General features: G+C 68.2%; 59 protein-coding genes, 2 tRNA genes and 1 pseudogene (2 of these 62 cut by a window edge). 29 read left to right on the forward strand and 33 right to left on the reverse strand.

All coding sequences use genetic code 11. From position 1 onward, the window contains the following. On the reverse strand, window positions 1-405 hold the 5' end (the start) of the coding sequence (locus KBY65_RS04875; protein ID WP_255000713.1) for a glycoside hydrolase family 15 protein. It extends 2,838 nt beyond the left edge of the window; 405 of the gene's 3,243 nt are visible here — the first part of the coding sequence; the start codon lies at window positions 403-405; its stop codon lies beyond the left edge, outside the window. A 62-nt stretch (window positions 406-467) separates the two neighbouring features. Between KBY65_RS04875 and KBY65_RS04880 the strand changes: the two genes are divergently transcribed. After that, window positions 468-1,193: a WecB/TagA/CpsF family glycosyltransferase gene (locus tag KBY65_RS04880; RefSeq protein WP_094559126.1), complete on the forward strand. Its 726-nt coding sequence runs from the start codon at window positions 468-470 to the stop codon at window positions 1,191-1,193. Window positions 1,194-1,222: 29 nt separating this feature from the next. Here KBY65_RS04880 and KBY65_RS04885 read toward each other — a convergent pair whose 3' ends face one another. Together KBY65_RS04885 and tgt are read right to left on the reverse strand one after the other, a co-directional pair. After that, window positions 1,223-1,366, reverse strand: a complete 144-nt coding sequence (locus tag KBY65_RS04885; protein ID WP_094559231.1) for a photosystem II reaction center protein K — start codon at window positions 1,364-1,366, stop codon at window positions 1,223-1,225. A 29-nt stretch (window positions 1,367-1,395) separates the two neighbouring features. Beyond that, window positions 1,396-2,529: a tRNA guanosine(34) transglycosylase Tgt gene (gene tgt, locus KBY65_RS04890; RefSeq protein ID WP_094559127.1), complete on the reverse strand. Its 1,134-nt coding sequence runs from the start codon at window positions 2,527-2,529 to the stop codon at window positions 1,396-1,398. A 37-nt stretch (window positions 2,530-2,566) separates the two neighbouring features. On the opposite strand from tgt, the gene KBY65_RS04895 reads away from it, so the two are divergent. Further along, window positions 2,567-3,337 (forward strand): adenosylcobinamide-GDP ribazoletransferase, encoded by a 771-nt coding sequence (locus tag KBY65_RS04895; RefSeq protein WP_255000714.1) that lies wholly within the window; start codon window positions 2,567-2,569, stop codon window positions 3,335-3,337. On the opposite strand, the gene KBY65_RS04900 is transcribed toward KBY65_RS04895, so the two are convergent. Then, entirely contained in the window at window positions 3,303-4,409 is a 1,107-nt protein-coding gene (locus KBY65_RS04900) for a HAMP domain-containing sensor histidine kinase (RefSeq protein WP_315860038.1), read from the reverse strand. The two genes, KBY65_RS04895 and KBY65_RS04900, sit on opposite strands and share 35 nt — an antisense overlap. 15 nt (window positions 4,410-4,424) lie before the next feature. Between KBY65_RS04900 and KBY65_RS04905 the strand changes: the two genes are divergently transcribed. Further along, window positions 4,425-4,700: a hypothetical protein gene (locus KBY65_RS04905; protein WP_255000715.1), complete on the forward strand. Its 276-nt coding sequence runs from the start codon at window positions 4,425-4,427 to the stop codon at window positions 4,698-4,700. Window positions 4,701-4,862: 162 nt separating this feature from the next. After that, window positions 4,863-5,234, forward strand: coding sequence for a DUF3155 domain-containing protein (locus KBY65_RS04910; RefSeq protein WP_094559128.1), 372 nt, complete (start codon window positions 4,863-4,865; stop codon window positions 5,232-5,234). Window positions 5,235-5,246: 12 nt separating this feature from the next. Here KBY65_RS04910 and KBY65_RS04915 read toward each other — a convergent pair whose 3' ends face one another. Then, window positions 5,247-5,876: an alpha/beta hydrolase gene (locus KBY65_RS04915; protein ID WP_094559129.1), complete on the reverse strand. Its 630-nt coding sequence runs from the start codon at window positions 5,874-5,876 to the stop codon at window positions 5,247-5,249. A 54-nt stretch (window positions 5,877-5,930) separates the two neighbouring features. Between KBY65_RS04915 and purH the strand changes: the two genes are divergently transcribed. Then, on the forward strand, window positions 5,931-7,499 hold the full coding sequence (purH, locus tag KBY65_RS04920) for a bifunctional phosphoribosylaminoimidazolecarboxamide formyltransferase/IMP cyclohydrolase (protein WP_094559130.1): 1,569 nt from the start codon (window positions 5,931-5,933) through the stop codon (window positions 7,497-7,499). A gap of 102 nt (window positions 7,500-7,601) precedes the next feature. Next, complete coding sequence (locus tag KBY65_RS04925; protein ID WP_094559131.1) at window positions 7,602-8,066, forward strand: DUF4079 domain-containing protein; 465 nt, start codon at window positions 7,602-7,604, stop codon at window positions 8,064-8,066. Window positions 8,067-8,087: 21 nt separating this feature from the next. Here the strand turns inward: KBY65_RS04925 and KBY65_RS04930 are convergent, their stop codons facing one another. From KBY65_RS04930 to sfsA, 3 genes are all read right to left on the reverse strand, one after another. Next, the gene (locus KBY65_RS04930; RefSeq protein WP_255000759.1) at window positions 8,088-8,732 is read right to left on the reverse strand and encodes a DUF1997 domain-containing protein; all 645 of its coding nucleotides are present in this window, start codon (window positions 8,730-8,732) and stop codon (window positions 8,088-8,090) included. A gap of 154 nt (window positions 8,733-8,886) precedes the next feature. Next, window positions 8,887-10,083 carry a 4-hydroxy-3-methylbut-2-enyl diphosphate reductase gene (locus tag KBY65_RS04935; protein ID WP_255000716.1) on the reverse strand — a complete coding sequence of 399 codons (1,197 nt, stop codon included), beginning with the start codon at window positions 10,081-10,083 and terminating at the stop codon, window positions 8,887-8,889. A 26-nt stretch (window positions 10,084-10,109) separates the two neighbouring features. Further along, window positions 10,110-10,874 carry a DNA/RNA nuclease SfsA gene (gene sfsA, locus KBY65_RS04940; protein ID WP_255000717.1) on the reverse strand — a complete coding sequence of 255 codons (765 nt, stop codon included), beginning with the start codon at window positions 10,872-10,874 and terminating at the stop codon, window positions 10,110-10,112. Between the two features lie 75 nt (window positions 10,875-10,949). Between sfsA and murJ the strand changes: the two genes are divergently transcribed. Then, window positions 10,950-12,572: a murein biosynthesis integral membrane protein MurJ gene (gene murJ, locus KBY65_RS04945; RefSeq protein ID WP_255000718.1), complete on the forward strand. Its 1,623-nt coding sequence runs from the start codon at window positions 10,950-10,952 to the stop codon at window positions 12,570-12,572. Here murJ and KBY65_RS04950 read toward each other — a convergent pair. The 3 genes from KBY65_RS04950 to KBY65_RS04960 are packed head-to-tail and all read right to left on the reverse strand — an operon-like array spanning window position 12,569 to window position 13,414. Beyond that, on the reverse strand, window positions 12,569-12,829 hold the full coding sequence (locus KBY65_RS04950) for a cytochrome-c oxidase (RefSeq protein ID WP_094559135.1): 261 nt from the start codon (window positions 12,827-12,829) through the stop codon (window positions 12,569-12,571). The genes murJ and KBY65_RS04950 overlap by 4 nt on opposite strands. 24 nt (window positions 12,830-12,853) lie before the next feature. Continuing rightward, entirely contained in the window at window positions 12,854-13,144 is a 291-nt protein-coding gene (locus tag KBY65_RS04955; RefSeq protein WP_254988000.1) for a DUF3181 family protein, read from the reverse strand. A 3-nt stretch (window positions 13,145-13,147) separates the two neighbouring features. Then, window positions 13,148-13,414 (reverse strand): hypothetical protein, encoded by a 267-nt coding sequence (locus tag KBY65_RS04960; protein WP_094559137.1) that lies wholly within the window; start codon window positions 13,412-13,414, stop codon window positions 13,148-13,150. Between the two features lie 78 nt (window positions 13,415-13,492). Here KBY65_RS04960 and KBY65_RS04965 point away from each other — a divergent pair. From KBY65_RS04965 to KBY65_RS04980, 4 genes are all read left to right on the forward strand, one after another. Further along, a tRNA-Arg gene (locus KBY65_RS04965) sits at window positions 13,493-13,566 on the forward strand. A 96-nt stretch (window positions 13,567-13,662) separates the two neighbouring features. Beyond that, window positions 13,663-14,964, forward strand: a complete 1,302-nt coding sequence (glyA, locus tag KBY65_RS04970) for a serine hydroxymethyltransferase (RefSeq protein WP_255000719.1) — start codon at window positions 13,663-13,665, stop codon at window positions 14,962-14,964. Between the two features lie 64 nt (window positions 14,965-15,028). Then, entirely contained in the window at window positions 15,029-16,126 is a 1,098-nt protein-coding gene (locus KBY65_RS04975; RefSeq protein ID WP_094559139.1) for a glycosyltransferase family 4 protein, read from the forward strand. Between the two features lie 4 nt (window positions 16,127-16,130). Next, the gene (locus KBY65_RS04980) at window positions 16,131-17,411 is read left to right on the forward strand and encodes a competence/damage-inducible protein A (RefSeq protein ID WP_094559140.1); all 1,281 of its coding nucleotides are present in this window, start codon (window positions 16,131-16,133) and stop codon (window positions 17,409-17,411) included. A 10-nt stretch (window positions 17,412-17,421) separates the two neighbouring features. Here the strand turns inward: KBY65_RS04980 and KBY65_RS04985 are convergent, their stop codons facing one another. The 3 genes and pseudogenes from KBY65_RS04985 to KBY65_RS04995 form a co-directional block, all read right to left on the reverse strand. Beyond that, complete coding sequence (locus tag KBY65_RS04985) at window positions 17,422-18,495, reverse strand: amylo-alpha-1,6-glucosidase (RefSeq protein WP_255000761.1); 1,074 nt, start codon at window positions 18,493-18,495, stop codon at window positions 17,422-17,424. 514 nt (window positions 18,496-19,009) lie between these two features. Next, window positions 19,010-19,525 (reverse strand): annotated as a pseudogene (locus tag KBY65_RS04990) (glycogen debranching N-terminal domain-containing protein); the annotation flags it as partial. Further along, window positions 19,515-20,624, reverse strand: a complete 1,110-nt coding sequence (locus tag KBY65_RS04995; protein ID WP_255000720.1) for a glycosyltransferase family 4 protein — start codon at window positions 20,622-20,624, stop codon at window positions 19,515-19,517. The gene KBY65_RS04995 and the pseudogene KBY65_RS04990, both read right to left, overlap by 11 nt. Window positions 20,625-20,773: 149 nt before the next feature. On the opposite strand from KBY65_RS04995, the gene leuC reads away from it, so the two are divergent. Both leuC and KBY65_RS05005 read left to right on the forward strand, forming a co-directional pair. Continuing rightward, entirely contained in the window at window positions 20,774-22,183 is a 1,410-nt protein-coding gene (gene leuC, locus KBY65_RS05000; protein WP_255000721.1) for a 3-isopropylmalate dehydratase large subunit, read from the forward strand. A 70-nt stretch (window positions 22,184-22,253) separates the two neighbouring features. Next, window positions 22,254-22,880: a 3-isopropylmalate dehydratase small subunit gene (locus tag KBY65_RS05005; protein WP_255000723.1), complete on the forward strand. Its 627-nt coding sequence runs from the start codon at window positions 22,254-22,256 to the stop codon at window positions 22,878-22,880. Here KBY65_RS05005 and KBY65_RS05010 read toward each other — a convergent pair. Both KBY65_RS05010 and KBY65_RS05015 read right to left on the reverse strand, forming a co-directional pair. Continuing rightward, a complete protein-coding gene (locus KBY65_RS05010; RefSeq protein WP_254987992.1) occupies window positions 22,867-25,281 on the reverse strand; it encodes a DUF3769 domain-containing protein in 2,415 nt (804 codons plus the stop codon). The genes KBY65_RS05005 and KBY65_RS05010 overlap by 14 nt on opposite strands. Window positions 25,282-25,412: 131 nt before the next feature. Then, entirely contained in the window at window positions 25,413-25,532 is a 120-nt protein-coding gene (locus tag KBY65_RS05015; RefSeq protein ID WP_006172424.1) for a photosystem II reaction center protein I, read from the reverse strand. A gap of 114 nt (window positions 25,533-25,646) precedes the next feature. Here KBY65_RS05015 and KBY65_RS05020 point away from each other — a divergent pair, with 114 nt between their 5' ends. Next, window positions 25,647-28,574, forward strand: coding sequence for an alpha-mannosidase (locus KBY65_RS05020; RefSeq protein WP_255000724.1), 2,928 nt, complete (start codon window positions 25,647-25,649; stop codon window positions 28,572-28,574). Between the two features lie 3 nt (window positions 28,575-28,577). Here KBY65_RS05020 and psbN read toward each other — a convergent pair whose 3' ends face one another. Next, window positions 28,578-28,730, reverse strand: coding sequence for a photosystem II reaction center protein PsbN (gene psbN / locus KBY65_RS05025; RefSeq protein ID WP_094559147.1), 153 nt, complete (start codon window positions 28,728-28,730; stop codon window positions 28,578-28,580). A 131-nt stretch (window positions 28,731-28,861) separates the two neighbouring features. Here psbN and psbH point away from each other — a divergent pair, with 131 nt between their 5' ends. Genes psbH through KBY65_RS05045 form a run of 4 tightly spaced genes read left to right on the forward strand, consistent with a single transcriptional unit; the run spans window position 28,862 to window position 30,292 of the window. Then, window positions 28,862-29,062, forward strand: a complete 201-nt coding sequence (psbH, locus tag KBY65_RS05030) for a photosystem II reaction center phosphoprotein PsbH (protein WP_094559148.1) — start codon at window positions 28,862-28,864, stop codon at window positions 29,060-29,062. Between the two features lie 35 nt (window positions 29,063-29,097). Further along, window positions 29,098-29,388 (forward strand): TatA/E family twin arginine-targeting protein translocase, encoded by a 291-nt coding sequence (locus tag KBY65_RS05035; protein WP_255000726.1) that lies wholly within the window; start codon window positions 29,098-29,100, stop codon window positions 29,386-29,388. 6 nt (window positions 29,389-29,394) lie between these two features. Next, a complete protein-coding gene (gene pth, locus KBY65_RS05040) occupies window positions 29,395-30,030 on the forward strand; it encodes an aminoacyl-tRNA hydrolase (protein ID WP_255000727.1) in 636 nt (211 codons plus the stop codon). 4 nt (window positions 30,031-30,034) lie between these two features. Continuing rightward, window positions 30,035-30,292, forward strand: a complete 258-nt coding sequence (locus KBY65_RS05045; protein WP_094559151.1) for a DUF3146 family protein — start codon at window positions 30,035-30,037, stop codon at window positions 30,290-30,292. Here KBY65_RS05045 and KBY65_RS05050 read toward each other — a convergent pair. Genes KBY65_RS05050 through ntcA form a run of 3 tightly spaced genes read right to left on the reverse strand, consistent with a single transcriptional unit; the run spans window position 30,270 to window position 32,734 of the window. Beyond that, complete coding sequence (locus KBY65_RS05050) at window positions 30,270-30,731, reverse strand: resolvase (protein ID WP_255000728.1); 462 nt, start codon at window positions 30,729-30,731, stop codon at window positions 30,270-30,272. The two genes, KBY65_RS05045 and KBY65_RS05050, sit on opposite strands and share 23 nt — an antisense overlap. Further along, window positions 30,728-31,945, reverse strand: coding sequence for a DUF3084 domain-containing protein (locus tag KBY65_RS05055; RefSeq protein WP_255000729.1), 1,218 nt, complete (start codon window positions 31,943-31,945; stop codon window positions 30,728-30,730). Before KBY65_RS05055 ends, KBY65_RS05050 begins: the two co-directional genes overlap by 4 nt. A gap of 48 nt (window positions 31,946-31,993) precedes the next feature. Beyond that, entirely contained in the window at window positions 31,994-32,734 is a 741-nt protein-coding gene (gene ntcA / locus KBY65_RS05060) for a global nitrogen regulator NtcA (RefSeq protein ID WP_094559154.1), read from the reverse strand. A gap of 260 nt (window positions 32,735-32,994) precedes the next feature. Here ntcA and KBY65_RS05065 point away from each other — a divergent pair, with 260 nt between their 5' ends. Continuing rightward, the gene (locus KBY65_RS05065; RefSeq protein WP_255000730.1) at window positions 32,995-33,615 is read left to right on the forward strand and encodes a cob(I)yrinic acid a,c-diamide adenosyltransferase; all 621 of its coding nucleotides are present in this window, start codon (window positions 32,995-32,997) and stop codon (window positions 33,613-33,615) included. Continuing rightward, on the forward strand, window positions 33,615-34,208 hold the full coding sequence (gene dcd / locus KBY65_RS05070; RefSeq protein WP_094559156.1) for a dCTP deaminase: 594 nt from the start codon (window positions 33,615-33,617) through the stop codon (window positions 34,206-34,208). The genes KBY65_RS05065 and dcd overlap by 1 nt, the downstream gene beginning before the upstream one ends. Here dcd and thyX read toward each other — a convergent pair. Both thyX and KBY65_RS05080 read right to left on the reverse strand, forming a co-directional pair. Next, window positions 34,205-34,930 carry an FAD-dependent thymidylate synthase gene (gene thyX / locus KBY65_RS05075; protein ID WP_255000732.1) on the reverse strand — a complete coding sequence of 242 codons (726 nt, stop codon included), beginning with the start codon at window positions 34,928-34,930 and terminating at the stop codon, window positions 34,205-34,207. The two genes, dcd and thyX, sit on opposite strands and share 4 nt — an antisense overlap. A gap of 20 nt (window positions 34,931-34,950) precedes the next feature. After that, on the reverse strand, window positions 34,951-35,559 hold the full coding sequence (locus KBY65_RS05080) for a thioredoxin domain-containing protein (protein ID WP_094559158.1): 609 nt from the start codon (window positions 35,557-35,559) through the stop codon (window positions 34,951-34,953). Between the two features lie 108 nt (window positions 35,560-35,667). Here KBY65_RS05080 and KBY65_RS05085 point away from each other — a divergent pair, with 108 nt between their 5' ends. Continuing rightward, window positions 35,668-36,081, forward strand: coding sequence for an NIL domain-containing protein (locus tag KBY65_RS05085; protein ID WP_094559159.1), 414 nt, complete (start codon window positions 35,668-35,670; stop codon window positions 36,079-36,081). After that, entirely contained in the window at window positions 36,081-36,554 is a 474-nt protein-coding gene (locus KBY65_RS05090; RefSeq protein ID WP_255000734.1) for a hypothetical protein, read from the forward strand. Before KBY65_RS05085 ends, KBY65_RS05090 begins: the two co-directional genes overlap by 1 nt. Here KBY65_RS05090 and KBY65_RS05095 read toward each other — a convergent pair. Beyond that, window positions 36,551-38,536, reverse strand: coding sequence for a lytic transglycosylase domain-containing protein (locus KBY65_RS05095; RefSeq protein WP_255000735.1), 1,986 nt, complete (start codon window positions 38,534-38,536; stop codon window positions 36,551-36,553). The two genes, KBY65_RS05090 and KBY65_RS05095, sit on opposite strands and share 4 nt — an antisense overlap. A gap of 65 nt (window positions 38,537-38,601) precedes the next feature. On the opposite strand from KBY65_RS05095, the gene KBY65_RS05100 reads away from it, so the two are divergent. Both KBY65_RS05100 and glmM read left to right on the forward strand, forming a co-directional pair. Further along, entirely contained in the window at window positions 38,602-38,817 is a 216-nt protein-coding gene (locus tag KBY65_RS05100) for a hypothetical protein (RefSeq protein ID WP_254987981.1), read from the forward strand. A gap of 48 nt (window positions 38,818-38,865) precedes the next feature. Further along, window positions 38,866-40,266 carry a phosphoglucosamine mutase gene (gene glmM, locus KBY65_RS05105; protein WP_255000736.1) on the forward strand — a complete coding sequence of 467 codons (1,401 nt, stop codon included), beginning with the start codon at window positions 38,866-38,868 and terminating at the stop codon, window positions 40,264-40,266. On the opposite strand, the gene KBY65_RS05110 is transcribed toward glmM, so the two are convergent. Genes KBY65_RS05110 through KBY65_RS05125 form a run of 4 tightly spaced genes read right to left on the reverse strand, consistent with a single transcriptional unit; the run spans window position 40,263 to window position 44,568 of the window. After that, entirely contained in the window at window positions 40,263-41,264 is a 1,002-nt protein-coding gene (locus KBY65_RS05110) for an N-acetylglucosamine kinase (protein WP_255000737.1), read from the reverse strand. The genes glmM and KBY65_RS05110 overlap by 4 nt on opposite strands. Continuing rightward, window positions 41,257-42,579 (reverse strand): IctB family putative bicarbonate transporter, encoded by a 1,323-nt coding sequence (locus KBY65_RS05115; protein ID WP_255000738.1) that lies wholly within the window; start codon window positions 42,577-42,579, stop codon window positions 41,257-41,259. The genes KBY65_RS05110 and KBY65_RS05115 overlap by 8 nt, the downstream gene beginning before the upstream one ends. Window positions 42,580-42,595: 16 nt before the next feature. Further along, complete coding sequence (gene trmB / locus KBY65_RS05120) at window positions 42,596-43,285, reverse strand: tRNA (guanosine(46)-N7)-methyltransferase TrmB (RefSeq protein WP_094559236.1); 690 nt, start codon at window positions 43,283-43,285, stop codon at window positions 42,596-42,598. Window positions 43,286-43,287: 2 nt separating this feature from the next. After that, window positions 43,288-44,568, reverse strand: coding sequence for an FIST N-terminal domain-containing protein (locus KBY65_RS05125; protein ID WP_255000739.1), 1,281 nt, complete (start codon window positions 44,566-44,568; stop codon window positions 43,288-43,290). Between the two features lie 72 nt (window positions 44,569-44,640). Here KBY65_RS05125 and KBY65_RS05130 point away from each other — a divergent pair, with 72 nt between their 5' ends. Together KBY65_RS05130 and KBY65_RS05135 are read left to right on the forward strand one after the other, a co-directional pair. Further along, entirely contained in the window at window positions 44,641-45,258 is a 618-nt protein-coding gene (locus KBY65_RS05130) for a DUF3177 family protein (RefSeq protein ID WP_255000760.1), read from the forward strand. Between the two features lie 12 nt (window positions 45,259-45,270). Further along, on the forward strand, window positions 45,271-45,579 hold the full coding sequence (locus KBY65_RS05135; RefSeq protein WP_094559238.1) for a hypothetical protein: 309 nt from the start codon (window positions 45,271-45,273) through the stop codon (window positions 45,577-45,579). 4 nt (window positions 45,580-45,583) lie between these two features. On the opposite strand, the gene KBY65_RS05140 is transcribed toward KBY65_RS05135, so the two are convergent. The 3 genes from KBY65_RS05140 to KBY65_RS05150 are packed head-to-tail and all read right to left on the reverse strand — an operon-like array spanning window position 45,584 to window position 49,618. Next, a complete protein-coding gene (locus KBY65_RS05140; RefSeq protein ID WP_255000740.1) occupies window positions 45,584-46,111 on the reverse strand; it encodes a cupin domain-containing protein in 528 nt (175 codons plus the stop codon). Further along, window positions 46,108-49,056 carry an isoleucine--tRNA ligase gene (gene ileS, locus KBY65_RS05145; protein ID WP_094559239.1) on the reverse strand — a complete coding sequence of 983 codons (2,949 nt, stop codon included), beginning with the start codon at window positions 49,054-49,056 and terminating at the stop codon, window positions 46,108-46,110. Before ileS ends, KBY65_RS05140 begins: the two co-directional genes overlap by 4 nt. Before the next feature lie 25 nt (window positions 49,057-49,081). Further along, entirely contained in the window at window positions 49,082-49,618 is a 537-nt protein-coding gene (locus KBY65_RS05150; RefSeq protein WP_255000741.1) for a Ycf66 family protein, read from the reverse strand. Between the two features lie 80 nt (window positions 49,619-49,698). On the opposite strand from KBY65_RS05150, the gene KBY65_RS05155 reads away from it, so the two are divergent. Both KBY65_RS05155 and crtR read left to right on the forward strand, forming a co-directional pair. Beyond that, window positions 49,699-49,780, forward strand: a tRNA-Leu gene (locus KBY65_RS05155). 55 nt (window positions 49,781-49,835) lie between these two features. Then, a complete protein-coding gene (gene crtR / locus KBY65_RS05160; RefSeq protein ID WP_255000742.1) occupies window positions 49,836-50,861 on the forward strand; it encodes a beta-carotene hydroxylase in 1,026 nt (341 codons plus the stop codon). 27 nt (window positions 50,862-50,888) lie between these two features. On the opposite strand, the gene gatC is transcribed toward crtR, so the two are convergent. Both gatC and KBY65_RS05170 read right to left on the reverse strand, forming a co-directional pair. After that, window positions 50,889-51,182, reverse strand: a complete 294-nt coding sequence (gatC, locus tag KBY65_RS05165; RefSeq protein WP_094559169.1) for an Asp-tRNA(Asn)/Glu-tRNA(Gln) amidotransferase subunit GatC — start codon at window positions 51,180-51,182, stop codon at window positions 50,889-50,891. Window positions 51,183-51,215: 33 nt separating this feature from the next. Further along, on the reverse strand, window positions 51,216-51,998 hold the full coding sequence (locus tag KBY65_RS05170) for a creatininase family protein (RefSeq protein WP_094559240.1): 783 nt from the start codon (window positions 51,996-51,998) through the stop codon (window positions 51,216-51,218). Between the two features lie 63 nt (window positions 51,999-52,061). Here KBY65_RS05170 and KBY65_RS05175 point away from each other — a divergent pair, with 63 nt between their 5' ends. Beyond that, on the forward strand, window positions 52,062-52,358 hold the full coding sequence (locus KBY65_RS05175; protein WP_094559170.1) for a DUF6679 family protein: 297 nt from the start codon (window positions 52,062-52,064) through the stop codon (window positions 52,356-52,358). A 10-nt stretch (window positions 52,359-52,368) separates the two neighbouring features. Here KBY65_RS05175 and KBY65_RS05180 read toward each other — a convergent pair whose 3' ends face one another. After that, window positions 52,369-52,384, reverse strand: partial view of a hypothetical protein gene (locus tag KBY65_RS05180; RefSeq protein WP_198953805.1) — the 3' portion only. The gene runs 122 nt beyond the window's last position; only the last 16 of its 138 coding nucleotides appear in the window; the start codon falls outside the window, past its right edge — the gene reads right to left on this strand; its stop codon occupies window positions 52,369-52,371.

A 52,384-nucleotide genomic window follows, 5' to 3' on the forward strand; every position in this document is an offset into this window, starting at 1 on the left:
GGCGTGCAGCCGGTGCAGGCTGTGCTTAAACCGCTCCACCTTCGGGGCCTGGCGCAGCATGGCATTGAGCAGGCCGCGCATCAGCTGCAGCACCCGCCCTTCGAGCTCATAGACCCGACGGCTCGGTCCCCGCAGCCGGCGATGGGCGAGGGCCAGTCCCCAGACGCATTGAATCGAGTAGATGCAGTCGCGAACCCAGGCGTCGGCGTAATTGCCGTGCACGGTGTGGGCTGTGCTGGCGGGCAGGAGGCCCGTGATCGGGTGCTGCCGGCTCAGCACCACCCGATCGATCTGCTGATCGAGCTCCTGCAGCACGGCCCAGGCTTCGGCAGGATGGGCACCGATCGCTTCTGTTGAGGCGCTCGTTCCTGTGATTGGCCCCGAGGTTGGCAGGGATTGCGCCATGGGTGCACCAGTGCCAGTGGCATGCCAGACATCGATTCTCCACCCCCACCCCCCCCGCCCCTATGGCAGCAACGGCAACCGAACCACAGCGCACCAGCGTTCTGGGGGTTCCGGTGGATGTCTGCGCCGACGTGGGCGAAGCGGCCCTGGCCCTGTGGCAGCGGGGCGGCGGCCAGATCGTCACCCTCAATGCCGAAATGACGATGGCGGCCAAGGCCGACCCTGCCCTGGGCGCGGCAGTTGCTTCGGCGGCCTTGGTGATTCCCGACGGTGCGGGGGTGGTGTGGGCCCTGGGCCGCCAGGGTTTCCGGGTGCGCCGCAGTCCCGGCATTGAGCTGGCCCGCAACCTGCTGGCCCATGCCGCTGCCCACGGCTGGAGGGTGGCCCTGGTGGGCGGCTCGCCGGCGGTGATGGAGCAGCTCACCGCCCGCCTGCGCCAGGAGCTCCCCGGGCTGCAGCTGGTGCTCAGCGCCCACGGCTACCAAAGCACCGAGGCTTGGCCGGGCCTGGAGCAGCAGCTGGTCGGCGCCCGGCCTGATCTGGTGTTGGTGGCCCTCGGCGTGCCGCGGCAGGAAACCTGGATTCAGCAGCTGCCGGGGCGCCGGGGTGGTCTCTGGATGGGCGTGGGCGGCAGCTTTGACGTTTGGGCAGGGGTCAAAAAAAGAGCCCCCACCTGGATGGGAGCTCTACAGATCGAGTGGTTGTACCGCTTGGTGCAGGAGCCGAGCCGCTGGCGGCGCATGCTGGCTCTGCCGGCCTTTGCCTGGGCGGTGCTGCGGCAGGGTTAAGGCCCGTTGGCTCGGCGGAAACCCACCGCTCAGCGGAAACCCACAGAGGCCTGCCACACGAAGGCCAGCAGCAGGAAAAACAGGGGGATGATCGGCAGGATGTCCACCAGGGGGCCGAAGGCCTGGTAGGCCTCGGGGAGCTGGGCCAGGGTCTGCAGGGTGTAGGCGGCCATCCCGGAAATCACTGCGCGTGAGGCGGACGCTACCACGTGTGGGCGGCTGGGGAATCGGCGTCCCACGGAGCGAAATCCTCTGCAAAACAGCCGTCCTGGATCGCCCGGCCCATGGCGCTGCTGAAGCGCCCCAGCTGGGTGATGTTGTGCAGGCTCAACAGGATCTTGCCCAGCAGCTCCTCGCTCTTGATCAGATGGTGCAGGTAGGCCCGGGTGTGGTTCCGGCAGGCCGGGCAGGGGCAGCTGGCATCCATGGGGGTGTGGTCGTGGCGGAAGCGGGCGTTCTTGAGGTTCCAGCGCTCGCCGCCCACCAGGGCAGCGCCGTGGCGCCCCAGCCGGGTGGGGATCACACAATCAAACAAGTCGAAACCATTGGCCACCGCGATCGCCATCTCCCGCAGGGTGCCCACGCCCATCAGGTAGTGGGGCTTTTCCTCCGGTAGCAGCGGCCCCAGCTGGCGCACGATCCGGTGCATCTCTTCGGTGGGCTCGCCCACGCTCACGCCGCCCACGGCGATGCCAGGCAGGTCCAGGGAGGCCACCATCCGCGCCGATTCCTGGCGCAAATGGGGGAAGCAGCCGCCCTGCACGATGCCGAACAGGGCCTGATCGGGCTTGGTGTGGCTGGCGATGCAGCGCTCCAGCCAGCTGTGGGTGCGGCGGCAGGCGGCGGCCACATCCGCTTCGCTGGCGGGGTAGGGCGGGCATTGGTCGAAGGCCATGGCCACGTCGGCCCCCAGAGCCATCTGGATCGCCATCGAGCGCTCGGGGGTGAGCTCGATCCGGGCCCCGTCGCGGGGGGAGCGGAACACCACGCCGTGGTCGTTGATCGTGTTGATGTCGCCCAGGCTGAACACCTGGAAGCCGCCGGAATCGGTGAGCATCGGGCCGTCCCAGCCCATGAAGCGGTGCAGGCCGCCGGCGTCGGCCACGATCGCCTCGCCCGGCTGCAGATGCAGGTGATAAGTGTTGGAGAGCACCATCTGGGCGCCGGTGGCGCGCAGTTGATCCGCCGTGACCCCCTTCACCGTGGCCAGGGTGCCCACCGGCATGAACCGGGGCGTGGTCACCACGCCATGGGGCGTGTGGAAGCAGCCGCAGCGGGCCCGGGTGCGTTGGCAGCGGGCCGTGATGGCGAAGGAAAAGGCGGGTGGGAAGCTGATTGCGCCGAACCGGTGCTGTTCTGACGCTAGGTGTCGCTTGCCGAAGCCTTTCTCTGGGTGGATTCCTGGCTGGCTCGCCGATCTGGCGGGGGCCTGGGTGTTTTATTCCGTGCTGCCGGCCTGGCCCGGGGTGCCGCTGCGCTTTGAGCGCATCGCCCGCTTTGGTCCCCTGATCGGTCTGGTGCTGGGCGGGCTGCAGGCCCTGTTCTGGGGGCTGTCGGCGGGCTGGTTGCCGCTCGGGGCCCAGGTGGCCGTGGTGCTGGCCCTCGGGTTGATCCTCACCGGTGGCCTGCACGTGGATGGGGCGATGGACACCGCTGATGGGCTGGGCGCCGGCCCCCGGGCCCTGGAGGCGATGGCGGACAGCCGCGTGGGCGCTTCAGGGGTGCAGGCCCTAGTCGTGCTGCTGCTGCTGCGGGCGGCGGGTCTGCTGTGCCTGGCAGCCGCCGCGCCACCGGCCCTGCTCTGGGCTGCCTTCTGGGGCCGGGTGGCCCCCCTTGTGGCGATGCAGTGGTTCCCCTATCTGCGGGAGCAGGGCAGCGCCGGTTTTCACCGGCAGCACTGGCGGGGGCTGGCAGCGGAGCTGGCGCCGGCGCTGCTGGTGCTGCTGCTGGCGCTGGTGCTGTGGGGTTGGCTTGGCGGCTCCCCTCCGCAGGTGATCGGCCTGGTGCCGGCGCTGCTGGTCCCTCTCTGGCTGGGGCGCCGTCTCGGGGGCCACAGCGGCGACAGTTACGGCGCCTGCGTGGAGTGGGCCGAAAGCCTGGCGCTGCTGCTCAGTGGTCTGGGGCTGCGGCTCCTGGCAGCCTGAGGCAAAAGGCATTGCCCTGCGGTGGCAGCTCCGGCGCCACGGCGGCGGGTGGTACCACCAGGTTGAGTTCGCCGCCAAGGCTGCGGGCCAGGTCTCGGCCCAGGGCCAGTCCCAGCCCCGTGCCCGGCAGATTCTGACCATCACGCCCCCGAACGCCCCGCTCGAAGATCGTCTCCCGTTCTTCGGGCACAATCGGCGCACCGCCGTCCCAGACTGCCAGTTGCCAGGCACCTCCCGCGAGGGGCTGGCAGTGCAGGCCAATGGCGCTGCCGGCGGGGCTGTATCGGAAGGCGTTTTCCAGCAGGTTGGCCAGGATTTCGGCCACAGCGCCGCTGTCGCCGTGCCAGTCGGGCATGCGGGCAGGCGGCTGCCAGGGGCGACCCTGCAGGGCGGCGGTGGCGGAGGCCCGCTGCAGCAGTGGCTCCAGCCAATCTGGCAGGGGTTGGCCCTCCGGTCCCACCAGCCCTGGCGGAAGCAGCAGGGGCTGGGCCGCCTCGCCGGAGACCACCGGTGTCGTGCTGCGGCCCAGCTGGCTGAGGGCATCGACGTAGCGGTTGAGCTGGCGCTCCTCGGCCAGCAATCCCTCCACCAGGGGGCGGTTCTGGCCGTCCTGGTCCAGGCGCCGCAGCAACAGCTGGCCAAAGGTGCGCAGGGCGGCCAGGGGGTTGCGCAGTTGGTGAAGCAACAGGCCCAGCTCCGCCTCCTGTTGCTTCAGGGTCTGCTGCAGCCGCTGTTGTTCCAGGTCGAGGCAGAGAGCTTCGGTGAGACACAGGGCTACGGCCTGCAGTCGCTGGCCAAGGGTGTCGGGCCACGGCAGCGTGCTGGTTTCCACCTGGATGGCCCCCAGCAGCACGTTGTGGTGACGCAGCGGCAGCCAGCGCCGTTGTTCGGCCGGCAAGCGCAGCGGGCTGCTTGCCTCCACGGCCGGGAGGGCTCGGCCATCGCTGGGCCACTGGCCAATGGGAACCAGGCTTGGGGCGCTGCCGTTGCCGGGCTGGGTGACATACACCACCAGCGACTGCAGATCACCCCGGTCGGCGAACTGGGCCAACTGAAAGCGAAGCAGGCTCAAAAACCTTTCGGAGACTTGCATCTGAGCCAATCAACCGCCGCCCTGCCGAAAAAATTTCAAAAGGGCGTGGGAAAACCGAGAAAAAGTCTTAAGATCTTTGGTATCGACCAATACGACGCGGTCCGCAAGCGGGCAGCGGCTCAACGTCGTGACGCCCACACACCTTTGTTGCCCTTTCCGGTAATTGAGGCTACAGCAGAGACAGATCCGACTTTTTGCCGATCCTTGCTCTCTGTTGTTCGCAACCCGAATGGGCGGGTTGCGGTGTCACTGACCTTTTGGGCCGGCTGACGCTTCCGGGCATCAGAACGTTTGGACGTCGTCCGTGCTGCCGGTTTTCCGGCTGCCTGGGCGGGCTGAGTCACGGACCCTGCGCATGTTTTGCGCTCCCATGGTTCGTTCCCCTCCGGTTTCTCCTCGTCCCCTCACTTCTCCCCCCGCGGGAGCCGCTCAATGTCCAAGAAGCGCAAGCGGATCAGCCGTCGCCGGCTCGCCGGCCAGCGGGTACTGGCCCATGTCCCCACCTTCAACCTGGAAACGGGTTCCCACAAGCCGGTCACAGCGGCCCGCCGCTACATCGCCGAGGAGCTGCTGGTGCCCCCCGCGATCCTCAACGTGCGCCGCAACGAGCACACCACCGATCGCTTCTTCTGGGGCGAGAAGGGCCTGTTCAGTGCCCAGTACGCCGAAGAAAATCATTTCCTGTTCCCTTCGCTGCGTTCGATCGTCGATCGCATCGGTGAAGACGTTCTGTTCGAAGGCATCGAAGCCCTCGCCGCCGATGACTGGGAGGAAATGGAAGAGTACGAATACGCCTTCGTCTGACAGGCGATCTCCTCAGGCCGGCCACTGGCCGGCCAGGTAATGGCGCAGGGCGGGAAACAGGCTGGTGTCGATGGTGTGACCACCGGCAAAGCCGATCAGGTCAGTCTCAATTCCACCTTGGCGCAGTTGCTCCTGCAGCGCTTCGCTCGCCCCATAGGGCACCACCGGATCCTGTTCGCCATGGGTGAGCAGAATCTTTTTAATGGTCTGTGCGCCGGGCTGCCAATCCGGATGGGGATAGCCGCTGCAGCTGATCAGTCCGGCCAGGGGCAGACCTGCTCCGGATGTGCTCACATCCAGGGCCATGGCAGCCCCCTGGGAGAAGCCCAGCAGCACCGTCTGCTCCAGGGGCACCTCGGAGGCAAGCTGCTCCAGCCGTTGGCGCAGATGGGTCCGGGCCGCGGGCAGCTGGGGCCAGTTCGGCTGCTGCAGGTCGTACCACTGGCGGCCGCTGCCGCCCGGGTGGGGCAGGGGTGCCCGCAGCGCCACCACGCTTACCGCGGGCTCCACCAGTAGCTCAGCCAGGTCGAGCAGGTCATCGGCGTCGGCGCCCCAGCCGTGCAGCAGCACCAGCCGCCGCTCGCTCTGGTGAGGGCCCAGCCGGATCAGGTTGTCGCTGGCGGGGCTGCTGGGGGCGGTCATGGCGCGGGTGCTGCTGCTGCGTAGGTTGGCTCCAGACCAACATCCTTGGCAGCCATGGCCCCCACGGCCCTACTCAGCGTCTCCAACAAGGAGGGATTGGAGCCCCTGGCCCAGGGGCTGCTGGAGGCCGGCTACGCCTTGATTTCCAGTGGCGGCACCGCGGCTGCGCTCCAGGCCGCCGGGTTGCCCGTCACCAAGGTGGCGGAGCACACCGGGGCCCCTGAGATTCTGGGGGGACGGGTGAAGACCCTGCACCCCCGCATCCACGGCGGCATCCTGGCCAAGCGGGCTGAGCCCGGCCATCAGGCGGATCTGGCGGCCCAGGGCATCGCCCCGATTGATGTGGTGGTGGTCAACCTCTACCCCTTCCGCGAGACCGTGGCCGATCCGGCGGTGGCGTTCGACACCGCGATCGAAAACATCGACATCGGCGGGCCAGCCATGGTGCGGGCGGCCGCCAAGAACCATGCCGATGTGGCGGTGCTCACCAGCCCCAGCCAGTACGGCTCCTTTCTCGAGGCCCTGCGGGCTGGCGCCCTGACCCCAGCCCTGCGCCGCCGCCTGGCGCTGGAAGCCTTTCAGCACACCGCCAGTTACGACGCGGCGATCAGCACTTGGCTGGCCGCCCGTCTGGAGGCAGACGCTGCGGAGGAGGCGGCTGCTGCTGAGGGGGCGGCGCCCCTGCGACTCGAGCTGCCCGCTCGCCAGAGCCTGCGCTACGGCGAAAACCCCCATCAACAGGCCACCTGGCACAGCGAGCCCGCTGCCGGCTGGGGCGCCGCTGACCAATTGCAGGGCAAGGAGCTCAGTTACAACAACCTGATCGATCTCGACGCGGCCCTCGCCACGGTGCGGGAGTTTGGCTACGGCCCTGGAGCCGAGCCGGCCGCCGTGGTGGTCAAGCACACCAATCCCTGCGGGGTGGCCACAGGCCGCGATGGCGCCGATGCCCTCACCCGGGCCCTGGATGCCGATCGGCTCTCGGCCTTTGGCGGCATTGTGGCGCTCAACCGCCCGGTGGATCTGGGGGCCGCGGAGCAGCTCGGCAGCCTGTTTCTTGAGTGCGTAGTGGCGCCGGGCTTTGATGCTGCGGCCCGGGAGCGGCTGGCTTCCCGCACCAATCTGCGGCTGCTGGAGCTGGCCCCCGAAGCGATCGCGCGGGCCTCGCGGCGGCAGCTGCGCAGCCTGCTCGGCGGTGTGTTGGTGCAGGCACTCGACGACCAACTGGTGGAGGAGAGCGCTTGGCAGGTGGTGAGCGAGCGCCAGCCCACCAGCACGGAATTGAACGACCTGCGCTTTGCCTGGAAGCTGGTGCGCCACGTGCGCTCCAATGCCATCACCGTGGCCCGGGATGGCCAGAGCCTGGGCATCGGCGCCGGCCAGATGAACCGGGTGGGCTCAGCCCGGCTGGCCCTGGAGGCAGCCGGCGACAAAGCCCGCGGTGCGGTGCTGGCCAGTGATGGCTTCTTCCCCTTCGACGACACCGTGCGCCTGGCCGCAGGCCATGGCATCAAAGCCGTGATCCAGCCTGGCGGCAGCGTGCGCGATGCCGACTCGATTGCGGCCTGCAATGCTCTGGGCCTGGCGATGGTGGTCACCGGCCAGCGCCATTTCCTCCACTGAAGTCCCCCGGTGGGCGGGGTGAGCTGTAGCTTCGCTCCGACACCGCTCTGCCCAGCTCCCGGTTTTCATCGCCGGTGCCCATCGCCAGCCCCCTCCGACGCCATGCCTGAAGCGCTCGCTTACAACCTCAACTTTCTCCATCCCCTGCTGATGGGTGGTCTGCTGGCCCTGTCGGGCTACGGGATGTTCCTAGGTATCAAGGCCAAGAAAACCCGCACCGCCGACGCTGAAACCCGCAAGACCCTGATCAAGGGCCAGTTCGCCAAGCGCCATTTCCAGATCGGCAGCCTGATCCTGGTGCTGATGGTGCTGGGCACCTTCGGCGGCATGGCCGTCACCTACCTGAACAACGGCAAGTTGTTTGTGGGGCCCCACCTGCTGGTGGGCATCGGCATGACCTGCCTGATCGCCCTGGCCGTGGCGCTCACCCCGTTGATGCAGCAGGGCAACCTGATTGCCCGCAAGGCCCATGTGGGCCTGAATATGGCGATGATGACCCTGTTTCTCTGGCAGGCCGTGAGCGGACTGCAGATCCTCAACAAGATCTGGGAGAACAGACCCGCCTGAGCCTTCAGTCCGCCTGAGCCCTCAGAACTGGGCGTACCGCCGGGGCGGGCAGTCGAGGTTGTGGCTGGCGTGAAAGTCTTCCTGCACCTTCCAGGTGAGTATCCGGGAGATCTGTCGCACGATCTGCTTCAGCAGGTGGTCGCCGCTCGACTGCACCAGCCCGTCGGGCAGCAGGGTGATCACCCCTGGCAGGCGGATCCAGACGCTGAGGACGAGTTCCCAGCGTACCAGGGTCAGCGGCCGAGAATCATCGGCCTCGTCGAGGCGCAGTGAGGCGTTGAACTCGACGTCGTAGAGACCGTCCAGGGCGGGATCGCCGCCGTGGTTCGGCACCGTGAGGATTCGGTAGAGCCCCTGGTCCTGGGGCAGCAGTTCCAGGCCGATGGTGGGCTCCACTTCAAAGCCGAAGTTGCCAAAGGTGCCAAGCGTCAGGGCGTAGCCCTGGCAGCCCAGGGGCTGCACGGTCATCGGCGCAGCGCAGCGACGGAACCAGCCCTCGTGGTGATCCAGGTAGTGGGCGACCACGGGCGCGCTGGCCCGCATTTCCATCACGTCGGCGAAGGCACTGGCGTAGCGCCGCACCCGGGAATCATCGCTGTGGCGCAGCAACGGGGACGCGCTCACGGCTCTCGTCGCCGGGCTGTCGTCGGCCGGAGTCAGGTCCATGTCCAGCGGTGCGGTCGACAACAGCAAAGACAACAGCGGCAACTCCTGGCGATGGACCCGCCGAAGACGGATCCGCTCGATCTTTAATCAAAGTAAAGCCACTGCAGCGACCTTTCGGGGCCTGCTGTGACACCCGGACACCCACGGGCCGGACTCACGCGGCGCAGAGTTCGATCAGCCGCTCAATGACGTCTTCCACCACCCGATCTGGGGTGGAGGCTCCGGAGGTGATGCCCACCCGGATCGGGCCCTCGGGCAGGAAGGGCAGCTCAGTTTCCAATTCGCCGCCTAGGGGCATGTGCTCGATCCGGTTGCCGGGCCCGATGCGCTCAGGGGTGTCGATGTGGAAGGAGCGGATGCCCCGGCTGACGGCGATCTCCTGCAGGTGGGTGGTGTTGGAGGAGTTGTAGCCCCCGATCACGACCATCAGATCCAGCGGTTCATCCACAAGGGCGAAGATGGCGTCCTGGCGCTCCTGGGTGGCGTCGCAGATGGTGTTGAAGGCCAGGAAGTGCTCGTTGAGCTCTGTGGGGCCGAAGCGCTGCAGCATGGTGCGCTCGAACAGTCGGCCAATCTCCTCGGTTTCACTCTTGAGCATGGTGGTCTGGTTGGCTACGCCCACCTGGATCAGATCGCGCTCGGGATCGAATCCGGGGGAGCAGGCTTTGGCGAAGCGCTCCATGAAGGCCTCACGATCCCCCTTGCCGAGGATGTAGTCGCTCACCATCTGGGCCTCGGCCAGGTCGAGCACCACCAGGTAGGTGCCGGCGAAGCTGCTGGTGGCCAGGGTTTCCTCGTGCTTCACCTTGCCGTGAATGATCGAGGTGAAGGCGTGCTTCTTGTGCTTCTCCACCGTGTTCCACACCTTGGAGACCCAGGGGCAGGTGGTGTCGACGATGTGACAGCCGCGCTCATTGAGCAGTTGCATCTCCTGAACGGTGGCGCCGAAGGCCGGCAGGATCACCACATCGCCGCTGGCCACCTCGGAGAAGTCCTTCACGCCGTCTTCCACGGAGATGAACAGCACGTTCATCTCGCGCAGGTGATCGTTCACCGAGGGGTTGTGGATGATTTCATTGGTGATCCAGATCCGCTCGGTGGGGTAGTGGCGGCGGGTTTCGTAGGCCATGGCCACGGCTCGCTCCACCCCCCAGCAGAAGCCAAAGGCTTCGGCCAGCCGCACGGTGAGCCGACCGCGCTGCAGGGTGTAGCCGTTGTCGCGCAGTTTGGCGATCAGATCGCTTTGATACGCCTTCTCCAGGCTGCCGGCCACCTCGTCGCCCAGGCCGAAGCCGCGGCGGTTGTAGCGCTCCGAGTGGTGCAGGGAGCGTTTGAAGGCACGGGTATTCACAACAGCCGGAGCTTGGTGCTCCGACTCTATGGGCGGCCGGCGGGGCCTTGTCGTTCCACGTTGGCCAGCCCCTGCCAGCTCACCGTGCTGGCCGTGAAGCAGTAACGGCAGGGCAGCACCTCCACGCCGGCGTCCAGGGCCTGGCGAAACAGGACGCCGTAGCGCGGATCGGCCGCGTCGCCAGGGGCAAAGCGCGTCACGTCGCTGCGGCTCAGGCAGGGCACCAGCACGGCCCGGCTCGCGGGCAGCAGGGCCATCAACTCCAAGAGATGTTTCTGGCCCCGCTCGGTCACGGTGTCGGGGAACAGGCCCAGCTCGCCATGGGTCCAGGTGGTGTTCTTGACCTCCAGGTAGATCGGTCGGGGATCGGCGGCGCCATCGGCCGGGGTGAGCAGCAGGTCGATGCGGCTGCGGCGCCCTTCGCCGTAGGGCACCTCCGCCCGAATGCTTGCGATCGGGCCCAGCCAGGGCTCCAGGCAGCCGGCTTCGATCGTGGCCCGCACCAGCCGGTTGGGCAGGGCTGTATTGATGCCCACCCAGATCGGCTCTCCCGCGGCGCCCTGCACCTCGGCCTGCTCCCAGGTCCAGGCCAGCTTGCGGCTCGGCGAGGGGGCATGGCGCAGCCGCACCCGGCCGCCGGGATGGAGCACGCCGGTCATGGGACCGGTGTTGGGGCAGTGGGCCGTCACCACCTCGCCGTTCTCCAGCTCCACATCGGCCAGGAAGCGTTTGTACCGCTTCACCAGGGTGCCCTCCACCAGCGGGTCGAGGCTGAGCACGGGGGTGGCCATGGCGGGTGGGCTGGGTTGCAGCGGTGCAAGCCAGCCATACTGCCGCTCAACTCCCAGGGCCCAGGGCCCCTCTGGATGGCGAAGTCCCTGCGGCGCATTGCCCTGATCGTGGCGGTGGCCACCGCCCTCAGCAAGGTGGCGGGCTTGGTGCGCCAGCAGGTGATCGCCGCCGCCTTTGGCGTGGGCATTGCTTACGACGCCTACAACTACGCCTATGTGCTGCCCGGCTTTCTGCTGATCCTGCTGGGTGGGATCAATGGTCCTTTCCACAGCGCCATGGTGAGCGTGCTGGCGCGCCGGCCCCGTGCCGAGGGTGCCCACGTGCTGGCCGCGATCAACACCCTGGTGGGTGCGGCGCTGATTGGCGTCACCGTGCTGCTGTTCGTTTTTGCCGATCCGCTGATCACCCTGGTGGGCCCGGGTCTCGATGCTGTGCGCCACGAGGTGGCGGTGCTGGAGCTGCGCTGGATGGCGCCGATGGCCTTGTTTGCCGGTTTGATCGGTTTGGGTTTCGGGGCGCTGAATGCCGCAGATGAGTTTTGGTTGCCTTCGGTGAGCCCGCTACTCTCCAGCGTGGCGGTGATCGCCGGCCTGGGGATCCTCTGGTGGCAGCTGGGCCCGGCGATCGCCTTGCCCGAATACGCCATGGTGGGCGGCGCCGTGCTGGCCGGCACCACGCTGCTGGGGGCGGCGTTCCAGTGGCTGATTCAGCTGCCGGCCCTGGCCAAGCAGGGGTTGCACAGGTTTCAGCTGGTGTGGGACTGGAAGCACCCCGGCGTGCAGGAGGTGTTGCAGGTGATGGGCCCAGCCACTCTTTCTTCGGGCATGTTGCAGATCAATGTGTTCACTGATCTGTTCTTCGCTTCGGGAATCGTGGGGGCGGCTGCGGGCCTGGGCTACGCCAACCTACTGGTGCAGACGCCCCTGGGTCTGCTCTCCAACGCCCTGCTGGTGCCCCTGCTGCCCGTGTTCGCCCGGCTCACGGCTCCGGCCGATCGCCCTGATCTGATCGGCCGCATCCGCCAGGGCTTGATGCTCTCCAGTGCCTCGATGCTGCCCCTGGGGGCCCTGATGGTGGCCCTGGCCGGTCCGATCGTGGCGCTGATCTACGAGCGGGGGGCTTTCAACGCCAGCGCGGCCGCCCTGGTGAGCGGGCTGCTGATAGCATACGGCTTGGGCATGCCGGCCTATCTGGGGCGGGATGTGCTGGTGCGGGTGTTTTACGCCCTGGGCGATGGCACCACGCCTTTCCGCTTCTCGGTGGCTGGCATCGGCCTGAATGTGATCTTCGACTGGCTGCTGGTGGGTGGGCCCACCCCCTGGGGGCTGCAGCTGCCCGCCCTCAACTTCGGCGCGCCGGGCCTGGTGCTGGCCACGGTGGCGGTGAACCTGATCACTTGCGGCGGGCTGCTGCTGGCTCTGCAGCGGCGGCTGGGCGGGCTGCCATTGCGGCTGTGGGGCCGCGACAGCCTGCTGCTGCTGGGATCAGCTCTGCTGGCGGGACTGGCGGCCTGGGCTCTGGCGATCGGGGTGGCCTGGCCGCAGCACCTCTGGGGCCTGCTGCTGGAGTGCGGCTTTGCCGGAGGCCTGGGGCTGCTGGTCTATGGCCTGCTGGCCAGCTGGGCTGGGGTGCCTGAGGTCAGCGATTTGATGGCCCAGCTGCGCGGCAGGCTTCCGCGGCTTGGCGCGCCGCGCTAAGGATCCAGGCGGACCTCCCGCTCGGCCCGCACCTGCACGGGGATTTCCAGGTGCGAACGGCCCAGCATCTGGGGCCCATCCACCGAAAAGATGCGGGCTTCGATCCCGAACTCCTTGAAGGCGGTTTCGAGTTCCTGGATCAGGGCCTTCTCCACCTGGGCCTCGGCATCCACCACCTTGCCGATCAGGCGCCCGCCCAGGCGTCCCATGCGTTGGCGCACCACGTCGCGGGCGTTGGTGACCTCAATGACCAGCACAGCCCGTCGCCAGGTGGCGCAACCTTATCGGCAAAACGGCTCCAGCACCTCTTCGAGATCGCGCAGCTGGCCGGCCGGCACCAACCGCGCCAGGGGCAGGCGCGTCGGCCCGCCACCGATGGGCACCTGCACCGCTTCAAGCGCCTGACGGGCGCACACGCCAGCCCCCTGGTCGAGGCGGGCGGCACATTCGATGGCCAGGGTCTGGGCCAGGCCGGCATCGCCGAGGTAGAGATGCCAACCCGCCACCTGCAGGTACAGGCGATCGGCCAGGGCCAGTTCGAGCTCCTTGAGATCAGCGGCGTTGAGGGTCATGGCTCAGGGTTTGTCGGATGGCTCGGGGCTTCTGGCTTCGGGGCTCGGGCGCAGGGCGATCACCGTTCCAATGTGCACCAGCAGCACCGCCAGCCAGCTGAGGGTGAGCCAGTTGAGGTGGTCCCAGGGGTGGCGCAGTTCCTGCACGACCCACAGGCCGCTGTTGAGGGCAGCAAATAAGGCGGCGTGGAGCGTGAGATTCACGATCCGCTCGAAGTGCCTGTAGGTGGGGTCTTCGGGGTTGGCGGGGCCGTACCAGCGGATGGGCATGGGCGGAGTGGCGGGGGAGGGCGGCGGATGGCAGGTTGATTGACGGATGGGCCCTCCGTGCGGTGAAAATGGACCCATGCGCTTGTAGCTCAGCGGATTAGAGCATCTGACTACGGATCAGAGGGTCGGGAGTTCGAATCTCTCCAGGCGCGCTTCTTTTCACAACCGCTTCCGGGCGGTTTTTTTGTGCCCTTCGCTCGGCTTTGGGAGTGCTTCTTTACGATCGTCGTACGAACGAACCCTTCACCATGGCCCATTCCGGCGGTGCTGCCCTGAACCAGTCCCTCGCCGCCGGTGATCCTGCCATCGCCGCGCTGATTGCCAAGGAGCTGGAGCGCCAGCAAACCCATCTCGAGCTGATCGCTTCGGAAAACTTTGCCTCCCGCGCCGTGATGGAGGCCCAGGGCTCGGTGCTCACCAACAAGTACGCCGAGGGCCTTCCCGCTAAGCGCTACTACGGCGGCTGCGAGCACGTGGATGCCATCGAGGAGCTGGCGATCGCGCGGGCCAAGGAGCTGTTTGGTGCCGCCTGGGCCAACGTGCAGCCCCACAGCGGCGCCCAGGCCAACTTTGCGGTGTTTCTGGCGCTGCTGCAGCCCGGCGACACGATCCTCGGCATGGACCTCAGCCACGGCGGCCACCTCACCCACGGCTCGCCGGTGAACGTGAGCGGCAAGTGGTTCAAGGCCGTGCACTACGGCGTGGATCCCGACACCCAGCAGCTCAACTTCGACACGATCCGGCAGCTGGCCCTGGAGCACAAGCCCAAATTGATCGTGTGCGGCTACTCCGCCTACCCGCGCACCATTGATTTCCAGGCCTTCCGCGCCATCGCCGATGAGGTGGGCGCGGTTTTGCTGGCCGACATGGCCCACATCGCCGGCCTGGTGGCTGCCGGCGTGCATCCCAACCCTGTGCCTGTCTGTGATGTGGTCACCACCACCACCCACAAGACCCTGCGCGGACCCCGCGGCGGCCTGATCCTCTGCCGCGATGCCGAGTTCGGCAAGCAGTTCGACAAGGCCGTGTTCCCCGGCAGCCAGGGCGGCCCGCTCGAGCACGTGATCGCCGCCAAAGCGGTGGCCTTTGGCGAGGCGTTGCAGCCCTCCTTCAAGGCCTACAGCCAGCAGGTGGTGGCCAACGCCCAGGCCCTGGCGGCCCGCATCCAGGAGCGCGGCATCGCCGTGGTCAGCGGTGGCACCGACAACCACATCGTGTTGCTCGATCTGCGCAGCATCGCCATGACCGGCAAGGTGGCCGACCTGCTGGTGAGCGATGTGCACATCACCGCCAACAAGAACACGGTGCCCTTTGATCCCCAGTCGCCGTTTGTGACCAGTGGCCTGCGCCTCGGCACGGCCGCTTGCACCACCCGCGGTTTCGACGAGGCTGCTTTCCGCGAGGTGGCCGATGTGATCGCCGATCGCCTGCTCAACCCCGAAGACAGCTCCATCGAGCTGCGCTGCCGCGAGCGGGTGGCAGCGTTGTGTGAGCGCTTTCCGCTCTACGGCGAACTCGCCGATGCGCAGCGTCAGCTGCAGCACGCCTGATCCCGGCATACACCCGTAAGGTGGGCCCCAAAGGCCGCCCCCCGGCTTCCTTCGGTCTGGCCCTGTGACCCTCGCCTACAGCCCTAACGCGGCCGCCCTGCTGACTTTCGCGGTGGCGGCCTTGTGCACGGCTCTGGTGGTCCCGCTGGTGCGGTACCTGGGGCTGCGTTGGGGGCTGGTGGATGCACCCGACCCCCGCAAGCAGCACACCACGCCGATGGTGCGGCTCGGTGGGGTGGGCATCGTGGTGGCCTTCAGCCTGGCCCTGGGCCTCACCTGGGTGTTTGGGGGCTTTGCCGATCTGGCCGCCGAAAAAGACCAGTTGATCTGGACCACCCTGGCCGGGGCCCTCTGTTTTTTCCTGATCGGTCTGGCCGACGACCTGTTCGCCCTACCGCCCCTGCCCCGGCTCGGCGGCCAGTTGGCGATTTCGATGCTGGTGTGGAACGAGGGGGTGCGGATCGGCAGCATCGAGTTGCCGATGGGCTGGCTCGGGGGGGCGGATCTGCAGCTACCCCTGCCCGACTGGTTGAGCCTGTTGGCCACCTTGATCTGGCTGGTGGGCATCACCAATGCGATCAACTGGCTGGATGGGCTCGATGGCCTGGCGGCTGGCGTGAGCGGCATCGCCGCGATTGGCCTGCTCTCGGTGAGCTTCAGCCTGCACCAGCCGGCCGCTGGCCTACTGGCCGCGGCACTCGCCGGCAGCTGCCTGGGCTTCCTGCGCCACAACTTCAACCCCGCCCGCATCTTCATGGGCGATGGCGGGTCCTATTTCCTCGGTTTTGCCCTGGCCGCGATCAGCATCGTTGGCCCGGCCAAGGGGCTCACCAGCGTCAGCCTCCTGCTGCCCCTGCTGATCCTGTCGCTGCCGCTGGCCGACATGTCGGCGGTGATCATGGGGCGCCTCAGCGAGGGCCACTCCCCTTTCTATCCCGACCGGCGTCACCTGCACCACCGCCTGCTGCGCACGGGCCTGAGCCACCGGCGCACGGTGCTGGTGATCTATGCCTTCACCCAATGGCTGGCGTCGCTGGCGCTGGTGCTGGTGAATGCCGAGATGCGCTTTCTCTGGCTGGCCTTGGCTACCGCGGTGTTGATCTGGGTGCTGGTGACCACGCGCCGGACCCTGCAACGGCCAGCAGCCAGCTCGGAGCGCTGAGGTCGTGAGCGCCGAGATCCTCTGCATCGGCACCGAGCTGTTGCTGGGCAACATCACCAATGGCAATGCCCGCTGGCTGGCGGAGCAGCTGGCGGCCCTGGGCATTCCCCATCACCGCCAGAGCGTGGTGGGCGACAACCGCGAGCGCCTGATCTTGGCGGTGCGAGAGGCGGCCGGCCGCTGCCGGGTGTTGATCACCACCGGTGGGCTCGGCCCCACGCCCGACGACCTCACCACCGCGACCCTGGCGGCCGCCTTCGACACGCCCCTAGTGGAGCACCCCGACATCTGGGCGGAGATCCAGGCCCGCATCGCTGCCCGCGGGCGGGTGTGCTCCCCCAGCAACCGCCAGCAGGCCTTTCTCCCCCAGGGGGCTCAAGTGTTGCCCAATCCCACCGGCACGGCGCCGGGGATGATCTGGACCCCGCCCGCTGGAGCGGGGATCCAGCCCGGTTTCACGGTGCTCACCTTCCCTGGGGTGCCCAGCGAGATGGAGGCGATGTGGCAGGCCACTGCCGCACCCTGGTTGCGTGCCGCTGGTCTGGCCGAGGGGGTGTTTGCCAGCCGCATGCTGCGCTTCTGGGGCGTGGCTGAATCGACCCTGGCCGATCAGGTGGCCGATCTGCTGGAGCAGGCCAACCCCACCGTGGCTCCCTATGCCGGCGCCGGCGAGGTGAAGCTGCGGCTCACCGCCCGGGCCACCAGCACGGCTGAGGCCGAGGCGCTGCTGGTGCCGCTGGAGGCCGAGATCCGCGCCCGCACCGGCGCGGCCTGCTTTGGTGCCGACGACGATTCCCTGGCTTCGGTGGTGCTGGAGCAGCTGCGGCGGCGGGGCGAGACCCTGGCAGTGGCGGAGAGCTGCACCGGCGGAGGGCTCGGCGCGTCCCTGGCGGCGGTGCCGGGGGCGTCCGATGTGTTTCTGGGCGGGGTGATCGCCTATGCCAACGGGGTCAAGCAGGGGCTGCTGGGGGTGCCGGCGGCGCTGCTCGAGAGCCACGGTGCCGTGAGCGATCCGGTGGCGATGGCCATGGCCGAGGGCGCCCGCCGGGCCACCGGGGCCACCTGGGCGATTGCCGTGACCGGCATCGCCGGCCCCGCTGGTGGCAGCGCCGAGAAGCCGGTGGGGCTGGTTCATCTGGCCATCGCTGGCCCCGATGGCTGCAGCAGCGAGGGGGTGCGCTTCGGATCGAGCCGCGGACGCGCCTGGATCCAGCGGCTCACGGCCGGTGAAGCGCTCCATCGCCTGCGTTCACGCCTGCTGGTGACCCACGACGCTTACTTGTGAACCATGACATTCACTTGTGAACCACAACATCCACGCCGCTCGTGCGGCGCTTCACCAGCACGCCCGTGTCCAGCTCGCCCCGGTGCAGCTGCAGGTCGATCTCCTCCTCGCCCAGCCGCAGCCCGTGGATCTCCAGCAGGTTGATCCGCTCCGGTAGCACCGGATTGCGGAACAACACCTCCGCGCGACCGCTGTCGGGGTTGTGGCCGATCCCCATGCCGGTGATGGCCTCGAGCAGCCCAAACAAGCTGCCACTGGCCCAGGCCTGGGGGCTGCAGGCCACCGGGTAGTGGGTCGGCCCCTCGTCGGACTGGCGCGGGAAGCCGCAGAACAGTTCCGGCAGGCGCTGCAGCGGCATGGCCTGGGCGGTGTCGAACAGGCCCATCAGCACCCGCATGGCCTCCGGGGTGTGGCCATAGCGGGCCAGCCCCAGCGCGATCAGCGCGTTGTCGTGGGGCCACACCGAGCCGTTGTGGTAGCTCATCGGGTTGTAGCGGGCTTCACCCTCGTCCAGGGTGCGAATCCTCCAGCCGTTGAAGCTGCTGGGGGCCATCAGCTGTCGGGCGATCGCGCTGGCAGCGGTCTTGCTGGCCAGGCCGGTCCAGAGGCAGTGGCCGGCATTGGAGGCACGCACCTCGCAGGCCTCGCCCTGGCCGTCGAGGGCCAGGGCATAGGAGCCGATCCGCTCGCACCAGAAGGCGCCGTGGAAGTGGCGCTGCAGCTGGCGGGCCTCCTGCAGCAACCGCTCCGCTTCGGCATCGTGGCCGAACAGCCGCTGGATGTGGGCCATGGCTCGGCGGGCCCCATAGCTGTAGGCCTGCACCTCGCAGAGGGCGATCGACCCCTCCGCCAGACGACCATCGGCGTGGTGAATGGCATCGTCGGAATCCTTCCAGCCCTGGTTGCGCAGACCCCCCTGTGCTGTTCTCTGGTAGCGCAGGAAGCCATCGGTAGCGCTGCTCTCGGCAGCGCGGATCCAGGCCATCGCCCCGTCCAGGGCGCCGCGCAGCTCGCGGATGAAGGCCTGATCGCCACTGCGCATCAGGTAGTCGCCCGCCAGGATCAGAAAAAAACGGCGTGGCATCGACGCTGCCGAAGTAGTGGGCAAAGGGCACCTCGCCCAGGGCGGCCATTTCCCCCAGCCGCGCCTCATGCAGCACCTTGCCGGGTTCCGCATCGCTGGCGGGGTCGGCATGGCGGGCCTGGTGCTCCGCCAGAAACCCCAGCACGCCACGGGCCAGCCGGGGTTCGAACAGCAGCAGTTGCCGGGCCGTGATCAGGCCATCGCGCCCGAACGGACAACTGAACCAGGGCACCCCGGCGTAGGGGTACAGGCCATGGTCCAGCTGGCTGGAGAGCAGGTGCACATCCGAGGTGGAGCGGGCGATCCAGCAGTTGAAGGCAGGGTTGTCGCTGGTGACGCTGGCGGCCAGCCGGCTGGCCTCGCGGAAGCGATCCACCGCGGCTTCCAGGGCCGCATCAAACGCCGCCTCCGGTGTAGGTGGCTGGCGGTTGCCATCGGGATGGAAGTCGAGCACCAGGCAGAGCCGCCGCGGGCGGCGGGGCTCCAGTTGCAGGCTCAGCTGCAGGCAGGCTTCGTCCACCTCCTGCACAGGGCCGCTCAGCCGCACCAGGGTGCAGCGATCGCTGTTGTCGAGCCCGCGGTACACCGCTTCGAGTCCCTCGGGGGTGCAGGTGCGCACGGTGCGGCCACGCTCCGGTCGCTGGTAGCCCCTCACTTCGAAGATGTCGCGAAAGTCGGCGTCGAAGTGCAGCGTGATCGGCACCTGCAACGACGTTTGGGCAAAGCTGGTGAAGGTGAGTTGCTGCAGACAGGCCGTCGGCGTGAGCACCGTGCTTCGCTCCAGATGCACGGTTTCGTCGTCGTTGCTGAGATGGCTCACCTGCAGCCCCAGTTCCCCCCGTTCGGTGGAGCTCAGCACCGCTCCAGCGCGGCCCCACAGCCGCCATTCCAGTCGGCTGACGTGGCGCGTGCCCCTGTGAAAGACCCCTGAGTCCGCATGGGTGTCGGGGTGGATCTCGCCCCGGGCATCGAGCATCGCGAAGGTTTCCCCGTTCTTCAGCACGAACGGGGGGAGCACGTCATGCGGCATGAAGCAGGGGGTCGCGGGGTGGGCAGGGGCTGTGCAGGGAACGGTGGCCGTCCTGGGCTGGCGGGTCGTCGTGGACGTCGATCAGGCGGCGGTAGAGCTGTTCGTACTGCTCGGCCTGGCGGGTCACGCTGAAGCGCTGCTCGAAGTCGCGTCGCACCGCACGGCGATCGAGCTGGTCGAGTTGGCGCACGGCAGCCACGGCCTCGGCGATTGAGTCGACCAGCACGCCGTTGAGGCCGGGTCGGATCACCTCCGGTGTGGAGCCGTTGCGCCAGGCAATCACGGGGGTGCCACAGGCGTTGGCTTCGATCATCACCAGCCCGAAGGGCTCCGCCCAATCGATCGGGAACAGCAGGGCGAGGGCATTGCCCAGCAACTCCTGCTTGCCGGCGTCGTCAACCTCGCCGATGAACTCCACCAGGGGATTGCCTTCGATCAGGCCCGCGATGTGGTCGCGGTAGTAGGGCGCATCACAGCTATCGATCTTGGCGGCCACCTTCAGCGGCAGGCCCAGCTGGCCGGCGACGGCGATGGCCCGGTCGAGGCGTTTTTCTGGCGAGATGCGTCCCACAAAGGCCAGGAAGTCGTCGGGCTCACGCACCGGTTGATAGAGATCCAGGGGCAGGCCGTGGTACACGGTGGCCAGCCAGTGGGCCTCGGGCAGGGGTTGGCGCTGCGCTTCCGAAATCGACACCAGAGGCAGCTGGTGGAACCGCCGGTACAGCTGGGCGCGGTCGGGGGCGGTCAGGGGGCCATGCAGGGTGTTGAGGTGGGGCACCGGCAGCTGCCGCACCAGGGGGTAGTGGCTTGCTCCGGTGTGGAAGTGCAGCACGTCGAAGCGATCGAGCTGATCCATCAACTGGTCCAACTGGATCAGTTCCGGCACGGTGGGGTCGCCGCTGTAACCCGCCAGGCGCAGGGCCTCGGGCACGCAGGGGAACAGCTCGGCGCTGGTGCGGGAATCGCCGCTGGCGAACAGCACCACGGCGTGGCCACGCCGCACCAGCTCTTCGGTGAGGTAATGCACCACCCGTTCGGTGCCGCCGTAGCGCCGGGGCGGGATGCTCTCGCAGAGCGGGGAAATCTGGGCAATTCGCATCGCTTGCGCGGACGGAGAGGGACCGCGGCTCGTGTCGTCCGTGACATCTCAGTCATAGAGAGGGTTTTGGGGCGCGCGGCAGCCGGATCTGAGGCGAATGGGGCCCGGGGTGCAGCTCTAGGCTGGTTCGTCAGTCGAACGGGTCATCCGTGAGCGCCGGCACCCTCTACGACAAGGTCTGGGATCTGCATCAGGTGGCTGAGCTGCCCGGCGGCTCCACCCAGCTGTTCATCGGTCTGCACCTGATCCATGAGGTGACCAGCCCCCAGGCGTTTGCCGCCCTGAAGGATCTGGGCCTCGGCGTGCGCCATCCCGAGCGCACCGTGGCCACGGTGGATCACATCGTGCCCACCACGTCCCAGGCGCGGCCCTTCGCTGATCCCCTGGCTGAGGAGATGCTCGGCACCCTGGAGGCCAACTGCGCTGAGCACGGCATCACCCTGCACGGCCTGGGCAGCGGCCGCCAGGGGATCGTGCACGTGATCGCCCCCGAGCTGGGCCTCACCCAGCCGGGCATGACTGTCGCCTGCGGCGATTCCCACACCTCCACCCACGGCGCCTTCGGCGCGATCGCCTTCGGCATCGGCACCAGCCAGGTGCGCGATGTGTTGGCCAGCCAGAGCCTGTCGATGGGCAAGCTCAAGGTGCGGCGCATTTGGGTGGATGGCCAGCTGCAGCCAGGCGTTTATGCCAAGGATTTGGTGCTGCACGTGATCCGCACCCTGGGCGTGAAGGGCGGCGTGGGCTTCGCTTATGAATTCGCGGGCCCGGCCATCGACGCCCTGTCGATGGAGGAGCGCATGACCCTCTGCAACATGGCGATCGAGGGCGGCGCCCGCTGCGGCTATGTCAACCCCGATGCAGTCACCTTCGCCTATCTCCAGGGCCGCCCCTATGCCCCCAGCGGCGAGGCCTGGGAGCGGGCCATGGCCTGGTGGAGCAGCTTGGCCAGCGGCCCTGAGGCTGTGTTTGACGATGAGGTGCGTTTCGATGCGGCCTCCATCGCCCCCACGGTGACCTGGGGCATCACCCCGGGCCAGGGCATCGGCGTGGATGAAGCCGTGCCCACCCTGGAGCACATCGCCCCCGATGAGCGCCCCCTGGCTGAGGAGGCCTACCGCTACATGGACCTGCAGCCCGGGGCGCCGATCGCCGGCACGCCGGTGGATGTGTGCTTCATCGGCAGCTGCACCAATGGCCGCCTCTCCGACCTGCAGGCGGCGGCGGCGGTGGCCAAGGGCCGGCATGTGGCTCCGGGCATCAAGGCTTTTGTGGTGCCGGGCAGTGAACAGGTGGCGGCCGCGGCGGAAGCGGAGGGCCTCGACCAGGTGTTCATCGCCGCCGGCTTCGAGTGGCGCGAGCCCGGCTGTTCGATGTGTCTAGCCATGAACCCCGACCGGCTTGAAGGCCGTCAGATCAGCGCCAGCTCCAGCAACCGCAACTTCAAAGGCCGTCAGGGTTCGGCGACGGGCCGCACCCTGCTGATGAGTCCGGCGATGGTGGCCGCTGCGGCCATCGCCGGCCAAGTGCGCGACGTGCGTGAGCTGCTGCCGGCCTGAGCCGATCCCCGCGCGTTCCGCTCCGCTTCCCCCTGATTCCTTGCCCCCTGATCACGCCGTGTCCGCAGCCATGAGCAGCCCCTCGTTCCCCATGGGCCCCATCACCGGGCTCCACGGCCGTGCCGTGGTCGTTGCTGGCGATGACATCGACACCGACCGGATCATCCCGGCCCGTTTCCTCAAGTGCGTCACCTTTGATGGCCTGGGTGAGCAGGTGTTCGCCGACGATCGGGTCGAACTGGCCGCGGCCCCGACCGGCCCCCATCCCTTTGATCGTCCAGAGGTGCAGGGGGCTTCGTTGCTGGTGGTGAACCGCAACTTCGGCTGCGGCTCCAGCCGCGAGCATGCCCCCCAGGCTTTGATGCGCTGGGGCATTCGTGCCGTGGTGGGCGAGAGCTTTGCCGAGATCTTCTATGGCAACTGTCTGGCCCTGGGCATTCCCTGCTTCACCGCCGCCCACGACGTGGTGCTGAACCTGCAGACGGCGCTGGCCGCTGTGCCCGATCAGGAGTTGCGGCTGTCGCTGGATCCCTCTGCCCTGGAGGCCCCCGATGGGCGCCTTTGGGAGCTCGAGCTTCAGGCTGGTCCTCGGCAGATGTTGCTCACCGGGCAGTGGGATGCCACCTCCCAGCTGTTGGCCCATGGCGCCCACCTGGAGCGCACCGCCGCGGCCCTGCCCTATCTCAACGGTTTCTAGGCCGGGGCACGAAGGGGGTGCCGGTGCCCGTGAAATTGAAGTCGTTGAGCTTGACGCGGATGCCGCCGATGCCGTCGTAGGGGCTGTAGTAGACCCCGAGCTCGTAGGAGCGGCGCTGCAGCTTCACTTCCACGTAGGAATAGGAAACATCGCCGTAGAACTCTGAGCCGTTGTCGATGTTGAAGGTGGCGCCGGCCTCGACCACGAAAGGCCCGTAGATTTGTTGGGCGGCTTGGAAACTGAGGGTGCGCAGGTCCACCGCCCGGTCGAAGCCGAAGGGACTGGCTCCGCCCAGGAAGGTGCCCGCGATGGAGGCGGAGAAGCGGGTGTAATCCAGGAAGGGCTTGTCAAACTGGCCGAGGGTGAAGCTGGGGCCGCCCCGGAGGGTGAGGGTGCTCTGGTTGGAGCCGTTGCTGTAACTGGCCAGGTAGCCACTGGCCCCGAAGTCGACGCTTAGGCCTGGAACCACCGGGCTGGGTGCGTAGCGGAGGCTCCGTTTCGGGTCGTCGCTGGCGTCAAGAGCGCTTCCCTGCCAAAGCTGCAGGGTGGTGCCGATCGCCAGATTGGCGTAGCTGCGCCAGAGGGTGTCCAGGGTGTTGGTCTCAAAGAGTGTCGCTTGGTAGTTGCCCGATTGGGCGGCCCAGTTCAAGACGACAGGCGTAAAAAATGGACCCTTGGTTTGACTGGGTATTGGCTGCTCGGCTGAATCGCCATTGCCAATTGCGGCTGGTTTGGGGCGATTGAAGACAGCTGTAGCGGCAAGATTGGCTCCATAGGAATACACCACGGTCTGCAATCCCAGGCTGCCGTTGTAGATGCGTTCGCGGTAAGAGCCAAACAGGGCAGCACTGGCACTGTCGTGGCCAGGAAGACTCAGGGGAGCGCTCAGACGCGTGGTGCTGCGGGTGCCGGAGCGGAAATTGTCAGGATTGAACGTGGATAGGCTGGCGTCGGCATCAAGGGAGACCCAGCCCATGGGCAGGTTGAGGGCGGCGAGCAGGCCGAACATGTCGCCGAATTTGGCTGACTGTTCAACGGTGGGGCTGGCCAGGCTCTCGCCCGGCAGCACGAAGCTGCTGGTGCGGCCTTCCAGGGCCCGCTGCACCATCAGTTGCGGTTGCAGTTGCAGGCTGCCGCCCCGCCCCAGTTTGATCGGCTCCAGGTTGTAGCCGATGTAAAAGCCATCGCGATCGTCTTTGTCGGTATCGATGGCAAATCGCGCTTCCTCTTCGCCAATGGTGGTGTTGGTGATGGCCGGTAGGGAAACTTTGCCGTCGAGCAGGATCTGGGTGCTGCGGCTGCTGATGCGGGTGACACCCCGCTCATCCATCACGGCCACCACCTTGCGCGCCAGGCTCCAGGAGCCGGCCGGGGTGAAGGGATCATTGGTGAAGGCCATCGCCTCGGCCGTCCAGCGGTTGCCCCGAATTCGGATCTGGGAGCCCTGGAAGCGGATGCGGCTGACCGTGCCGCCTTTGTTGGAAGTCGGTCGGTAGCCCTGGCCGTTGCTGTTGAGCGAATCGGTGGTGTCGATCACGGCCGCTAGGTCGACCTTGATGCTGGTGCTCCAGCTCTGCTGGAACCTCACGTTGGCCAGGCGGGAATCGACCGCGGCGGGGCGATCCAGATTCAGAGCTGTCGGAGGCAGGGCGGTAGAGGATGAGATCGGCTCAGGGTTGGGAGGCCCACCCGCCTGGGGGGGGCCGAAAGCCACCGATTCCAGCGCCCGATTCAGGGGCAAAACCTGCTGGGAGAGCTCGCTGCCTGGGCAGCCGGCTGGAGCCGGAATGGTGGGCTGGCTGATGCGACCGGGCGGCAAAAGCCGCACCAGTGATCGGGCATTGGGGCTGGCACTCAGCGGCGGGCAGGCGAAGGCCGGACCTGGGGCTGTGGCGCCAGGGGCTGCTTCAGGGCTGTTGACATCCCGGGCGAGGGTGTCCTGGTCGATGACGCCATAGACATCCTCAATCTCGCCACTGCCTTCCCAGTCGCTGTAGCGCAGACGGCTCGCCTGCAGGTATTGATCGCCTTTGCTGAGACGAATCTGGCCAGAGGCGTAGACGCTGCGGCTGCTTTCCGCCAGCTCCACCCGATCGGCAAGGAGGCGCCAGCCATTGAACCGGGCTTCAACGTTTCCGCTGGCCACGAACCGGCCGAGCTGCTGGTCGTAGCCCTGCTGGTCGGCCCGAACCACCACGACGCCGGAGGCCTGCGTGGCTGGGGTGGTGGGCGCCGAGGGAATGGAGCGCTCGCCTGGGTTTCGGAGTTCTTCGGCCGCCAGGGTGGCCGGACTGAACAGGGCCGGCAGCAGCAGGGCTGGAAGGACTGCCGACGCCCGTTGCCAGCAAAATTGGCCAGGCCGGAATCCGGCCTTGGGGCTGAGACGCAAAGTCCGGATCATCGAGCCCAGAACCGCTGGTGAAGCTGGCCAGCACGGGAATGTCGGGAACGCATGTCTGCCACTGTTCCCGCGCCGATCACCCGATGGCCGCGATCATCCCATAGGGATTTGATCGTCCGTCCGTTGCAGGGTCAGTCTTCGAGGTCCTTGCGGCTCGGGGTGCGGCTGGGGTCACTGGCCAGGAAGCCGAACACGAAGATCCCGATAAAGAAGAAGACGACCGAATAAACCGAGATCTTGAGGGCGAGCATGGTTCGGCCTTGGGGAACGGCGAGCGGGTGACAGGGAGTGACAGGCGCCTTGGTGGGCCTGGTCGACCCCGCGGCAGCGGGATCATCCTATGGGACTCGGCTTGCCATCCAACGATGCCTGAGGCCCCTGCACCAGGGCTGCCCCTGCGGATTGAAACGTTTCAGTCACGTTCGCCTCCGTCTCGTTCCCGTTGGGATCTGCAGCCACTCTGGAGCTGCCACCAGGCGGATGGCTCCCTGGGGCCTGCCCTGGATGACCCCTGGGGGGCGCGGCATCGGCCCGATTGGGCGGCCCGGGGGCTGGTGATCTGGCCTCGCGGCGGCCAGTGGCGGCAGCTGACCCTGGATCTGGCTTGCCCACAGGACTGGCGGCAGCTGCAGGCTCCGGCGCCGGTGGCCCAGGCGCGACTGGTGCTGCGCTGGTGGGCCGACCAGGTGGAGTTGCGGGTGAACGGCCAGCCCGTGCATGCCGGCGACCTGTTTGACACGGCCTGCCGCTGGCTGTTGCCCGAGAGCTGGTGGCAAGGAGAGGTGCTGCAGCTCGAGCTGCGGCTGCGCAGCCCCCTGCACGACGACGGCGCCCTGATCGAAAGCCGGCTGGAACTCGAACCTCTGGATCCGGCCGATCCTGCGGCCCTGCTGGCCGAGACCAAGGCTGAGCTGGCCCAGATGCGGGCGGGGCAGCCGCTGGCGGGCGGCTTCCATGTGCTCGGCCATGCCCATCTGGATCTGGCCTGGCTGTGGCCGGTGGCCGACACCTGGCAGGCCGCCGAGCGCACGTTCGCCTCAGCCCTCGATCTGATCGAGCGCTTCGAGCACCTGCACTTCGGCCACTCCACTCCGGCCCTCTACGCCTGGCTGGAGCAGAACAGGCCGGCCCTGTTTGCCCGGCTGCAGCAGGCGGTGGCCGCCGGCCGCTTCGAGCCGATCAATGGCCCCTGGGTTGAGACCGACTGCGTGCTGATCAGCGGCGCCTCGCTGCTGCGCCAGTTCCAGCTGGGCCAGCACGACAGCGCCGCCAGGTTCCCTGGGCTGGAGCATCCGCTGGCCTGGTTGCCCGACAGCTTCGGTTTCGCCGCCGGCCTGCCTGCGGTTGCCCAGAGCACCGGTGTGCGCTGGTTTTGCACCCACAAACTCTTCTGGAACGCCACCAATCCGTTCCCCCACCGGCTGTTTCGCTGGCGCAGCCGCTGCGGATCCGAGGTGCTGGCCTTGATGACCGCCCCGATCGGCACCGACGGGGATCCGGTTGCGATGGAGCGTTATCGGCTGGCCTGGCAGGGGGCGAGCGGCGTGGATCAGGCGCTTTGGTTGCCGGGGGTCGGCGATCACGGCGGTGGCCCCACGGCCGAAATGCTCGAGCAGCTGCAGCTCTGGCAGCAGCAACCGGAGGCCGCGCCGCAGCACCACGGCAGCCTTCGCGCCTATCTGGCCGCGCTTGAGCCCCTGGCCCCCCGGCTGCCGGTGTGGCGCGATGAGCTCTATCTCGAGCTGCACCGCGGCTGCGCCACCTCGCGGCCAGACCAGAAGCGCCACAACCGCACCCTGGAGCGCCTGCTGCGGGAGGCGGATCTGGCTCAGGCTCTGGCCGGCGCGCAAGGGGCCCTGGCTGAAGCGGAGCCTGCCGACTGGCGGCCGCTGCTGTTTCAGCAGTTCCACGACATCCTCCCCGGCACTTCGATTCCGGAGGTGTTTGAGCAGGCTGAACCCCAGTGGCGCGCCGCCCGCCGCAGTGCCTGCCGGCAGCGGGATCGCGCCCTGCACACCTGGCTGGGGGGAGGGGCGGACTGGTGGGTCGCCCAGCTGCAGCCCCTGCCGGCCCGGGCCCGCACCCTGCGGATGCCGCTGGGCGCCTGGAGCCATGGCGGCATCGGCCTGCCGGCCCAGGCCGCCTGGGCCGGTGGCCAGTGGTTGCAGCTGCCCGCCCTGGCGGGGGTGGAGGCCCTGCCCCTGGAGCGCACCGCAGCCGGGCCCACCGCCCCCATTCCCGCAGCTGTGGTAGAGGCGCCGGTGTGGGTGGAGGGCTGGCGTTGCGGCAATGGTCTGGTGAGCTTTGCGCTGGGTCCGGGGGGCCTGGAGCAGCTCTGGGATGGCGCGGGTCAGCCCCAGCTGGCGGGCCCCCTGGCCTGGCGGCGCTACGCCGATCGGGGCGAGTTCTGGGATGCCTGGGATATCGCCGCCAACTACCGCGACCATCCGCTGGCCTGGGCTTGGCAGGGTGAGCCGATCTGGCTGGAACAGGGGCCGCTCTGCACCAGTTTTCTGTGGCGGGGGCGCTGCGGTGCCAGTGCGGTGCGGCTCGAGGGGCGGTTGCTGGCCAATACCCCCTGGCTGGAGCTGGTGCTGAGCGTCGATTGGCGCCAGCGCCATGAGCTGCTGCGTCTGGAGGTGCCCCTGGCCCAGCCTGCCCAGCGCTGGGCCGCCGACACCTCCGGCTGTGTGCTGGAGCGGCCCGCCCAGGCCGTGACGGCCCGGGAGCAGGCCCGCTGGGAGGTGCCGGCGATCAGTTGGCTGGCCTCGGTGGCGGCTGGCGGTGAGGGCTTGGCGGTGTTGCTCGACGGGCCCCAGGGTGTGTCGGCTTGCCCGGAGCAGTTGGGGATCTCGCTGCTGCGGGCCCCCACCTGGCCCGATCCCGGCGCCGACAACGGCTTTCAGCGCCTGCGCCTGGCCTTGCTGCCCTGCTCCTCCGGCTGGAGCCCCGCCCAGGTGCCCCAGCAGGCCGTGGCTTTCCGCGAGCCCTTCTGGCTGCGTCCGGCGGTGGCCCAGGGCCGGCCTGGGCGGCGTCAGGCTTTTCCTCCCCTGGGCGAGGGGCTGCTGCTGCTGGGCTGCCGGCCGTCAGGAGAGGGCGGAGCCGTGGTGCTCACCGTGCAGAACTGTTCCCCTGCCCGCCGCCGTCTGGAGCTCGGCAGCGCCTGGCACCTGCTCGAGCGCCTGGACGGCCTGGATCAACCGCTGTTGCGTACCCAGGCGTCTGGAGGGGATCCCTGGTTGCTGATGCCCTGGAGCCTGGGGTTCTGGCGGATTCGGCCAGCCAGGGATTGAGCCTCAGTCGTCGTGGTCGTCGAAGGGGTCGGTGAGTCCCTTGGAGGGCGGACCGAAGGCCTGATACACCCCGAAGCCGGTCAGGGCCAGCAGCACTGCCAGAACGGCGAGGGCCACGGATAGGGCCGGAGAGCTTGTGGTGGCGGTGGGGTCCATAGGGAAATCGGCGGGCCGGTCGACGGGCAGGTGACGGGTTGCTTCACAACTGTCTTCGCCCCGGCGCGCTGAGGCACGCAGGCCCCTTACAGTAACGAGAGCGAATCCATGCCCGAGAGGCTGCAGAAGTCATGGCCCAACGCACCCGCCTCGGAGACATCCTGCGCCCACTCAATTCGGAGTACGGCAAGGTTGTTCCCGGCTGGGGCACCACACCCGTGATGGGCATCTTCATGGTGCTGTTCCTGGTGTTCCTGCTGATCATCCTGCAGCTGTACAACAAGTCGCTCCTGCTCGAGGGCATCACCGTCAACTGGAACGGCCTCGGCTGAGCCGGCGCTGTTCGCTCCGCCCCACCCCTTCTCCCATGAACGTCTTCGGCATCGGCCTTCCCGAATTGGCGGTGATTGCTGCCATCGGGTTGCTGGTGTTTGGGCCGAAGCGTCTACCAGAGCTGGGGAAAACTCTGGGGCGCACCCTCAAAGGGTTCCAGTCGGCCTCCTCCGAGTTCGAAAAGGAATTTCGCTCAGCCATCGCCACCACCGATCTGGCATCCGCTGATCTACCGCCTACCAGCGTCGAGCCGGAGCCAACGGCCCAGGTCCTTGATTCAACGTCCCAGCCTGATGATTCGTCGGATGCGCGTCCGGCGGCCTGATCTGCCGTGAGCTCAGGGTCTCCGGAGTCGGCTTCGCCACTGCAGCTCCTGGTGGGCCTGGGCAATCCTGGCTCCAAATACGCTGCCACCCGGCACAACGTTGGGTTTATGGCGCTGGAGCGCCTCGCTGCTGCCGGGGGCGCCGCGTTTCGCCAGCAGCCCAAGTTGCATGGTCTGCTGGCGGAGGTGGGCCAGGGGGCGACGCGCCTGCGGCTGTTGATGCCCCAGACCTACATGAACGACAGCGGGCGCTCGATCCGGGCCGCCCTCGACTGGTTTGGTCTGGAGCCCTCCCAGTTGCTGGTGGTGGTGGATGACATGGATCTGCCCCTCGGCAAGTTGCGCTTGCGGGCCTCTGGCAGTGCCGGCGGCCATAACGGCCTGCGCAGCACGATCAGCCATCTGGGCACCCAGGACTTCCCGCGTTTGCGCATCGGCATCGGTGCACCGGCCCACGACCCGGCTGAACGCCGCGCCCGCACCGTGGGCCACGTGCTGGGGCGATTCAGCGCGGCCGAGCAGCCCCTGCTTGAGGCGGTGCTGGCCGAGGTGGAGGCCGGCATCGGCTTGATCCAGCGCCTCGGGCTGGAGCGGGCCGGTAACCGTGTCAACAGTTTCCAGCCGGAAGGCGCGGCAACCTGACGCCATGGCGCGCCTTCCCTCCACCACGGCCCAGCTGCGGGTGCTGCACCAGAGCTTCAGCCAGCGGGTGCTGGAGGGGGAGGTGAGCGCCGGTGGCTATCAGTGGCGGTTTCGTTGGGCCTTCGATCGCGGTGAGCTCAGCGTGGAGCCGTCGTTGGGCCGGGCCCTGATCCAGGACGCCCTGCTGCGCTATCTGCTCAAGGTGGATTACCAACTGGAGCCAGGAGGCGACTATGCCTTCACGGTGCGGGCTCGCTTTTGAGGCCCTGCAGGCAGCGGCGCACCTCCTGAGTGGGCCGCTGCAGCCGTAAGCCGCTGTGACGCTCCACCAACAGCTGGGCCACCACATCGTCGATGTCGCGGCGGGGCAGCCGCAGACCCGCCGGCAGCAGTCGCCACCAACCGTTGGCTGGATACAGCTCCCAGTAGCGATCGCGGGCGGCCAGAGTGCTGCCGTGCTCGTCGACCAGCTCCAGCTCCAGGGCCAGTGCGGCCAGCGGGCCGCGCCAGGCGCTACTGCTGGTGCCGTTGCCCACCACCACCCGGGTCAGCCCCTGGCGTTGCCAGGCCTGGAGCTGGGCCCGGCTTGCCTCGGGGGGCAGGATCGCCGCCTCCAGAACGAGGGCTTGCGCGAGATCCGCCAGCACCAGGCCACATTTGCTGCGGCCGGGATCGAGCCCCGCGATCAAGCCCGCCGTCATGGCCGGCGGGGGCCTGGGCCAGCGCCGGCCGGCGCGCCAGGTCGCAGCCAGCGCACGTCCACCGCAATCGGGTCGGGGGTGTCGGCATCGCGCACGACCAAGGCTTCTAGTTGCGCCACCTGGCCCGCTGGCCTTTCGCTCAGATCGCGGCCCAGTTGGCTCAAACGGGCCGCATCAAACTGCAGGCCCTCCGCCGCGGTGCCCTGGCGTTGGGCCTTGGCATAGGCCGCCGCCAACAGCAGGTTGAGCCGGCGATTGATCGCTTCCACGCTGCTGAGGTCGCCTTCGATGGTGGTGCTGGCCAGCACTTCGCCGGCCTTGACGACAGCCCGGTTTGGGCGGAGGTCGGGGAAGGCGAGCACCTGGCGCTCACCCCGCAACACGTTGGCGGCCGAAAGGATGCTCACCACCCAGCTGCCGGGTTTGGCCAGGAGTCCCTCCAATTTGGCGATGTCGCTCTTGGGCACCAGCAGGATCTGGCGGTCGACCTGCTGGCCAGGCAACACCCGCCGGAATGCGGAGAGGTTGGCTTGTTGCAGCAGGGCCGTGATCACGGCGCTGGCCTGCTCGGGCTGCTCCAGGGTCACCTTGGCGCTGGCCAAGGTCTGACCGCTGGTGATCACCACATCGCCGCGGCGCAGGGCAATCAGGTTGCTCTCAAGATCCTTGAGTTCTTGGGCGCCTGCGGCAATGCGGCGGCGCACCTGGGCCAGTTCGGTTTCGGTGCGTCGGATGTCAGCGTCGCGGTCTTGAACCTCACGGCTGAGCCGTGTGCGTTCCACCTCCAGGCTGTTGCGTTGGGCAACCAGCGGAGCCAGTTCCTGACGCAGCTGATTGGCCCGCGCCTGGGCCTGTTCGAACCGCTGTTGCGCATCCCGTTTCCCCTGTTCGGCCCGGTTGAGCTCCTGCTGGCTGGTGGCCAGTTGGGCCTGACTGCTGGCCAGCTGGCGGCGGCTGCTCTGCAGACGATCCTCCAGCCGATCGAGCTCGAACAGACCCGTGCGCAGGCGCTCACTCACCAGCAGCATCAGCCCCAGCGAGATCGCGCTGATCAGGCTGCCGGTGAGCACCGTGATCAACACGGCGGTGCGTCGGGGCCTCAGCTTGAACAGACTGAGGCGCGCCTTGCCAACCCGGCTGCCCAGCCGGTCACCCAGGGTGGAGAGCACTCCCCCCAGGGCTAGCAGCGCCAAGATCAGCAGCCAGCCGGTCACATGCGTCTGCGAACGGGCCCCAGTATCCCTGCCCCTCAGCCGAAGCGCTCAGCTGAAGCGTTTGGCCAGGGCAATCGGGTCAAAGACGGTGATTTTCTTGCGGTCGATCTGCACCAGGCCGTCGTTGCGTAGATCCCCCAGCAGGCGGGTGATCGTGACGCGCGTGGAGCCGATGGCTTCGGCGATGGCCTGGTGGGACAGGCGAAGATCGATGGTGATGCCCTCGCTGCTGGGAACGCCGAAGTCGCGGCAGAGCACCAAGAGAAAGCTCACCAGCCGCGAGCTCATGTCCCGGTGGGTGAGGGTTTCGATCATCGTTTCGGTTTGCAGGATGCGTGAGGAAAGGCCCTGCAGCAGCAGCAACCCGACGCTGGCGTCCTGCTCGATGGCGCGCCGCACCGAGGTGGCTGGAGCGGTCACCATCTCGACCCGGGTGAAGGCCACAGCGTGATAAAAGCGATCTGAGCGCTGGCCCGTGAGCAGGGACAGCACCCCAAACAGGCTGTTTTCCCGCAGCAGGGCCACCGTGATTTCTTCACCGGATTCGTAGACACGCGAGAGCCGCACCGCGCCGCGGCGCAGCAGGTACACCCGTTCGGCTGGATCGCCGGGGAAAAAGATCGTCTTGCCCCGTTCGATCGTTTCGACGCTGCTGCCGGCCAGCCCGCGGATCACCTCTAGCAGGGTGGGACTGGCCTGGCCAGCGCTGCCCATGCCGGCCACCACCCCTGGGGCCCCGGTCGATGGGGTGGCGGCGGTACGGCTGAATCCGTGGGTGGCGCCAACCATCGTGGCTTAGGCAAGTGGCCGGACCCTAAGGATCACCCGGGGGTGCCCCTGTAGCAACGCACACGATTTGCCGTCGCCTTGCTGTTGCCCCTGGTTGGTTTTGGGCGCAGCAGTACGGATGTTTCCACCAGGGATGGTGTCATTCGCTTGTGGAACGGTCCGATCCCGCTACATTCAGGTCCTCGGGGGGCGCAGCCGCGACTTCCCTGGTGGGGTGTCGCGTCCCCGTTCGTCCTGCCCCTTGTCCTGACACGGTGTCCATGACCGCCAGCTTGCCCGTCCCAGGTCTGACCTCCGGAACCGGAGCGGGTTTTCCTGCGGTCCAGCACGCTCCCCAGCGCCCGGGCCATCGCCCCCTGGCGGCGGTCTCTCCGGCTCCCGTGCTGCGTTTGGTGGCCCAGCAGGAGGGTCTGCTCCAGATCCACACGGCTCCGTTCCGGGGCAGTTTCGGTGCGGTGCTCAGCCAGGCCTTGCGCACCGCCGGGCTGGGCAGTCGGGTGCTGGTGAGCCAGTTTCTCAAGGGTGGCGTGGATCAGGGGCTGGAGAGCAGCCTTTGGCTTTGTGGCCGTCTGCAGTGGTTGCGGCCCGGGGTGCCCGCCTGCCTCTCGGAGCGGGCCGCCGACCAGGATCAGGAGTCGGTGGAGGCCGTGCGCCAGGTGTGGGCCTTCAGCCGTGAGCAGTTGCTCAGTGGCGCTGTGGATCTGATGGTGCTCGACGAGCTGGGTCTGGCGGTGGAGCTGGGCTACATCGACAAGGCCGACGTCGTGGCCACCCTCGATCGCCGGCCGGCCCATCTGGATGTCATCCTGACCGGTCCGGCCATGGCTTCTGAGCTGATGGCGATGGCCGACCAGGTCACCCAGCTGCGTCGAGGTCTCTAATGCTCAAGAACGATCGCTGGATTAATGAGCAGGCCGCGGCCGGAATGCTGCAGCCTTTCCAGTCGAGCCTGGTGCGTCACCTGGATCCCGACACCGCCAGTTCGCCGGTGCTCAGCTACGGCTGCTCGTCCTATGGCTACGACCTGCGGCTGTCGGCGAAGGAGTTTCTGATTTTCCGTCACGTGCCCGGCACGATCATGAACCCCAAGCGGTTCAATCCGGCCAACCTTGAGCCTGCGCCCCTGCATGAAGATGAGGATGGCGCCTATTTCATCCTGCCGGCCCATTCCTACGGGCTGGGGGTGGCGCTGGAGAAGATGAAGGTGCCGCCCAATATCACCGTGATCTGCCTGGGCAAGAGCACCTATGCGCGGCTCGGCATCATCGTCAACACCACTCCTGCAGAAGCCAGCTGGGAAGGGCACCTCACCCTTGAGTTCAGCAACTCCTCCGGGGCTGATTGTCGGATCTATGCCAACGAAGGCATCTGCCAGTTGCTCTTCTTTGAGGGCGATCCCTGCGAAACCACCTATCAAGATCGGGCCGGCAAATATCAGCACCAGCCCGAGCGCGTCACCCTCGCCCGCATTTAAGGCGCCAGGCGAGCCTTGTGCAGCCGGCTCTTTTCATACCACTCGGCAAATTGCGGGGTCCAGGCCTGTAAGTGAGGCCACATCAGGTCGCAGAGCTCGCGGATTTCCTGCTGCGCATCGAGCTTGGCCCGCAGGTCGAGGAAGTGCAGGAAGGCCCTCAGGGTGAAGCTCACCACGAAGTGCTGGCGGTAGTCGAAGGGCAGGATGCCGCGCGCGTGCTCCTCAGCGAAGCCCGCTGCCAGCAGGTCGCGGTAGCGCGCCGCCGCCGCCCGGCAGAGATCCAGATCCACGGCCCGCTGCTCAGCGGTGTAGGCGTACTTCTTGCCCTGCCGGTCGCTGTAGCTGCCAACCGGACGCAGGTAAAACACCTCCTCCAGCTCCAGCTCGCCGTTTGCCGCCTTGCAGATGCGATCGCCCGTGTAGCGCATCGATTGCACGTCGAAGCTCACCCCCACCCGGTGCGTGCGCGCCTGCTGCATCACCGAGTGGGGAAACCAGCCCACGTTGAGCACGATCTGGGCGTGCTCCAGGGGGCCGTAGTGGCCCCGCTCTCCGGCCAGCAGCCGCTTGATACAGATCTCGCCGGCCTTGGTTTCGTCCGGCCAGTTGGCCGTGTCTGCGACAACAAACCCCTCGCTGTAGTCCTGGTGCATGCCGGCATACACGCACTGCTGGGGGTTGGGCGTAGCGGCGATCAGGGCGACGCGGAAACGGGGATCCATGGCGGATTTCAGGGGGGAAATTAGGCGTGGCTGCGGGGTCCGGCCATCGTGGCAGCCTTTGGCGCGCCTGCAGCGACTTCGCCCTCTGTGACGTCGACGCTGGTGTTGGAGGTGGTGTTGGGCGTGGCATCGAGGCTGCTGACGGCGCCCATGCCGGCCAGGGCGGGTAGGGGTTCGCCGGCAATCAGGGCGCTGCTGAGGGCCTGCAGTTCTGCCGTGCTGCGGGCCCCGATCGAGCGGCCCACGGGCGTTCCGGCGGCATTGAACAGTTCCAGCTGGGGAATGCCGTTGACGTCGAAGCGCTCCAGCTCCGGCTGCCAGCGGGGGTTGTCGACGTTGAGCAGCACCACATCAAGCGTCCCCCGGTGTTGGGCCTCGATCGTCTCCATGGCCGGCGCCATGCTGCGGCAGGCCTCACACCAGTCGGCGTAAAACTCCACCACCGTCGGCTTGCCGTTGCGCAGGGCCACGGGCAGATCGAGCGACTGGCGCGCTAGGCGCTCCAGGGGCGCTTCGGGGTGCAGGCCACCCCGAAACCACACCAGGCCAGCCGCCAGCAGCACGGCCAGCACCAGCAGCAGCAGGCGTTCGCTCGGGCCTAAGCCGGGGTTTGGCGAGGGGCTGGTCATGGCTGCAGGCTGCGCAGGGCGCACTGAGGGAGCGTGGCTGCACTTTGCCAGTGCTTGCTAGCGTTTTGCTTGAGGTGAACCGGCCTTGTTCGTCCACCGGCCTCCCCTGTGAAACGGCGCCTCACCTTGCATTTTCCCCGCGAAGCGGTGCACCTGCCGATCACCTATCGGTTGGCCGTGGATTTCGACGTTGCCGCCAAGATCCTGCGGGCTCAGATTGCCCCCAACCAGAGCGGCACCATGGTGGTGGAGCTCTCGGGCGACATCGACGAACTGGCGGCCGCTGAGGCCTGGCTGGAGAGCCAGGGGTTGGGTCTCAACCGGGCGCCGGGGCAGATCGCCATCGACCGCGGCCGTTGCGTCGATTGCGGCCTGTGCTCCAGCGTTTGCCCCAGCGGCGCCCTCAGCCTGCGTCAGCCCGCTTGGCAGCTGCACTTCGATGCGCAACGCTGCCTGGTCTGTGAACAGTGCATTCCGAGTTGTCCTCTGGATGCCATTGCCCTGGTGTTGGCTCCCCCGTGATGGCCCTGGTGCGTCTGCTGCTGTTGCCTGTGCGGGCACCAATGCTGCTGGTTCTGGCGGCCATCGCCGTCTACGAGGGGCTGCAGTGGAGCCAGCCGCTGGAGGGAGCCGCTGCCTCGGGAATGGGGCAGTTGTCCAGTTTGTTCTGGTCGCTGGATTGCCTCCACGCCCTGCTGGTGGTGGTGGTGTGCACGATGCCCGATCTGCTGTTGCAGCGGATCTCCAACGTGATGGCGTCCAGCCGGGTGATGAGCCTGGTGATCACGTTGCTGATCGTCACGGTGGGGGGCCTGTATCTGCTGCACCTCAAGGTGCTCACCAACGTGCTGATCCTCGGTTCGACGGTGCTGCTGGCCCGCCTGGATCTGGCCCGGGTGCGGGTGGCGCCTCCACCCCTGATCCTGGCCGGGGCCCTGGGGGGGCTGGTGATCGCGGGGGCCGGCGTGGGCCGCTGGCTGGCCAGCAGCGGTTAACAGCCCGGCGTGGGCCGTTGCTGGAAGCTCCACAGATTGCCGAGCACCTTTTTGACGTAGAGCCGGGTTTCGGGATACGGGATCGCTTCGATCCAAAGCTCGGGGTCCTGCTGCAGCTGGGGGTTCACCCAGCCGGCTACGGCGCCGGGGCCAGCGTTGTAGCTGGCGGCCATCAGCACGGGGTTGCCCTGCCATTGCCCCAGCAGTTGCTTCAGGTAACGGGCGCCGAGCTGGGCATTGCGGCTGGGATCGCGCAGGGCCTCGGGCCCAAGCGGACCCCCGGCCAGTTCGGCTGCGGTGTCCGGCATCAGTTGCAACAGCCCCACGGCACCGGCGCTGGAGCTCACCCCAGGGCTGAAACGGGATTCCTGCTTGGCCACGGCGGCCAGCAGGGTTGCTGGCACGGCCGAGGCCGTGGCGGCTCGCTCCAGCTCCGCCACAAAGCTGGGGGTCTGCAAACTGCGCTCCAGTTGCTGCGCCAGCCCGCAGGACTGACCTGCGGGAAGCCGCAGGCTGGCCTGCTCCAGTTGCCCCAGGCCGATCCAGTGGTCGCCCACGGCGCGGCGCAGCCGGCCTTCCAGCAGCAGCTCCCGCGGAGCGCGGGGGGGGAGGGCGCGGCCCGTGCGCCAGTGCTCCCAGGCCTCCAGGGGTTGGTCGAGGCGCCAGAGCCGATCGAGGGCGGGATCGCCGCTGGCCAGGGGCTGCCAATTGGGGAGCAGGAGGGCAGGGCTGCGGCGTGGATCGAGGCTGAGATCCCCCTGGCCGAGCCGCACCGCGGCGCGCCAGCCGTAGTAACCCTCGGGATGGCGCTGGAGTAGGCGGGTCCAGGTGCTCTTGGCCTCGCTCCGCTGCCCCTGTTGCCATTGGCTGAAGCCCAGCCAGAAGCGCTGGCGGCCCGCCAGTCCCACCGGCAGCGCATGGTCGATCGGTGCGCTCAGCAGCGCCTCGGCCGTGGCCCACTGGCGCTCTAGCAGAGCCCGCCGGGCCCGTTGCCACTGCAGCTCCCAGCTGGCCGGATCGGCGGGCCAGCGCTTCAGCACCGCCAGCACGGCCTCGGTGCCTGGGGTGTCCAGGGCGCGCCGGGCCTGCACCGGGGCGGTGTTCTGCAGGCTGGCGGGTAGCGCGGCGAGGGCCTGCAGGCTGCTTGGCCCGGGTTGCTCGCTGAGCAGGGCCACGGCCTCGCGGGCCTGGGGGGAGCCCGGCGCCGAGCGGGCCAGCTGCAGCAGCCGGCCCTGGGCCTGCTGGGCGCTGCCGCCGCTGAGCAACGCCTTGGCCAGTGCCAACTGGGTGTCGAGGCCGGGCTGGCTGCCGTTCAAGCAGGCCAGGGCGGCTTCCGCATCGCCCAGTTGCGCCAGGCCACCGGCCAGCTGGTCGCGCTGTTGGGGTGTGGGGGCGGCAGTGGGTTGCCGGCAGGCCTGGCGCAGCCGCGCTGCAGCGCCGGGCCAGCGCACACCGTGGCGGGCCAGGTGCAGGGCGCCGTCGCGGCGCGTCTCTGGGGCCGGGCCCGCCTCCACCGCAGCCGCTAGGGCCGCTGGATGGGCGGCGAAGCGCTGGAGCAGCTCCTGGCGGAGCCTGGGCTGGTCTCGGCCGAGGACGTAGAGCGCATCGGCAGCGGCCGGCGTCTGGGGGAAGCGCCGCAGCAGTTGCCGCCAGCGCTGCTGGGCGGCTTCGCGGTCTGCCAGCGCTTCGGCGGCCAGGGCATCGCGCTTGAGCACCAGGGCGGCGAGGCCATCGCGGCCCCAGCCCTGGCCGCGCAGCAGCTGGCGCGCGCGCGCCGGGTCCTCCCCCTGGCGGCCCAGCAGCAGCAGGTTGGCCTCCCGGCGCCGCGCTGGATCGGGGGAGAGCCGGCTCAGGCGCTCCAGATGGGCCGTGGGGGTGTTGGGGTCCGGTGCCGGGAGTTGGTTCAGCAGGGCCCGACCGCCCACCAGCGCCGCGCCACTACCCAGGCAGGTGAGGGCCAGCAGCAGGGGGAGGCGAGCCAAGGGCAACAGCGGCACGGATTTTGCATTCTTCGGCATTCTGGGGAGGTTCGGATCCGGCCTTGCTGGTGCGCCTGCCCCCTCTGCCCCCCTATCTCTCCAGCCTGCCTGGCGCCGAGCAGCGGCTGCGGGCGTTGCGGGTGCTGGCGGCGGCCGGATTGGTGCTGTTGCTGCGCCCCTGGTGGCCGCTGATCTGGCTGCCGGGCTGGGTGGTGGGACTGCTGCTGCTGTGGGCCGTATGGGAGCTGCTGCGCTGGATCTGGTGGCCCCGGCGCTGGCGTTGAGGGCTCCCGCCAGTCCACGTAGCCTGAGCTCCTTCGCGGCACCTGCCCATGGCCGAGCTGGCTCCCCATCCCGTCGGGCATCCCCTGAGGGGTGGCGTGGCTGGCTTCGGCACCGATGGCATCCGCGGCCGCGTCGGCAGCCAGGTGAGTCCGGCGTTGGCGTTGCAGGTGGGCTTCTGGTGCGATCAGGTGCTGCCCGCCGGCGCGCCGGTGCTGATCGGCATGGATTCCCGCAGCAGCGGGCCGATGCTGGTGGCGGCACTCACCGCGGGCCTCACGGCTGCGGGCCGGGAGGTGTGGACCCTTGGCCTCTGTCCCACGCCCGCGATTCCCGGTGCGATCAGGCGCCTGGGGGCGGCCGGCGGGCTGATGGTGTCGGCCAGCCACAACCCTCCTCACGACAACGGCATCAAGGTGTTTGGCGCTTCCGGCGCCAAGCTCAGCCGCGGCCAGCAGCGGGCGATCGAAGCGGGGCTGCAGGGTGTGGATGGGGGCCCCGGTGCTTCGGGTGGCTTCAGCGGCACCGGTGTCGTGCTGGATCGCCACGATCTGCTGGCCGACTACCAACGCGCCCTGCTGGCCAGCGTTAGGGGTCGCCGGCTGGAGGGGTGTCGGATTGTGCTCGACCTCTGCTGGGGTTCGGCGACGGCCTGCGGCGAGGCGGTGTTCCGCGCCCTCGGAGCTGAGCTCACGGTGCTGCACGGCCAACCCGATGGCGAGCGCATCAACGTGGGCTGCGGCAGCACCCACCTCGAGCCCCTGCGACAGGCGGTGATTGAAAAGGGCGCCGCGATGGGCTTTGCCTTTGACGGCGACGCCGACCGGATGCTGGCGGTGGACGGCCAGGGCCGGGTGGTGGATGGCGACCAGATCCTTTACCTGTGGGGATCGTCGTTGCTGGCGGAGGGGCAGCTGCCGGCCAATCGCATCGTTGCCACGGTGATGTCGAATCTCGGTTTTGAGAGGGCCTGGCAGGCCAAGGGCGGCGTGCTGGAGCGCACCGCCGTGGGTGATCAGTACGTGCACCAGGCGATGGAGCAGATGGGGGCGGGCCTGGGCGGTGAGCAGTCGGGCCACATCCTTTCGGCCCGTCACGGCATGAGCGGTGACGGTCTGCTCACGGCCCTGCAGGTGGCCACCCTGCTGCACCGCTCCGGCCAGAGCCTGGCCGACTGGATGGACAACAGTTTCCAGCCCTATCCCCAGACCCTGGTTAATGTGACGGTGCCCGATCGACAGCGGCGTCAGCAGTGGCAGCAGTGCGAGCCCCTGCGGCAGGCCGTGGAGGCCGCGGAGGCAGCCATGGAGGGCCGAGGCCGGGTGTTGGTGCGGGCCAGCGGCACCGAACCGCTGTTGCGGGTGATGGTGGAGGCGGCAGAGCAGCCGTTGGTGGATCACTGGGCCAGCCAGCTGGCCGCTGAAGCCGAACGGCACCTGAACGCGGCCTAATCCGCGGCCCCATCCGCAGCGGAGCATGCCAGGCAGTCGCGGGCCAGGGCGAGGGCGCCGCTGCAGGCATCTCCAGCCGGCCTCAGCAGCTGGGCGCCGGGGCAGCGAAGCTCCAGGGCGGTGGCCAGCCGGGCGCGCAGCAGGGGCAGGTGCTCCAGGGCGCCACCCATGGGCCACACCGGCGGCGCCTCCAACTGCAGGCGTTGGCTGATGGTGGCCACCATCTGGGCCAGCGCGAGCGCCGAGCGCTCCACCACCGCCGCGGCGGCCCCATCACCCTCGCTGGCGGCGGCCACCACCAGGGGGGCCAGGCGGGCGAAGCCCGCAGCGCCGAAGTTTGGTTCCACCACCTTGGCCTTGATCGCCTGGGCCGCGTGGGGATCGTCTGGGTGCACATCCAGCCCGGCCCACAGCCGGGCGCGCAAGGGTGAGTCGGGCCGGCGGCCATCCGCCATCTCCAGGCTCAGGGCCAGCCCATCGCGGCCGATGTCCATGGCGGAGCCGGCCCCATCGAGCAGCCAGCCCCAGCCGCCGCAGCGGTGCTCCAGGCCGGCCGGGTTGCGCCCCACGGCGATCATGCCGGTGCCGCTGATCACCACGATGCCGCCCCGGTGACGGCCCATGGCGCCGCGCAGGGCCGTGCGCTCATCCCCGGTGACCACCACCCGCGGCAGGGGCAGCCCCAGGGCTTGGGCCGCCAGCTCGCGGGCGGCAGCTTGCACCGGAGCGCCCACCTCGATGCCGCTGGCCCCGATGGCGGCCGCCAGCAGGCGGGTGGGCGCTGGCGCTGTGCCAGCAGTTCCGAGCTGGCTGCAGGCCTGGGCCCAACTCTCCTGGAGGGCCGAACGCAACCGAGCGGGGCCTTCGGGAGCGGCCAGGTGACACACCCCGGGCCCCTGCCCTTCCGCCAGCACCGCAGCGCCGTCGGCGTCGCTCAGGCGACAGGTGGTGTGGGTCTGGCCGGCATCGAAGCCGGCGATCAACCGGAGTTCAGCCACGATCAGGAGTGGCTCCCGCCTCCGTAGCAGCCCCCGCCGCGAGGGTGGCCACGCAGAACCAACCGATCAGTTGGACCTCGGGCCGGAAAAAGATCGTGTCGGTGAGTCCTTGCACGCCAAGTCCGGCGATCACGGCGATCACGGCCAAGGCCGGCAGACTGAACACCCCATCGCCGCGCCAGAGGCCGGTGGCGGTGCGCAGGCTCGCCACCAGCAGGCCGATGCCCGCCAGCAGCCCCGGGATGCCGGCCTCGACCGCCAGCTCGAGAGGAATGGAGTAAGCGCTGAGGGCGTTGAACTTGGGTTGCTGAAAGAGCGGATAGATCTGGTTGAAGGCGTCGTTGCCGGGGCCGATCCCCAGCCAAGGGCGGGCCTGGATCATGTCCAGCGCTGCCAGCCACACGTTGATGCGGAAGTTGTTGGAGCTGTCCTGACGGCCTGCCACCAGGCTCATCACCCGCACCCGCAGCGGCTCCACCTGCGTCACCAGCACCACCAGCAGGGCTGCACCGCCGAGCAGCAGCAGCAGGGGAAATAGCTTGCGCCAGAGGGGAGGCCAGGCCCGGGTGCCGCGGATGGCGAGCAGCAGCACGATCACAGCGGCTTCCGCCACCAGTCCCATCCAGGCGCCGCGGCTGTAGGTGAGCACCAGGGCCGCCACGCCGAGCACCAGGGCCGTGAGCGCAAACAGTTTGCGTGCCGCCCCAGGCCAGCGCAGCAGGGCCACCAGCGCCAGGGGCAGGATCGGCAGCAGGTACCCCGCCAGCAGGTTGGGGTTCTCCAGGGTGCTGTAGATCCGCACCGTGCCATCGGCCACGGAGTTGGGATCGGCCCAGCGGGCCAGCTCGCCGGTGTCGCCGTAGAGCTGGCGGATGCCGATCACGCAGGTCACCAACTCTCCGGCCAGCAACGCCGCCACGATCCGGTCCCACCAGATGGGTGCCGTTGCCAGCAGCTGGCGCATCAGCGCGTACACCCCCAGATAGCTCACCAGCTTCAGCAGCCCCTTGGCCGCGGCCAGGGGCACCGGGGAGAAGCCCGTGGCCAGCAGGGCCAGGGCCAGGATTCCCAGGATCCAGCGATTGATCTCCCCCAGAGGGGCCGGGGGGGTGCGCAAAGCCAGCACCAGCCACAGCAGGCCACTGGCCAGGATCAGCAGGCTGAGGCCGCTGCGGGTCACCAGCGGCAGGCCGGCCATCAGGGCACACAGCACCAGGCCGGCAATCAGGTGCAAATGCCGCCCGAGGGCCCTACTGGAAGCGCTTTGGAGCGTGCCCTGCCAGCGCAGCAGAACGGGGATGGTGGGGGCGCTCAAGGGGCGAAGGCTGCCGTCAGGCCGGATTATCGACCCCTTCCAGCAGATCCTCCAGGGTGTCGAGCGGTGGCAGGTTGTGGCTGTTGCGCCGGTAGAGCACTCGGTACACCGGCAGCCCCTGCGCCAGCACGTAGGTTTCGCGCTCGGTGGGCACCGGTAGGGGGTTGTCGGCCCGCCAGGGACGGCTGTCTTCGGGCGGGCGATCGAAGCCGCCAGTGGCCTCGATCAGCTGCACCATCGGCGTGATCACCGCCAGCACATCGCTCTGGATGAACAGCTCCCGCCCTGGGGCCAGGGCCTCGGCCAGGGCCAGCAGCAGGGCGGGCTGCAGCACCCGCCGTTTGTGGTGCTTCTTCTTGAACCAAGGATCCGGAAACTGGATCGAGACCCGCTCCAGCAGTCCGGTGGGCAGCGCCGCCAACCAGTCCTGCAGGCTGATGTTGGCGTTGCAGAAGAGGATGTGCAGGTTGGTCAGGCCCAAGGCCTGGCGCTCGACTTCAGCGGCATCCACCAGGGCCCGGCGGATCTCCACGCCGAGGTGGTTGCGGCCAGGCTGATGCTGGGCCAGTGCCAATAGAAAGCGGCCGCGGGCGCAGCCGATGTCGAGGTGCAGGGGCTGATCCGGCGCACTGAACAGCTCCGCGGGCGCCGGTAGGCGCCGGGGCTGTTGGAAGAAGCGGCTGAGCGGATTGACGTGCTGGCGCACCATCAGCTGTCTCCGCGCTGCACCAGAAAGGCGAGGCTGGCGGTGTAGCCATGCAGGTGGGTGCTGCCGGCCACCGGCCCGATCTCGCCATTGCAGAACACCCCGGCGATCGGCACCTGGGCAAACGTCTCGCGGCAGAGGCTCACGTCGCCATCGGCTTCGCCGTAAAGCCCTGCGCCCCTGCCAAGACAGGCGAACAGCAGGGTGGCCAGGGGCTCTGGTTGGCGCGCTTGCTGCCGGCCGAGGAGCTGGCGCAGTTCTTGGCGTGAGGCGGCAGCATCGCGCAGCTGGAACTGCACCTGTTGACCCACCCGCATGCGTTCGGCCACGGCCACGGCCCCATTGCGAGGATCCACGCCGATCAGGTTGCGCACCAGGAAGGCCGTGGGACCGTCCGGTTCTGCGCGCTCGAGGCTGAAGCTGCTGCGGCCGACCCCCAGAAACAGGGAGTTCTTCACCAGCTCCCGCTCTTGGGGGCTGAGCTCGGTGAGGATCGCCTGCAGGGCGGCCACCGGGCTGCGGCGGGCCTGGCCCTGGCTCACTTCCAGCACCACATTGCGTTGGGCTTGTTCGACATCGAACACCGGGCCGATCGGGCGACAGCCCTGGGCCACGACCGGATCGAGCTGCCAGGCACCGCCGATCAGGCAGCCGACCGCTCCGCGCACGACCTGGTCGTTGAACAGCAGGGAGCCATGGGGGGCGCTGTGCTGGCCGGCAATGCCGCCGAGTTTGACCGCCTCCGGAGCGGCGTAGTCCAGGCCGCTGATCAGATCGTTGATGCGGGAGCAGCTGGGATCCACCAGCAGCAGCATCGAGGGGCTGGACGCGGGGTTGGCTGGTTCCGGAACGCCCAGCAAGGCGCGCCAGGGGTCGGCTGGGCCATCCAGGTCGGGCAGGGTGTCGGTGTTGATGGCAAAGGGTTGGAGCTTGGCGCCAGGCAGGCGCAGCAGGGTGACGCTCAGGGCCGGCTTGTTTTCCAGTTCATGGGGGGCTCCGGAGGGGTCGGTGCCCACCACGCCACCACCCAGGCAGCCCAGCCAGTGCTCGGCCCGCAGCTGCTCGCGCAGCAGGGGCAGCAGCCGCGGCAGATCACTGGCGTAGCTGGCCGCGGCAAACACCAGGGCCAGATCCGCTGGGCCTGCGCCGCGCAGCTGGCGGGCAATGCTCTCCACCGCAGCCTGCAGGGAGGTTTCGGTGGCCAGGGCGGTGCGGCACCAGGCCTGATCGGGCCGGCCTGCGAAGGGGCGGGAGAGCCAGCTGGGCAGTGAAAAGGCGGCCATGGGCTGGACCCTATCGTCCGCCGGGGGCCACGGATAATGGCGCCTTACCGAACTAGCCGCGTGCTCGCCGCCCTGCCCGAACCGTTGTACCGCTCGCTGGTGTGGCTCGATGTCCGCCTGGCCGTCCTGTTCAGCATCGCTTTGCCCCTGGTGCTCTTGATCTGGGCCACCGTGCGGCGCGAGGGCGCCCTGGTGCGGCTGCTGGGCATCTATTGGAAGGTGGCCAGCTTGCTGCTGCTTGCCACCCTGTTGCTCACCGACCGCCGGCCCCTGGGTTTTGTGCTGGCCGTGCTGGCCCAGCTGCTGGTGGTTGTGAGTGTGTGGTTTTGGCTGGATCTCAACGAGGAATTGGCCGATCTGCCGCCCTGGCGGCCCTTGCCCCTCACTCTGCGCATCTGGCGCTGGAGCCTGACGGTGTGGGGTCTGGCGGGGGCGGCCTTCAGTGCTACGGCCCTCCATTGCCTGGATGGCGCCGCCCTGGGCAAGGCCCAGTGCGCCATTTGGATCCAGCCCCCCATGGGGCTGCACCGCCACGTGGAAGCCCTGTTTGATTTCGTCTTCGGCGGCGAGTGGACCCCGGCCGTGGCGGCGTTCATTGGCTACGTGGGCCTTGTGGCCTACGTGGTGGGCCTGCTGCAATGGCTGCTGGTCCGCCTACCCAAGCAGGGCCGCATCGCTGGAGAGTTCTGAGGGGTGGCGATCGTGGATTCGGCTCTGCTTGCCCAGTTGGAGCTGCTCAGTCGCGATCGCCCCGACCGGGTGCTCCGCTTGCGTGGCCAGTTGCAGGGCGCTGCTGAGGTGGCGGAAGCGTTTGAGCTGGTGATCTTTCGGGGCTTCTCGAGCAGCACCACCCATCCCACGGCCTACGACCCTGATCAGCCGTTGCTGCCTGATGGAGCCGTGATCGAGACGGCTGAACTGCTGCTGGGGCCCCTCAACCCCTCCGCTGAACAGCGGCTGGCTGGTCCGGCACCGGTGGATGGGTTTCTCGATCCCGCCAGCTGGCTCTGAAGGCTCACAGGCACCCCGCACAGAGGCGTTGCCAGTGCGGGCAGATCCGGCTCAGGGGCTCGGCATGGGCGGCCAGCTGGGCCTGGCTCGCCAGCTCGAAGTCGGCGAAGTCAAATCCGGGTGCCACGGTGCAGCTCACCAGGCTCCAGGCGCTGCCGGGCAGGGGTTCGGCTGCAAACCAGCTGCCCGCCGGCACCATGTGCTGGGGCTGCACTCCGGCCGACAGGTCGAGCCCCAGATGGGTGGAGCGCGCCTGGCCAGCCGGGCAGAGCTCATAGATCACCAGTCCGCCACCACCGTGGTGATGCCAGAGCTCGTCGGAGGCGATGCGATGCCAGCACGAGCGCTCGCCCGCTGCCAGCAGAAACAGGATCGCCGTGCTGGCTGCCCTGGGCCCCCGCGGGCTGTTCACCTGTTCGCTGGCCCGGTAGGTCTCGCGGTAGTGACCGCCTTCCGGGTGGGGCTGTAGCTGGAGCTGGGCGATCAGCTCTTCGGCACGGAACCCAGGGCCCGCTGCCGCAGGGCTGTTCATCCAGCCAGCACCGTCACGCAGCGGCCACAGAGGGTCGGGTGGGCGCTGTGGCTGCCGATGTCGGTTTCGTAGTGCCAGCAGCGCTCGCACTTCTGCCCTGCGGCTTTGGCGATCCGCACCCGCACGCCAGCGTCCTCGGCCTCTTGCAGAACAGCCTCCGGGGCTGCGCCACCAATGCGCAGGCCCGACACCAGCAGCCAGTCGGCCAGGTTGTCGACGGCGTGGTGGGGTGAGTGCTCCAGCCAGCCGAGCGCTTCCACCAGCACCTCGCTACCTGCGGTGAGCTCCATCTGCACCTGCGCTTCCAGCGAGGCGCCCAACTGGCCGCCGGCGCGGCAGCTCTCCAGCTGGCGGTTCACCAGGGCGCGGAGCTCCAGGATGGCGGCCATCGGAGCCTCCAGCTCAGGCTGGCGCCATTCCGCGGGCGCCGTCGGCCAGCCCCGCTCAAACACCGAGGCCTCGGCCACTGGGTAGGGGAGGTTCTGCCAGATGTCTTCGGCCATGTGACACAGCACCGGCGCGATCAGCCCTGCCAGGCGCTCCACCACCAGGCTCAGCACGGTCTGGCAGCTGCGGCGGCGGAACTCCGCGGCACCACTTACGTAGAGGCGGTCCTTGGCGATGTCGAGGTAGACGTTGGAGAGATCGACGACGCAGAAGTTCTGCAGCGCCTGGAAGAAGCGGTAAAACTCGTAGCGCTCGAAGTCTCCCGTCACGCTGTCGATCAGGGCGGCGGTGCGCTGCAGCATCCACTGATCCAGCAGCGGCAGCTCAGCGAGGGGCACGGCGTCGCCGCCTTCAGCTTGGGGGCGCGGGTCGAAGTCGTGCAGGTTGCCGAGCAGGTAGCGAGCCGTGTTGCGCACTTTGCGGTACACATCGGCCAGCTGCTTGACGATCCCCGGCCCCAGGGGCACATCGGCGGAGTAGTCCACCGAGCTCACCCACAGGCGCAGCACATCGGCGCCGTAGGCCGGATCCTGTTTCTCGTTCTTACCGCCCTCCACCAGCACCGCCGGATCCACCACGTTGCCCAGGGATTTGCTCATCTTGCGGCCCTTCTCATCGAGGGTGAAGCCGTGGGTGAGCACCCGCTTGTAGGGGGCATGGCCGTTGACGGCCACCGAGGTGAGCAGGCTGCTCTGAAACCAGCCGCGGTGCTGATCGCTGCCCTCGAGATACAGATCGGCGGGGTAGTGCAGGCCCCGCTCCTGGAGCACGCCGGCCCAGGAGGAGCCGGAGTCAAACCACACGTCCATGGTGTCGGTGCCCTTGCGCCATTGGCCGGCTTCGGCGGCGTAGGCCCCCGGCAGCAGGCCGGACTCATCGCGCTGCCACCAGACGTCGGCGCCGTGCTCGGCGATCAACCCCTGGATGTGGCGCAGGGTGGCTTCGTTGAGCAGCACCTCGCCGCTGTCGCGGTGATAAAAAACAGGGATCGGCACGCCCCAGGTGCGCTGGCGGCTGATGCACCAGTCGCCCCGCTCGCTCACCATGGCCTCGATGCGGTTGCGGCCGCTGGCCGGCAGCCACTCCACCGCCGCGATCGCCTCGAGGGCGGCGGCGCGGAAGCCTTCCACCGAGGCAAACCACTGCTCGGTGGCGCGGAAGATCGTGGGCTTCTTGGTGCGCCAGTCGTAGGGGTAGCGGTGCGCGTAGCGCTCCTGCTTGAGCAGCAGGCCGGTGGCCTCCAGGGCCGCGATGATCGTGGGGTTGGCGTCCTTCAGCACGTTGGTGCCGGCGAAGGGGCCGGCTTCGGCGGTGAGAGTGCCGGCCTCATCCACCGGGCAGAGCACCGGTAGACCCGCCTTTTTGCCGGTGTTGAAGTCGTCGACGCCGTGGCCCGGGGCCGTGTGCACCAGGCCCGTGCCTGCTTCGGTGGTGATGTAGTCGCCGCCGATCAGCACCGGGCTGGAGCGCTCCAGCAGCGGATGGCGGTAGACGATGCCTTCCAGAGCGGCGCCCTTCACGGTCAGCAGCGGCGTGAGCGTGAGCCCCAGGCTGGTTTCCAGGCCCTCGCGTAGCTCGGCAGCCACCACCAGGTGGCTGGCGGCAGGGGCGGCACCCTCACCGCGCGGGGCCACGGCGCAGATGGCGTAGTCGAGCCGCCCATTCACCGACACCGCCAGGTTGGCGGGCAGAGTCCAGGGGGTGGTGGTCCAGATCGCTACGGCCAGGCCGCCAGCGCCCGTGGCGGCTTCGGCCGGCAGGCCGCTGGCACTGAGCTGGGCCGCCAGGCCTTCAGGCAGCTCCACCACCGGGAAGGCCGCATACACGCTCGGAGAGGTGTGGCCGTCGGGATATTCGAGCTCGGCTTCGGCCAGGGCGGTGCGGGAGCTGGGGCTCCAGTGCACCGGCTTGAGGCCCCGGTAGATGTGGCCGGCCAGCACCATCGCGCCGAACACGCCGATCTGGGCAGCCTCGTAGTTCTTCTGCAGGGTGAGGTAGGGCTGATCCCAGTCGGCCCAGATCCCCCAGCGCCGGAAGCCGGCCTTCTGGCCCTCCACTTGTTCCAGGGCGTAGGCGTGGGCCTTCTGGCGCAGGCTCACGGGGGTGAGCTCGGCCCGCTCGCTGCTGCTCAGCCCTTGCAGCACCTTGAGTTCAATCGGCAGGCCGTGGCAGTCCCAGCCCGGCACGAACCGCGCTTTCTTGCCCTGAAGCAGGGCGGTTTTGTTGATGATGTCCTTGAGGATCTTGTTGAGCGCATGGCCCACGTGCAGGGCCCCGTTGGCGTAGGGCGGCCCGTCGTGCAAGGTGAAGGCCTCGCCCGCGTTCTCCTGGCTGAGCCGCGCGTAGATCTGCCGCTCGGCCCAGAACGCCTGGATCTCGGGCTCGCGCACCTTGGCGTTCGCCCGCATGGCGAAGGGCGTCTGGAGCAGGTTGAGGGTGTCCTTGTAGGAGATCTGCCCCGCTGCGGCGGTGCTATCGGGGGCAGAGCTGGCGGTCACGTCGCCACAGGGCAGCAAGGGCCGATTATCCCGCTTGGCTGCTGGCCGCCTCCGGCTCTGCTGGTTCAGCCTCGATCAGGGCATCGATCTTGGCAAAAGAGCTCACCACCACGGTGCCTGCCGGCTCGGGTTCCTCGGGGCGTACCCAGCGTTTGCCGCTGGTTTTCGGTTGGCGGCGCTCCGCGAGCCACTGCCCCAGCCCGGTGCTGCTCGCGCCCACCTGGGCGATCAGATGGGTCACGGTCGCTCCCGCCTGCTGCAGGCTCGTCTGCCAGCGCTCCTTCGACCAGAGCCGCTGCTGTTCCTCCTGGCTGAGCTGCCGCCAGCGCCCCTGGGACACCTCCGCCGCTAGACGGCCGATCAGCAGCCCCCCGCAGAGCACGCCCAGCATTGGTGCTCCGGTGAGCCGATCGGCACTGGTCACCAATATCAGGCCCAGCAGGAGCACCACGGCACCCCAGACCGAGTCCCGCGGCCGGCTCAGTTCGGTGGCCAACAGCGGCAGCAGCAGGATGGCGAGGCCGAGCAGCAGTGCCAGGAGTCCGCCCAGGGTGGCGAGCATGGCCGGATCAGAAGGATTCCACCATTCTGGGTGGCCTCCTGGGTGTGCGCTTCTCGCTCCTGTCCCTAAAGTCCCGGTTCGCCCACCTGGCGGAATTGGTAGACGCGCTGGTTTTAGGTACCAGTGGCCTTGGTCGTGGGGGTTCAAGTCCCCCGGTGGGCATCAACGTTTTCTTAAGTTGCCGGGAGCCAACCCTTTGGGACCTGTTTCAACCGCGATGACACAGGTTTTGGTAGCGACCCCCACGACCGTCGCCCCTGTCGGGGCTAAGCCGACACCGTCGAGCTTGGTGCCGCGCGAGTTTCTCGATCCCCCGGCCCCCTGGAATCCCACGGTGGGCCTGTTCCTGGCCGGCTATGGCCTGGCAGCCCTCACGATCTGGGGCTGGTTTGCGGGGGGCTGGCCCCTGCCCATGTTGCTGGCCACCGGATTTCTGGCCTTGCACCTGGAGGGCACCGTCATCCATGACGCCTGCCACAACGCTGCTCACCCCAACCGCTTCTGGAACGCGGTGATGGGCCATGGCGCCGCCCTGCTGCTCGGCTTCAGCTTTCCGGTGTTCACGCGGGTGCACCTGCAACACCACGCCCATGTCAACGACCCCAAGAACGACCCGGATCACATCGTCAGCACCTTCGGGCCGTTGTGGTTGATCGCACCGCGCTTTTTTTATCACGAGCTGTTCTTTTTCCGCCGGCGTTTATGGCGCCGCTATGAACTGCTCGAGTGGGGGATGGCCCGGGGCATTTTTGCGGCGATTGTGATTGCGGCCGCGAAATATAATTTTCTCGATTTTGTGTTCAATTGCTGGTTTGCACCGGCTCTGATGGTGGGCGTCACCCTCGGCCTGTTCTTCGACTACCTGCCCCACCGCCCCTTCCAGTCGCGCAACCGCTGGCACAACTCACGTGTTTATCCAGGGCGGCTGATGAATTGGCTGATCATGGGGCAGAACTACCACCTGATCCACCACCTCTGGCCATCGATTCCCTGGTTTGAATATCGGCCTGCCTATCACGCAACCAAACCGATTCTGGATGCCAAAGGCTCACCTCAGCGTCTTGGAGTGTTTGAAAGCAAAAGCGATGGGTTCAATTTCCTTTATGACATCTTCTTGGGGGTGCGCAGTCACCGCAAGAAGCGCAGCAAGCTGCGTCCCATAGCTGCCCTGATGCCCACCCGGCATGCGCGCCGGCGCCTGCTGGAGCTGCTGCACCGCACGGCCGTTTCCCCTAAGCGCTAGGAGCTCGTCCGTTAGTCGACCCGAATTTTAGTCGGCCAGAATTTTTGGCACGCGAATGAAGTTGCCTTCCCGCTGGGGGGCTTCGTCGAGAAGCTCTTCCCGCACGCTGGTGGGCGTCACGATGTCCTCGCGGGTCACGTTCACCACTTCCACGGCACGGGTGGTGGGAGGCACGCCTTCGGTGTCCACCGTTTCCAGGTGGGCTACATAGTCGAGGATGCGCTCCAGCTGCCCGGTGTAGGTGGCGATCTTCTCCTCCGGCAGGGCGAGGCGGGCCAGTTGGGCCACCTTGCGCACGTCGTCGGCAGTGATCTTGCTCATGGGGGCTGAACTCTCTGGCCTCGAAGCTAGCGCTCAAGCCAGAAAGGCTTCCAGGTCGGCGGCCAGGGCCGTGGCAGCCAGATCCAGGAAGCGCTCACCGTGGCTGGGCTGGGCCAGATAGGGGTTGGAGCCCATGCGGCCGTCAGGGTGGCGGCGGCGGAAATCCTCGGGCCCGTGGATGGGCCCGGCGGGGGCCGGTTCCGGCAGGGGGCGCTGCTTGGTTTGCAGGCTGGGCTCCAGGTGCAGGGTGAGGGCGATCTCGCTGGGGGTGGCATGGTGACCCTCCTGGTCGCCATAGAGGCTGCGGGCCTCCTGCATCACCGGCCCAGCCATGAACCAATTGGCCAGCTTGCAGCGCAGCTGTGGGGCATTCGGCAGCCCGCGACTGGCGGCGGTGGCATAGGCCTGGGCGAAGGCGGCCTTGCTGGTGGCGATGTTGCCGCCGTGGCCGTTGATCACGTAGATCCGCTCGAAACCGTGGCGCGCCAGCGACAGCACCACGTCGTGCAGCACCGCCAGCAGGGTGGAGGGCTGCAGGCTCACCGTGCCGGCAAAGCCGAGGTGGTGCTCGGCCATGCCGAAGGCCTGGGCCGGCGTCACCAGCACGCCGGTGCGGCGGCCCACCTCCAGGGCCACCGCTTCGGCGGTGAGCGCGTCGGTGCCGATGGCGCCGGTGGGGCCGTGCTGCTCGGTGGAGCCCAGGGGCACGATCACGCCCTTGCAGTGCTCCAGATAGGCCTCCACTTCGGGCCAGCTGCGCAGTTGCAGCCGGATGGCTTCGGTGGGGCTGGCAGCCCGAGGGGCGGATTGGGTCATGGTGAACAGCAACGGGCCCGGGCGGGCTGCCTAGGATTTCGATGCCAGCAGTGCCCTGGGCCCATGCTGCACCGCAAGCTCTACCAGTTTTGTGCCGAACAGCGCCCGGTGTGGGTGTTCCTGCGGGACCAGCAGCGCTGGATCGAGGAGGCCACCGTGGTGGAGATCGAGGGAGATCTCGTCACCCTGCGCTACGACGCCGAGGACGACGACGAAACCCACAGCTGGGAGGAGAGCGTGCGTCTCGACTCGATCGGTGCCGTCAGCACCCGCCTGGCCTATGTGTGCCGCAGCGGCAGCCCCGATGACGTGATCACCTCCGAAGACTGCCCCGAAGCCGAGCGGCTCAGCAACCCCTAAAAAGGCTGGATCAGTGGGCGGTGCCG

Source organism: Cyanobium sp. Alchichica 3B3-8F6 (assembly GCF_024346435.1).
Classification (GTDB): Bacteria; Cyanobacteriota; Cyanobacteriia; order PCC-6307; family Cyanobiaceae; genus Cyanobium_A.

Coding starts and splice junctions, on each gene's coding strand:
- gatC (WP_094559169.1), bottom strand. CDS start 51,182: ATGAGCAAGATCACTGCCGACGACGTGCGCAAGGTGGCCCAACTGGCC.
- KBY65_RS04960 (WP_094559137.1), bottom strand. CDS start 13,414: ATGCCCATCCGCTGGTACGGCCCCGCCAACCCCGAAGACCCCACCTAC.
- KBY65_RS05020 (WP_255000724.1), top strand. CDS start 25,647: ATGCCTGAGGCCCCTGCACCAGGGCTGCCCCTGCGGATTGAAACGTTT.
- KBY65_RS05140 (WP_255000740.1), bottom strand. CDS start 46,111: ATGAACAGCCCTGCGGCAGCGGGCCCTGGGTTCCGTGCCGAAGAGCTG.
- KBY65_RS04925 (WP_094559131.1), top strand. CDS start 7,602: ATGCCTGAAGCGCTCGCTTACAACCTCAACTTTCTCCATCCCCTGCTG.
- KBY65_RS04885 (WP_094559231.1), bottom strand. CDS start 1,366: ATGGCCGCCTACACCCTGCAGACCCTGGCCCAGCTCCCCGAGGCCTAC.
- KBY65_RS04880 (WP_094559126.1), top strand. CDS start 468: ATGGCAGCAACGGCAACCGAACCACAGCGCACCAGCGTTCTGGGGGTT.
- KBY65_RS05125 (WP_255000739.1), bottom strand. CDS start 44,568: ATGGCCGCCTTTTCACTGCCCAGCTGGCTCTCCCGCCCCTTCGCAGGC.
- KBY65_RS05050 (WP_255000728.1), bottom strand. CDS start 30,731: ATGACGGCGGGCTTGATCGCGGGGCTCGATCCCGGCCGCAGCAAATGT.
- glyA (WP_255000719.1), top strand. CDS start 13,663: ATGGCCCATTCCGGCGGTGCTGCCCTGAACCAGTCCCTCGCCGCCGGT.
- psbH (WP_094559148.1), top strand. CDS start 28,862: ATGGCCCAACGCACCCGCCTCGGAGACATCCTGCGCCCACTCAATTCG.
- KBY65_RS04985 (WP_255000761.1), bottom strand. CDS start 18,495: ATGCCACGCCGTTTTTTTCTGATCCTGGCGGGCGACTACCTGATGCGC.
- KBY65_RS05175 (WP_094559170.1), top strand. CDS start 52,062: ATGCTGCACCGCAAGCTCTACCAGTTTTGTGCCGAACAGCGCCCGGTG.
- KBY65_RS05045 (WP_094559151.1), top strand. CDS start 30,035: ATGGCGCGCCTTCCCTCCACCACGGCCCAGCTGCGGGTGCTGCACCAG.
- crtR (WP_255000742.1), top strand. CDS start 49,836: ATGACACAGGTTTTGGTAGCGACCCCCACGACCGTCGCCCCTGTCGGG.
- KBY65_RS04955 (WP_254988000.1), bottom strand. CDS start 13,144: ATGACCCTCAACGCCGCTGATCTCAAGGAGCTCGAACTGGCCCTGGCC.
- ntcA (WP_094559154.1), bottom strand. CDS start 32,734: ATGGTTGGCGCCACCCACGGATTCAGCCGTACCGCCGCCACCCCATCG.
- KBY65_RS05005 (WP_255000723.1), top strand. CDS start 22,254: ATGAGCAGCCCCTCGTTCCCCATGGGCCCCATCACCGGGCTCCACGGC.
- thyX (WP_255000732.1), bottom strand. CDS start 34,930: ATGGATCCCCGTTTCCGCGTCGCCCTGATCGCCGCTACGCCCAACCCC.
- glmM (WP_255000736.1), top strand. CDS start 38,866: ATGGCCGAGCTGGCTCCCCATCCCGTCGGGCATCCCCTGAGGGGTGGC.
- KBY65_RS05080 (WP_094559158.1), bottom strand. CDS start 35,559: ATGACCAGCCCCTCGCCAAACCCCGGCTTAGGCCCGAGCGAACGCCTG.
- KBY65_RS05035 (WP_255000726.1), top strand. CDS start 29,098: ATGAACGTCTTCGGCATCGGCCTTCCCGAATTGGCGGTGATTGCTGCC.
- sfsA (WP_255000717.1), bottom strand. CDS start 10,874: ATGGCCACCCCCGTGCTCAGCCTCGACCCGCTGGTGGAGGGCACCCTG.
- KBY65_RS04930 (WP_255000759.1), bottom strand. CDS start 8,732: ATGGACCTGACTCCGGCCGACGACAGCCCGGCGACGAGAGCCGTGAGC.
- dcd (WP_094559156.1), top strand. CDS start 33,615: ATGCTCAAGAACGATCGCTGGATTAATGAGCAGGCCGCGGCCGGAATG.
- KBY65_RS05015 (WP_006172424.1), bottom strand. CDS start 25,532: ATGCTCGCCCTCAAGATCTCGGTTTATTCGGTCGTCTTCTTCTTTATC.
- KBY65_RS04910 (WP_094559128.1), top strand. CDS start 4,863: ATGTCCAAGAAGCGCAAGCGGATCAGCCGTCGCCGGCTCGCCGGCCAG.
- KBY65_RS05010 (WP_254987992.1), bottom strand. CDS start 25,281: ATGATCCGGACTTTGCGTCTCAGCCCCAAGGCCGGATTCCGGCCTGGC.
- KBY65_RS04995 (WP_255000720.1), bottom strand. CDS start 20,624: ATGCGAATTGCCCAGATTTCCCCGCTCTGCGAGAGCATCCCGCCCCGG.
- KBY65_RS05090 (WP_255000734.1), top strand. CDS start 36,081: ATGGCCCTGGTGCGTCTGCTGCTGTTGCCTGTGCGGGCACCAATGCTG.
- KBY65_RS05065 (WP_255000730.1), top strand. CDS start 32,995: ATGACCGCCAGCTTGCCCGTCCCAGGTCTGACCTCCGGAACCGGAGCG.
- KBY65_RS05170 (WP_094559240.1), bottom strand. CDS start 51,998: ATGACCCAATCCGCCCCTCGGGCTGCCAGCCCCACCGAAGCCATCCGG.
- KBY65_RS04915 (WP_094559129.1), bottom strand. CDS start 5,876: ATGACCGCCCCCAGCAGCCCCGCCAGCGACAACCTGATCCGGCTGGGC.
- purH (WP_094559130.1), top strand. CDS start 5,931: ATGGCCCCCACGGCCCTACTCAGCGTCTCCAACAAGGAGGGATTGGAG.
- murJ (WP_255000718.1), top strand. CDS start 10,950: ATGGCGAAGTCCCTGCGGCGCATTGCCCTGATCGTGGCGGTGGCCACC.
- psbN (WP_094559147.1), bottom strand. CDS start 28,730: ATGGACCCCACCGCCACCACAAGCTCTCCGGCCCTATCCGTGGCCCTC.
- KBY65_RS05150 (WP_255000741.1), bottom strand. CDS start 49,618: ATGCTCGCCACCCTGGGCGGACTCCTGGCACTGCTGCTCGGCCTCGCC.